The sequence below is a fragment of the Streptomyces sp. NPDC006602 genome, assembly GCF_042870385.1.
Taxonomy (GTDB): Bacteria; Actinomycetota; Actinomycetes; order Streptomycetales; family Streptomycetaceae; genus Streptomyces.
The window spans coordinates 112610-167331 of the sequence record NZ_JBIAHG010000017.1; the positions used below are offsets into that span (position 1 = coordinate 112610).

Here is a 54722-nt window from a genome sequence, read left to right on the forward strand (position 1 = left end):
CGGACGTGACGTCGACGGTCACGGCGACGGCCTTGTCGGCACCGCCCAGCTCCTCGGCGACCTGAGCGGCGTTCTCCGCGTTGAGGTCCGCGATCACCACACACGCGCCCTCGGCGACCAGCCGCTCGGCGATCGCCTTCCCGATCCCGCTGCCGGCGCCGGTCACCAGCGCCACGCGGGTCGCCAGCGGCTTGGGCTTCGGCATCCGCTGAAGCTTGGCCTCCTCCAGCGCCCAGTACTCGATCCGGAACTTCTCCGACTCCTCGATCGGCGCGTACGTCGAGACCGCCTCGGCCCCGCGCATCACGTTGATCGCGTTCACGTAGAACTCGCCGGCCACGCGGGCAGTCTGCTTGTCCTTGCCGAAGGAGAACATGCCCACACCGGGAACCAGCACGATCGCCGGGTCGGCGCCGCGCATCGCGGGGGAGTCGGGCTCGGCGTGCCGCTGGTAGTAGGCGGCGTACTCCTCGCGGTACTCGGCGTGCAGCTCCTTCAGCCGGGCGATCGCCTCGTCGAGGGGAGCAGTCGGCGGCAGGTCGAGGACCAGTGGTCGGACCTTGGTCCGCAGGAAGTGGTCGGGGCAGGAGGTGCCGAGCGCGGCGAGCCGCGGATGCTCGGCCGCGGCGAGGAAGTCGAGGACGACCTCGGCGTCGGTGAAGTGTCCGACCTGCGGCCTGTCCTGCGAGGCGACGGCACGGACGTACGGCGCCAGGGCCGCGGCCCGCTCCCGTCGCTCACCCTCGGGCAGCGCCTCGTACCCCTCGATCACCGGACCGAACGGCTCCGGCTTCCCCCGCTCGGCGAGGAACGCCTCCGCGGTGCGGATGATGTGCAGCGAGTTGCGCTCGCACTCCTCGGACGTGTCACCCCACGCCGTGATCCCGTGTCCGCCGAGGACGCAGCCGATCGCCTGCGGGTTGGCCTCCTTCACCGCCGCGATGTCCAGCCCGAGCTGGAAACCGGGCCGCCGCCACGGCACCCACACCACGGTGTCGCCGAAACACTCGGCCGTCAGCTTCTCCCCGTCGGCCGCACAGGCCAGCGCGATCCCGGAGTCCGGGTGCAGATGGTCCACGTGTGCGGCCTCGACGAGCCCGTGCATGGCGGTGTCGATGGACGGAGCCGCACCGCCCTTCCCATGCAGGCAGTAGTCGAACGCGGCGACCATCTCGTCCTCGCGCTCGACGCCCGGATACACACCGGTGAGCGCGCGCAGCCGATCCAGCCGCAACACGGCCAGCCCGCCCTCGGTGAGCGTCCCGAGGTCACCACCGGACCCCTTGACCCACATCAGCTCGACGTCGCCGCCGGTAACGGGATCGGTGTCGGTGCCCTTGGCGGACGTGTTGCCGCCGGCGTAGTTGGTGTTACGGGGATCGGCGCCGAGTCGGTGAGACCGGGCGAGGAGAGCGGCGGCTTCGGGGTGCGGTGCCATGAACTTCCAGTCCTTACGTGAAAGAGGGTGAGTACGTTTGCCCAGGGGCGCGGGGCTGTATCGACATGCTGCTCCGCCGCGTGAGCGCGACCAGCCACATGCGGCCCGCAGCCTGCAACCGGTATTACCCGGCGGACGCAATGCGGCCGTTCACGCCCCCCAACCCGCCTGCTGACCACCGACCCGCTCTGCCACGATCTTCTCGGCCCACCCGGACCGGCGATACGCGGCGATCGGGTCGGGGTCGAGCCCCATGTCCTCGCGAAGCGAACGAAGCAACGGACGCACGTCCGTGTTGTACGCATCCATGATCACGGCGTTCGCCTCCAGCACGTCCCCCGACCGCTGTGCCACATCCAGCGCCTCCCGGTCCACGAGCAGTGCCTTCGCCGTGGCCTCCTGCACGTTCATCACGGACCGGATGATCGCGGGGATCTTCGCCTCGATGTTGTGGCACTGGTCGAGCATGAAGGCGACCGAAGGCGCGAACCCGCCCCCGCGGATCACCTCGTACATGATCCGGAACAGCTGGAACGGATCCGCGGCCCCCACCATCAGGTCGTCGTCCGCGTAGAACCGCGAGTTGAAGTCGAACCCGCCGAGCTTCCCCTCCCGCAGCAGCGTGGCGACGATGAACTCGATGTTGGTGCCCGGGGCGTGGTGACCGGTGTCGACCACCACCTGCGCCTTGCCGCCGAGCTTGAGGCAGTGGGCGTACGCCGTCCCCCAGTCCGGCACATCGGTGTGGTAGAAGGCGGGCTCGAAGAACTTGTACTCGAGCAGCATGCGCTGGTCGTCGCCCAGCCGCCGGTACACCTCGGCCAGCCCTTCCGCGAGCCGGTCCTGCCGCTCCCGGATGTCGTCCTGACCGGGGTAGTTCGTCCCGTCCGCGAACCACAGCTTCAGATCCCGCGAACCGGTGGCATCCATGATGTCGACGCACTCCAGCAGGTGATCGAGCGCCTTGCGCCGCACCGCCGGATCCGCGTGACAGATGCTGCCCAGCTTGTAGGCGTCGTCCTGGAACGTGTTCGAGTTGATCGCGCCCAGCTTCACGCCGCGCTCCTCGGCGAACTTCGCCAGCGCCGCATAATCGTCGACCTTGTCCCACGGGATGTGCAGGGCGACCGTCGGTGCCACGCCCGTGAACTCGTGCACCTTCCCGGCGTCGGCCAGCTTCTCCCATGGATCGCGGGGAACACCGGGCTGCGCGAACACCTTGAAACGCGTCCCCGAGTTCCCGTACGCCCACGACGGCGTCTCGACTGCCTGGGTCTTGAGAGCGGCCTTCACCGCGGCGAGGTCGGTCACTTGGGGCTCCTCTGTAAGCCGTTCCGTATGAATCGATTCAAAGCGCGAAACTATGGCTCCCCCGTAGGGGTGTCAAGAGTTCCGGCAAACCCCGCTGGCCGTGCTCCGACCGTGACCTTTGGCTATCGAAAGTTTTTCGAACCGGACCCATTGACGTGGCGTGGCTGGCGCGCCTAACGTCCCGGCAACCAAGTTGAAACCTTTCATGACGCTGTGACGGCTTCCGCCGGCGTTGTCGAGGAGCCCCTCATGACCCACCCGTCCGAAGCGGGTCCGGCCCCGGTGCTGTCGCTCAAGGACGTCTCCAAGTCCTTCGGAGCGGTGCGCGCCCTGCGGGACGTGTCCCTGGAACTGTTCCCCGGTGAGGTGCACGCGCTCGCCGGTGAGAACGGTGCGGGCAAGTCGACCCTCATCAAGACCCTCGCAGGGGTGCACCGACCGGACGCCGGCCAGGTGCTCCTGGACGGCGAGCCCGTCCTCTTCCACGGCCCAGGCGACGCCCGCGACGCCGGCATCGCCGTGATCTACCAGGAGCCCACGCTCTTCCCCGACCTGTCGATCGCCGAGAACATCTTCATGAGCCGCCGGCCGCGGCGCACTCTCGGCCGTATCGACCACAAGGCCACGCACGACGCGACCCTGGCCCTGATGCGGCGCCTCGGTGTCGAACTCGACCCCGACCGCCCCGCCCGCGGCCTTTCGATCGCCGATCAGCAGATCGTGGAGATCGCCAAGGCCCTCTCCTTCGACGCCCGCGTCCTGATCATGGACGAGCCGACCGCGGCCCTCACCGGCAGCGAGGTGGCCCGCCTCTTCGGAGTCGTCCGCACCCTGCGCGAGCAGGGCGCCGCCGTTCTGTTCATCTCGCACCGCCTCGAGGAGATCTTCCGGATCTGCCAACGGGTGACCACCCTGCGCGACGGCGCCTGGATCGCCAGCGAGCCGATCGAGGGCATGACCGAGGACGATCTCGTACGCCGCATGGTCGGGCGCGACCTCGACGAGCTCTACCCGAAGCAGGACGTCCAGGCGGGCGAAGTCGCCCTGAGCGTACGGCGGTTGACCCGCGAAGGCGTCTTCACCGACGTGACCTTCGACGTACGGCACGGCGAGATCGTCGGCCTCGCCGGCCTCGTCGGCGCCGGCCGTACGGAGGTGGCCCGGGCCGTCTTCGGTATCGACCGCTGGGACGCGGGCGAGGTCTCCGTGGACGGCCGCGCGCTGACCAACGGCGCCCCTTCCACCGCAATGGCCGCGGGCCTCGCGCTGGTCCCGGAGGACCGGCGCGCCCAGGGCCTGGTGATGGACATGTCCATCGAGCGCAACATCGGGCTCACCGGACTCCGTACGACCGTCAAGGCGGGCCTCGTCGACCGCGGCGCCGAACGCAGCCGTTCCCTCGACTGGGCCGTCAAGCTCCAGGTGAAGTACGCCCGGATCGCCGACACCGTCTCCACGCTGTCCGGAGGCAACCAGCAGAAGGTCGTCCTGGCCAAGTGGCTCGCCACCGGACCCAGGGTGCTGATCGTCGACGAGCCGACCCGTGGCATCGACGTCGGCACCAAGGCCGAGGTGCACCGGCTGCTCAGCGAGCTGGCCGCCGACGGCGTCGCCGTCCTGATGATCTCCTCCGACCTGCCCGAGATCCTCGGCATGGCCGACCGCGTGCTGGTGATGCACGAGGGCCGGCTCACCGCCGAGATCTCCCGCGCCGAAGCCACCGAGGAAACCGTGATGGCCGCAGCCACCGGGAGGGCCGCCGCATGACGGTGACCGCCCCCAACTCCGCCCCCGCCACAGAGGTGCCCAAGTCCAGCGGCACCCGACTGGTCGACCGCGTCTTCAAGATGCGCGAACTCGCCATCCTGGCCGTCTTCCTGGTGATGATCGCCATCACCCAGGCGGGCAACAGCGAGTTCCTGTCCGAGCAGGGCATCAAGGACCTCCTGCTGAACGCGACCATCCTGGTGCTGGTCGCCACCGGCCAGTCCATGGTCGTCATCACCCGCAACGTCGACCTGTCCGTCGGCTCGACCCTCGGCATCAGCGCCTTCGCCACCGGCCTCTATCTCCAGGGGGGCGGCAACCCGGTCGTCGCCGTCGTCCTGGCGGTCCTGCTCGGCATCGGCTTCGGCCTGCTGAACGGACTCCTCGTCAGCCTCGGCCAGGTGCCCGCCCTCGTCGTCACCCTCGGCACCCTCTACATCATCCGCGGTATCGACTCCATCTGGGTCGGCTCCCGCCAGATCACCGCGGCCGACCTGCCCGGCTCATTCGTGGACTTCGGCTCCGGCGGCCTGTCGGCTGTGCCGTGGCTGGCGATGATCGCCCTCGTCGTCCTGGTGGCCACCGCGTACTACCTCAAGCACTACGGCAGCGGCCGCGAGATGTACGCCCTCGGCTCCAACCCCGAGGCCGCCCGACTCGCCGGGATCCCCGTCCGCAAGCGGATCCTGGCCGCGTACACCTTCTGCGGAGCCCTCGCGGGCCTCGCGGGCGCCATGTACCTGGCCCGGTTCGGCAACGTCGACTCCGGTACCGGCAACGGCTACGAACTCACCGTCGTCAGCGCGGTCGTGGTCGGCGGTGTCGTCTTCACCGGCGGCTCCGGCAGCGTCTACGGGGCCGCTCTCGGCGCCCTGCTCCTCACCTCCATCAACAGCGTGCTGCCCGCCCTCGGCGTCAGCTCCGTGTGGGTGCTCGCCATCAACGGCATCCTGCTCATCCTCGCCATCGCGGTCGACCGGATCGTCGCCCTGCGCGTGGCCACGGCCCTGAAGAAGAAGTCGGCCGCGGCCAGGACCACCGCTGCCCCCGTGAAGAAGGGAGACGCCGGCCATGCCTGAGTCGCTCACCCGCGCCATCCGCTGGTCCGCCTCGTTGAGGTGGGACGGGGCGGTCGGCGCCCTCCTGATCGTCCTGTTGCTGCTGTCCTTCTCCACCGTCGACGGCTTCGGCAACGCCCTCAACCTGTCGTTCCTCATCGGCAACACCCTGCCCATCGCGCTGATCGCCCTGCCGATGACGCTCCTCGTGGTCTCCGGCGAGATCGACCTGTCGGTGGCCTCCACGGCCGGTCTGTCCGGCGCGGTGATGGGCGCCCTGTGGAACGAGGGCCTGACGATCGAGGTGATCATCCCTATCTGTCTGCTGCTCGGTGTCGTCTGCGGGCTGATCAACGGCCTGCTCGTCACCCGGCTCGGACTGCCGTCCCTCGCCGTCACCATCGGCACCCTCGCCGCCTACCGGGGCATCGCGCAGATCGTCCTCGGCTCCGACGCCGTGACCGACTTCCCCACCCAGTACCTGGACTTCGCCGCCGGACGCGTCGGGGACACCTTCGTCCCGCAGGCCTTCCTGCCCTTCCTGGTGCTGCTCGCGATCGCCGTGGTCGCCCTGCACGCCACCCCGTTCGGGCGGTCGCTGTTCGCGATCGGCGCCAACGAGGAGGCCGCGCGCTTCGCCGGCATCCGCGTCAAGCGGCAGAAGCTCATCCTGTTCACGGTGACCGGCCTGATGGCCTCCCTCACCGGCATCTTCTGGGCGCTGCACTACGCCAGCGCCCGCTATGACAACGCCACCGGACTCGAACTGTCCGTCGTGGCGGCCGTGTTGCTCGGCGGAATCGACTTCGACGGCGGCAAGGGCACGCTCGGCGGCGCGATCGCGGGAGTCTTCCTGCTCGGCGCGCTGCAGAACGTGATGAGCCTCCAGGACGTCTCCGCCCAGTCGCAGATCGTCGTCACCGGCGTTCTGCTCGTCCTGTCCGTCCTCGGCCCCCGGGTCGCACGGCAGATCTCCATCGCGAGGGCGGGCCGCAGGGCCGCCTCGACCCCGACCTCGTCCCTCAGCTCACCCTCGTAAAGGAACCTTCGCCATGCGCAAGTCGACCCTCCGCCGCACCTGTGTGGCCTTCGCCGCCGTCACCTCCCTCGCCCTGGCCGCCACCGCCTGCGGCGGCACCACCAAGGAGGACGTGAAGAGCGAGAGCACCGGCTCCGCCGCCTCCGCGGGCAAGGCCGACCCGAACGCCGCCCTCAAGAAGGGCCTCACCGTCGGCTTCCTGCCCAAGCAGGTCAACAACCCGTACTTCACCTCCGCCGACAAGGGCGGCGAGGCGGCCCTCAAGGAGCTCGGCTCCAGCTATAAGGAGGTCGGCCCCTCCAGCGCCACCGACACCTCCGGCCAGGTCTCCTACGTCAACACGCTCACCCAGCAGCAGGTCGACGCGATGGCCGTGTCCGCGCAGGACCCGGGCGCTCTGTGCACCGCGCTCAAGCAGGCCATGAGCAACAAGATCAAGGTCGTCACCTACGACTCGGACACCAACCCCGAGTGCCGCAACGCCTTCGTCTCGCAGGCCAGCGCCGAGGACCTCGGCCGCACCGAGGTGCAGCTGCTCGCCGAACAGATCGGCTACAAGGGCGAGATCGCGATCCTGTCCGCCGCGCAGACCGCGACCAACCAGAACACCTGGATCGAGTTCATGAAGGACGAACTCAAGGACCCGAAGTACAAGGACATCAAGCTCGTCAAGACCGCGTACGGCAACGACGACGCCCAGCAGTCCTTCCAGCAGACCCAGGGCCTGCTCCAGCAGTACCCGAACCTGAAGGGGATCATCTCCCCGACCACCGTCGGCATCAAGGCCGCCGCGCAGTACCTGTCGGGCTCCAAGTACAAGGGCAAGGTCAAGCTGACCGGCCTCGGCACCCCGAACGACATGCGCAAGTACGTCAAGAACGGCACCGTCGAGGGCTTCGAGCTGTGGGACCCGTCGAAGCTCGGCGAGCTGGCCGCCCGCACGGCCGTCGCGCTGGTCTCCGGTCAGATCACCGGTAAGGAGGGCGAGACCTTCAAGGCCGGCGACATGGGCGAGTACACCATCGGCAAGGACGGCGTGATCAGCCTCGGCAAGCCGACCGTGTTCGACGCGAAGAACATCGACCAGTTCAACTTCTAGTCAGGGGCCCCAACTCCCCTCGACTCCCCGTGGAGGAGCGGTACTTCATGCAGCGCGTCTGTTTCCTGCTCAAGGTCCGTGAGGACAAGCTCGCCGAGTACCGCGAACGCCACGCAGCCGTGTGGCCGGAGATGCTCGCCGCACTCTCGGCCACCGGCTGGCACAACTACTCCCTCTTCCTGCGCGACGACGGCCTGCTCGTCGGTTACCTGGAGACCGAGGACTTCGATGCCGCCCTGGCCGGCATGGCAGCCACCGAGGTCAACGCCCGCTGGCAGGCAGAGATGGCCCCCTTCTTCGAGTCCCTCGACGGCACCCGGCCCGACGAGGCGATGAAGCCGCTCACCGAAGTGTTCCACCTCGCCTGACACCCCCTGTCACCTCGCCGACAATGGAGTCCCCCGAGATGAAAAGACGTACGTTGCTGGGCGCCGCCCTCGCCACCGCCGTGGTGAGCCCCGCCTTCGCCGCCGGCACCGCACGGGCCGCCGACCCCGGCCCGTCGGTCACCCTGACCGGCAGCACCCTGCTCGACTCCCAGGCCCTCTTCTTCGTCTCCTACGACGGCCTGGTCAACAACAACTCGTTCCAGAAGAACGGGTTGATGACATACAAGGGCTACCAGTACGCCGTCTGGTACACCGCCGACCGCAACGCCGTCGTCGCCCGCCGCGTGTTCGGCTCCAACACCTGGTCCACCGTCAAGGTCGGCCACACGCTCAAGACCAACGACTCCCACAACGTCATCTCCATGGGCATCTCCAAGGTCGACGGCCGGCTCCACCTCAACATGGACTCGCACAGCGACGGGTTCACCTACGTCAAGTCGGTCGCCGGGCTGATGGACAACCCCGCCGGCCTGAGCTGGGACACGAGCCGCTTCGGCGCACCCCAGTCCACCCTCGACGGGCTCGCGCTCACCTCGCAGTTCACCTACCCGCAGTTCATCTCGACACCCGACGGCAAGCTCCAGCTCAGCTACCGTGCCGGGATCTCCGGCAACGGCCGCAACGCCCTCGCGGAATACGACGGTTCGTCCTGGACCGCGCTCGGCGAGTGGACGTCCTCGACCGGCACCTACACCAGCGAGCACGGCTCCAGCACGGCCCGCAACATGTACCTGCACGGCATCGACTACGACGTCAACGGTCGCCTGCACTCCTTCTTCACCTGGCGCGAGCAGAACGGCGCCGTGATGTGCAACAGCGGCGGCATCACCAACCACGACACCGGCTACGTCTACTCCGACGACCGCGGCCGGACCTGGCGCAACAACGCGGGCACTGTCGTCGGCACCACGGGCGGCTCCGACAGGGTCTCGGTCACCGACTCCGGTCTGGTGGTGGACGCGCTCAACCCTGACCACTCCCTGATGAACCAGGAGAGCCAGTTCACCGACTCCGCCGGCCTCCCGCACGCGATCATCAGCTACGTACCCGGCCGCTTCGGTCAGTGCACCACGAACTACGTCACCGACCGCACGACCAACGGCCGCGCCTTCCACGTCCGCAAGAACTCCTCGGGCACCTGGCAGAAGACCGAGATCCCGGTCCCGCTGAACTCCAGCCAGCGCACCAAGCTGATCCTGGACAAGTACGGCAACGCGTACGCGATCTTCCCCTTCTGCCGGATCGCCGGAGCCTCCAAGGCCTCCGGGTACACCGACTGGACAGTGCTGTACGACGGCGTCGGCGCCGGGCTGAACGCCTTCGGCGAGGTCGTGATCGACGAGACGCGGATCGGGCAGGACAACTTCCTGTCGATCATGTACCAGGAGAAGTCCAGCGGTACGACGCCCTCGGCGCTCCGCTCGCTCAACTTCAGCCTGCCCGCCTGATGATCCCTACCGTTCGGAACCGGGAGACCGTGACCGACGCGGCAGTGGCGGGTGCGTGCGAACCACGAAGGTAGTGTGAACGCGCACCCGCCGCTCCCCATCCCCCTGGAGGTCCCCGCCTCATGGCCCAGTCGGTGGGTATCAAGGACGTCGCCCGTGCCGCCGGAGTCTCCGTCGGCACCGTCTCGAACGTCATCAACCGTCCGGACACGGTCGCCACCGAGACCCGGGCGCGCGTGCTGTCCGCCATAGAGCGGCTCGGCTACGTCCGCAGCGAGTCCGCACGCCAGCTCCGCGCGGGCCGCAGCCGGATCATGGGCCTGCTCGTCCTCGACATGGGCAACCCCTTCTTCGTCGACGTGGCGCGCGGTGCCGAACGGGCCGCGCGCGAGGCCGGCCTGGGCGTGATGGTCTGCAACAGCGCCCAGAACCCGGGCGAGGAGGCCGACTACCTCTCGCTCTTCGCCGAGCAGCGGGTGCGGGGAGTCCTGCTGACCCCGGCCGACGCGACCGGCCGCAACATCGAGTCCTTCCGGCGCCACGGCATCCCCTTCGTCCTGGTCGACCGGGTCGCCGAGGGCACCACCGAATGCTCGGTCTCCGTCGACGACGTGGCGGGCGGCGCGCTGGCCGTGCGCCACCTCGTCGACGCCGGGCACCGCTCCCTCGCGTACGTCAGCGGCCCGCCCGGCCTCAACCAGGTCCGCGACCGCCGTACCGGCGCCCTGAACGCCCTGGCCGAAGCCGGACTCGGCCCCGAGGCCATGCGTGAACTGCCCACCGAGCGGCTCGACGTGGCCGCCGGCCGGGACGCCGGCGCCCGCCTGCTCGGCCTCGGCGACCGCCCGACCGCCGTGTTCTGCGCCAACGACCTGCTCGCCCTGGGTGTCCTGCAGGCGATGTACGCGGCCGGTGTCGGCGTCCCCGACGACCTGGCGATCGTCGGCTACGACGACATCGAGTTCGCCGCCGCCGCGGCCGTCCCGCTCACCTCGGTCCGCCAGCCCGCCGTCACCATGGGGGCCCTGGCCGCCGAACTCCTCCTGGAGGAGACGGAGGAGGAGACCTCACCGCGCGGCCACGAGCACCGCAGGGTCGTGCTCCAGCCGGAACTGGTGGTGCGCCGCTCCAGCCTCTCGGCCCGCTGACTCTCCACTGACTCAGGGGCCAGCACGATTTCATGATCCCGGGGGTCGGTGGCCGGAGGAACTTGTGCTGAACTGGGACGCGGTCCGCAATCCGTCCGTCCCGGGAGCCCTGTTGTCCCTCACCTACCGTCAGCCCGGCGTCGTCCTCACCGACCGCCACTTCACCGTCCCCCTCGACCACGACGACCCGGCGGGGGAGAGCATCGAGCTCTACGCCCGTGAGGTCGTCGCGAGTGACAAAGCGGGCCAGGACCTGCCGTGGCTGGTCTACCTGCAGGGCGGCCCCGGCTTCGGGGCGAATCGCTTCGTCGGCAAGCAGGCCTGGCTCGGCCGCGCCCTGAAGGAGTACCGCGTCCTGCTCCTGGACCAGCGCGGCACCGGCCACTCCACCCCCGCCAACCGCCAGACGCTCCCGCTGCGCGGCGGCCCCGCCGAGCAGGCCGACTACCTCACCCGCTTCCGGGCCGACTCCATCGTCCGGGACTGCGAGGCGATCCGCCCGGCCGTCACCGGCGGCGCACCCTGGACGGTCCTCGGCCAGAGCTTCGGCGGCTTCTGCGCGGTGACCTACCTGTCCACCGCGCCAGAGGGCCTGCGCGCCGCCGTCATCACCGGCGGCCTGCCCTCGCTCCACGGCCACGCCGACGACGTCTACCGGGCCGCCTACCCTCGCATCGAGCGCAAGGTCACCGCGCACTACGAGCGCTATCCGCAGGACGTCGACCGCGCCCGGCAGATCGCCGAGTACGTACTGCGTCACGAGCCGGTCCTCCCGGGCGGCTACCAGCTCACCGCCGAGGCCTTCCAGTCCCTCGGGGCCGTCCTCGGCGGCAGCGAGGGCAGCCACCGCCTGCACTTCCTCCTGGAACACGCCTTCGTCCGCACATCGCAGGGCCCGGCCCTGTCCGACGCGTTCCAGGAAGAGGCCCAGTCCCTCCTGTCGTACGCGAGCCACCCCCTGTACGCCCTTGTCCACGAGGCGATCTACGGCCAGGACCGGCGCCCCACCGCCTGGTCGGCCGAACGCGTGCGCGCCGAGTTCCCCGGGTTCGACGCGGCCAAGACCCTCGCCGGCGAGGGACCGCTGCTGTTCACCGGCGAGTCGGTGCACCCCTGGATGTTCGACTGCGACCCGGCACTGCGCCCCCTGCGCGAGACCGCCGAACTCCTTGCCGCCCGCACCGACTGGACCCCTCTGTACGACCCCGCCCGCCTTGCCACGAACGAGGTGCCGGTGGCCGCGGCCGTCTACCACGACGACATGTACGTCGACGCGACCCACGCCCTGGAGACGGCCCGGGCCATCCGCGGCCTGCGCACCTGGGTCACCGACGAGTTCGAACACGACGGCGTGCGCGCGGGCGGCCCGCGGGTCCTGGACCGGCTGCTGGCACTCACCCGCGACGAGGTCTGAGGTCACGCCGGCCGACATGCCGGGCTGGAATGTCGGGCATAAGGTGCGTTTCGTCGGCTCGACGGCTCAGGAGGCTCGGATGCCCGAACCCATGCTCACCTTCGTCCGGTCCGGGTCGGCCGCCGTCGCGCTGACGGTGGCCGCCGGGCTCGCGCTGGTGTCGTGCAGCTCGGACAGCGACGACACCAGTACGCCGTCCACCGCCCGGCCGACCGCCCCCGACACGGCTTCCTTCTCCGGCACCCCGCCCACCGCCCTCAAGTCGGACGCCGCCTCGGCCGTGGAGTCGGCGCGCGCCGCGGCCTCCGCGGCGGCGTCCTCCGCCTCGGCCGCCGCGTCCTCCTTCGAGGCCTCGGTGTCGGCCGAGGCGGAGCGTGCCAACTTGGCCGCCGAGAGCGAGCTCAAGGATGTCGACGGGCAGGGCAACGCGATGTCCGAGGTCTCCATGACCGGCACACCGCGCTCCGCGACCGGCGGGCTGCTCGCCGTCGTCGTCACCATCACCAACACGACCGGCAAGACCGCGTCGTACGCCGTCCAGGTCGACTTCCTCGACGGCTCCGGCAAGGTCGTCGAGACCCGGTACGTCGGTGCCGAGAACCTCGAGCCCGGCGAGAAGGCCCAGCCGCTCGCCGTCAGCCGCAAGCCGGCCGAGCCCGTGCTCACGCCGAAGACGGCGAGGGCGCAGCGGTATTGAGGAGGAGACGTTCACAGCGCCGCGCGGTCGTGCTTGGATCATTCACGCCTTCACACGGCACCGGGACGTCTTGGGGGGACGGCATGAACGACACAGAGCTTCTCGCGGAGCGCTTCGAAGAACACCGTGGGCACCTGCGGGCGGTGGCCTACCGGATGCTCGGCTCGCTGGCCGAGGCGGAGGACGCCGTCCAGGAGACCTGGCTCAAGCTGAGCCGCACCGACGCGGGCGACATCCGCAACCTGGGTGGCTGGCTGACCACCGTCGTCGGCCGAGTCTGCCTCGACCTGCTGCGCTCGCGCACCGTGCGCCGCGAGGATCCCCTCGACGACACCTTCGTCCCCGACCCCGTGATCCGGCCCCTGACACGGACCGACCCGGAAGAGGAGGTCCTTCAGGCCGACTCGGTCGGTCTCGCCCTCCTGGTGGTCCTGGAGACACTGGAACCCGCAGAGCGGCTCGCGTTCGTGCTGCACGACATGTTCGCGGTGCCGTTCGACGACATCGCGTCGATCCTGGAGCGCAGTCCGGCCGCCACCCGCCAACTGGCCAGCCGGGCCCGGCGCCGCGTGCAGGGAGCCACGCCCTCGGCCGACCCCGACCTCGGCAGGCAACGCCAGGTCGTCGACGCCTTCATGGCCGCCAGCCGCGCCGGGGACTTCGAGGCGCTGGTCGCCGTCCTTCACCCCGACATCGTGCTGCGGGTCGATTCCGGGGCGCTGGTCTCGGGCGCGGCCGCGTCGAAGCTGGTGCGCGGTGCGAAGGCGGTGGCCGAACAGGCCATGATGTTCCGGCAGTTCGCCCCGTTCGCCCGACTCGCTCTCGTCAACGGCGAAATCGGCCTGCTCAACGCCCCAGGAGGACAGCTGCACTCGGTCATGGGCGTCACCGTCGCCGACGGCCGCATCGTCGCGATGCACATCCTGGCCGACCCCGAACGCCTCGCCCGCCTCGAAGTGCCGGACGCGACCGGCTGAGTCAGGCCGCGAGGGCCTGCGTGCCCGGCGTGCGGTGCGGGCTCACGACCCGTCCGTCGGGCAGGAGTTCACCGGTGTCGTCGAAGACGATGGTGCCGTCGCACAGCAGGCTCCAGCCCTGTTCGGGGTGGGCCGACACGATCACGGCACAGTGGTGGTCCGGGCTGACGGCGGTGGGACACGGGGACTGGTGGCTGCACATGGCTCTCTCCTCGATCCGGGTACGGCTCCTGCCTCGTTCGGCTCGTATCTCTGTGGTAGCCGAGGATGTTTTCCGTTGGATGAGGGGACCCCCACAAGGCCGAAGACGCATCGGTGAGTTTCCGGCCGCGGAGGCGTCCACTCCACGCCGGACGAACGCGGATCCGGGGCATGACCTGCGGGAAAGTAGACTGGAGGCCATGGCAGACCATACGACCGACCCGGCCGGGCTGCGCGGCGACTGCGAGCGGTGCTTCGGCCTGTGCTGCGTCGCCCTGCCCTTCGCCGCCTCGGCGGACTTCGCCATCGACAAGCAAGCCGGAAAGCCCTGCCCGAACCTTCAAGGCGACCACCGCTGCGGCATCCACGCCGAGTTGCGGACCAAGGGTTTCACCGGCTGCACGGTCTACGACTGCTTCGGGGCCGGTCAGAAGGTCTCGCAGCTCACCTTCGGCGGCCGGGACCCGCGCACGGGCCCGCGCGACGAAGCCCGGCGCATGGTCGACGTCTTTCCCGTCGTACGCCAACTCCATGAACTGCTCTGGTACCTCACCGAAGCACTCACCCTGCCGGCCGCCCGCCCGATCCACGCCGACCTCAGCCGGGCGCTGGAACGGACCGAGGCACTGACTCGTCGAACTCCCGAGGAACTCGGCGCGTTGGACGTCGGCGCCCACCGGCAGGACATCAACGTGCTTCTCCTGAAGACCAGCGAGCTGGCCCGGGCCGGCATACGCGGCAAGAAGAAGAACCGCCGTGGCGCGGACCTGATGGGCGCCCGCCTCAAGGGCGCCGACCTCAGGGGCGCCGACCTGCGCGGCGCCTACCTCATAGCCGCCGACCTCACCGGTGCCGACCTGCGCGGCGCGGACCTGATCGGCGCCGACCTGCGTGACGCCGACCTCACGGACGCGGACCTGACCGACGCCTTCTTCCTCACCCAGCCACAGCTGAACGCGGCCAGGGGTGGCGCGGGCACCCGGCTGCCGGGGTCAGTCACCCGCCCCGCGCACTGGACAGCGCGGCTCTGAGGGAGCCGCGTCGACAGCGGTCGCGGCAAACGAGTCCGCGGTGGCGGTCGCCCGCCGCTCCAGGTGCAACCGCAGCCCCTCCGGCATCAGCGTGAGCCGCTCGGTCACCCGCAGCCGGTAGTCCGGGTCGGGCCGCAGCTCGTAGCGGCGCAGCAGCAGGCCGAGGACCAGCGTGGCCTCGTGCAGCGCGAACTGCCGCCCGATGCACGCCCGCGCGCCCGTCCCGAACGGCTTGAAGGTGTGCGGGGGACGCGACCGTACGGCTTTCGCCTCGAAACGGTCCGGGTCGAATTCCTCGGCGTCGGCACCCCACACCGCCCGGTCGCGGTGCAGCATCGGCGTGATCACCAGCGTCCACGCGCCCCGCCGCATCGGATGCGCTCCCGCCAGCACCGTGTCCTGCCGGGCCTCCCGTGCGAAGGCGGGCGCCGTAGGCCACAGCCGCAGCGTCTCGTCCAGCACCCGCCGTACGTACCGCAGTTTCGCCACCTGGTCGTAGCCGGGCAGTGCCGTGTCGCCCCAGACCTGGTCGACCTCGGCGCGGGCGCGGGCGGCGACGTCAGGATGCCGGGCGAGGTAGTGGAGGGCGAAGGACAGCGCGCCCGAGGTGGTCTCGTGGCCCGCGACCAGGAAGGTGATGACCTGGCGCCGGACGTTCTCCGGGGACAGCCGCTCCCCGGTCTTTGGATGGGCCGTCTCCAGCATCCGGTCCAGCAGATCCCCGCCCCCGTCCTCGCCCCCGTTCCCGCTCGCCGTACGCCGGGCGTGGACCAGGTCGTCGACCGTGCGGTTGAGGTACACGATGTCGGCCTCGTTACGACGCGCGGCCCGGCGCAGCAGCAGCGGGAACGGCACCGTGTTCAGCCGCTGTGCATACGTGAGCGTGCCGATCATCGCCGTCACGAAGGGGTGCGGCCGGTCCCGTTCGAAGGAGCCGAAGTCGTGGCCGAAGCCGGTGCGCGCGATCGTCTCCAGGGTCAGCTTCGTCATGTCGCCGGGCACGTCCACCGCCCGGCCCGCCACCAGCTCACGGTCCCAGTGGTCGGTGAGCCGCCCGGCCACCGCCAGCATCATCGCGTGGTAGCCCTCCATGGCCTCCCGGCTGAAGCCCGGGGCCAGGACGTCGTGCGCCAGCTGCCAGTTGGGCTCGTGGTTGTACGCCGTGAACAGCCCGTCCCCGGCGACCGGCCGCAGATTCGCGACCCCGAGCCCCACATGCTTGGCGAACCGCGACTCGTCCGCCAGGTCGGCCACGAGGTCGGCACCCCACGTGAACACGAACTCCCTGCCGAGGGCCTTGCGCCGGAAGATCGGCCCCAGTCGGCGGCCGTGGCGGACGGTGTCCTGGAGCGGGGTGCGCCTGTCGACGCCGATCACGTCACCGAGCAGGGGGAGCCGGTGCGGCGGATGCGGGATGCGGTGCAGCTCGGGCCAGCCCTGCTCCGCGCCGCGGAATCCGGCGGGCAGCCCGGCCTCGTTCCTGGTCTCCGCCATGGCCCCATCTCCCTTGATGCAGCGGCAGGTTGCACCTGTTGTACGTCGGTTCAACAACGCGTTCCAGTCTGGTCCCGCTGTTGAACCGACGTCAAGTAAAGTGCGGACATGGCCGCGAACCAGGGCGCACGCGCACGCCGTCGGCTCAGCACCGAGGAGCGCCGGGAGCAGCTGCTGTCGGTGGGGGCGCGGCTGTTCTCGGAGAGCCCGTACGACGAGGTGTGGATCGAGCAGGTCGCCGAGATCGCCGGTGTCTCGCGCGGACTGCTCTACCACTACTTCCCGACCAAGCGGGACTTCTTCGCGGCGGTCGTGGAGCGCGAGAGCGAGCGCATGCTGCGGATGTCGGCGGCCGTGCCCGGGGTGCCGGTGCGTGAGCAGCTCGCCGCCGGCCTCGACGCGTATCTCGAGTACGTCCGGGCCCATGCGCACGGCTACCGCGCCTTCCATCGCGCCGACGCCTCGGGCGATCAGTCCGTGCGCAGGGTCTACCGGCGGGCGCTGGCGGCGCAGGAGCGGCAGATCCTCGCGACCCTGGCGGCCGATCCCGAGTTCGGTCCGCTCGCGCAGTCGCGGCCCGAACTTCAGCTGGCCGTCCGGGGCTGGCTGGGGTTCATCACCGCCGTGAGTCTGGAGTGGCTCCGCGGCTCGGACCTCTCCCGGGAGCAGGTGCGGGATCTGTGCGCCCGGGCACTGTTGGGCGTCATCTGAGACCCGGCGGTCCGGTCCTTCCGATCCCTGGGGCATTCATGGGCCGCCCGTGGTTGGCTTCGGCTCCGATCTTCGATAGGTTAGGCAAGCCTTACCTTAGGAGGTTATTGGGATGGCCGACAGCCAAACCTGGACGGCGGCGCCTTCCACGGCGGAGTGGGCCCGTTCGGTGCTCGCCGCCGCATGGTCCTGCGCGGTGACCGCGGAGGGCGGACGCGAGGAGTTCGTCGGCGCGCACACCGTGGCCGAGGACGGGCGGGTGCTGCTGCACGTGCCCGAGGACAGCACCCTGCTCGCGGCCGCGATCTGCGCGCCCCGCGGGGAGCCGTCCGCCGTCCTGGAGTTCGCCGACGTCGCGCCCGTCCCCGTGCGCAACCGGATCCGCGCCCGGCTGTGGATGGCCGGATGGTTCGTCCCCGAGGACGGCCACCTGGCGTTCCGGCCCACGCGGGTGGTGCTGCGCCGGGCGTCCGGCGCGGTGGTCGTCGACCTGGACGAGTTCGCCGCCGCCGCACCCGACCCGCTGGCCACGGCCGAGGCCCGGCTGCTCACCCACCTCGCCGACTGCCACGCCGACGCGGTCGAACGGCTCACCCGCCTCGTCGACTCCGACAGCCTGCACGGCGCGGTCCGCGTTCAGCCCCTCGCCGTTGACCGGCACGGGCTGACGCTTCGCATCGAGCGCGCCCGGGCCCACGGCGACGTACGGCTGGCGTTCCACCGGCCCGCTGACGACGTCTCCCAGCTCACCGAGCGCATGCACGTCCTGCTCACCCAGGCCAGTGCCGCCACCTGCCCCCGGGCCCTACAGCGGCAGCGCACAGACGGCGACGGGTGACGCGAACGGCTCGCCCGCCGGTCGCAGTTCACCGCTGTCCTCGTCCACATGGAAGACGCTGACCGTGCCGGACTTCTGGTTCGCAGCGAACAGCAGCGTCCCGTCCGGCGAGAAGGCGATCTGCCGCGGGAAGTCACCGGAGACCGCAACCGTGTCCAGCAGCCGGAGCCGGGCGCCGTCCGCCTCCACGGCATAACGCGTGAGGCTGTTGTGGCCCCGGTTGGCGAGATAGGCGTACGCGCCGTTCGACGTCACCAGAATCTGCGCCGGGTAGTTGGTGCCCGAGCCGGTCCCCGTCGACTGGGCGTCACCGACGGTCAGTCGGCCGCCGTCCGGATCGTAGGCGCAGACCGCGACCGTGTTGTCGACCTCGTTGGCCAGATACGCGTAGCGCCCCCCGGGGTGGAAGGTCAGGTGTCGCGGCCCGGCACCCGGCCGGGTGTGCGCCTGCGCGACTTCGCCGAGCCGGCCGGTCTTCTCGTCCAGGCGGTAGGTGTACACGGTGTCCGTGCCCAGGTCGACGGCGAGCACATGGCCGCCGTCGGGACTCGTCACGAACTGGTGGGCGTGCGGCCCCTCCTGACCCGGCCCGGGCGCCGGAGCGGAGTGGGTGACCAGATCGGCGCGGTCACCGAGCGCGCCGGAGGCGTCGATCGGGTGCACCGTCACACTGCCCGACGTGTAGTTGGCGCTGAGCAGCCAGCGTCCGCCGGGATGCACGGACAGATGACAGGGGCCTCCCCCTCCGGTGCTGCGGCTCCCCAGAACCTCGCGGTCGGACAGCCGCACGGCGGTCACGGCACCCGCCTCCCGCTCGTTCACCGCGTACAGCGTGCGCCCGTCCGGATGCACCGCGAGGTACGACGGGTCCGCGACGCCGGTGAGGGTTCCGGTGCCGGTGATGCGGCCGCTCGTGGCGTCGTAGGCGGCGAGACCGATGCCGGTGCCGCCGCCCTCCACGGAGGTGTAGGTGCCGACGTAGAGCGGACGGGGGCCGGAGGGCGCGTGGCTGCGGCCCGGAGCGCTCGTACTCGCCTCAGGGGCACTCGTGCCCGCCTCGGCTGCCGTCGGGTCGGTCGGCGGCGGCGCGTCGTCGCACGCGGGCAGTACGGCCGCGGCACCCGTCCCCGCCAGGGCGCCGACGAATCGGCGCCTGCTCCAGCCCTCACTGCCCATGTCCACACCTCAGGTCGTCGCTCGTCCCGCCGCGACTGCCACCTTCGCGTGGATCCCCCATCACGTGCAACGACGGCATCGTCCGTTGCGCCGAGCGCAACCGGCCCGTCGGCTCCTCGGCTACCAGTCGCCGTCCTGCACCGGCTTCCCCGGCGCGTCCTTCAGCGGCTGCACCTGCTGCGGCGAGGGCTCCTGCCAGGGCTCGTGGTCGTCCCCGAGCCAGTCGCCGACCGGCTTGACGTCCTGGAGGGTGTCCGTGGCCGCGAGGTCCTCGGCGTCCTGGTCGTAGTAGTCGAACCAGGGCAGCCCGGCGCGGGTGTACGCGGCGCGGTCCACGGGCGACGGCGGGGGAGCCTCGCCGGTGATGCGGCGCCACTCGGGAGGCGTCACCAGGTGCACGAACACCCGCCCCGCGGGCCGCTCGGCCCAGTCGGTCAGCGACCGGTCGTCCCGGTAGACCTCCTGACGCATCGAACCGCCCACACCCAGTCCCATCGCGGCCGCGGCCCGCGGCCGGCCCGCGGGCGCCGCGGCGGGGGCCGCCGGAGCCGACACGGGCATCGCCGCCCCATAGCTCTTGCCCGGCGTCGGCATCGCCCTGGCCCGCTCCGCCCGGAGCCGCTCCTCCTCCCGCCACCGGGCCAGCGGCCCGTCCTTCAGCGGGAACGACTGCAGTTGTACGCCGCCCCAGACCTCCTCGCCCGTGACCTGCCCCTCGACGGTCGCGCCCAGACCCAGCGGCACCGCCACGAACTGGCGGACCGTGCCCTTCCCGGAGTTGATGCCGTCCAGCCACGGCTGACGCGGCAGCACTACGTAGTTCTGCGGATCACGGGAGAGCCTCTCGCTCCACGGCTTGCCCGAGACCGCGCACACCTTGCCCACCCCGACCTGCAACGCGGCCGGCTCCCTCGTGCCCGAGAAGCTCAGCCACATCGCCTCGCGCAGGTACACCGGCAGCATCACCCCGCCGCGCGCCCGCCACTGCTGCGGGACGGTGTCCGGGTAGTCGGAAACCCGCCGGACGGGGAACTCGCCGAGCCCCGGCGGCAGCGGATGCGTGCCCGTCTCGGGCAGCCGCAGCGTGCGTACGAACCGCACCGCCGCACCGCCCGGCAGCCGCAGTGTGTTCCCGTCGATCCGCACGGTGGTGTCGGTCATCGACCCGCCCCCTTCGTCCCGGCCCCGGAGGCACGCCGCCTCAAGGTGACTTCTTCACCTTGAACGCCGCTCGGCGTCCGTACGGTTCCGGCGCAGCTGCTCGGGCACGCGCAGGCCCTCCCGCAGCCGGGTGAGCCGCGGCATGCGTTCGCGCTGCTCGCGGGAGACGCGGTCCAGTTCCTCCAGGAGGCGGCGCGAGCGGTGCTCGGTGTCGAGTTCGTCGAGGATCCGGTTCACCTCGGTGAGGACGGCACCGAGCAGTTGCCACTGGCGGGCGTCGCGCTGGACCTCTTCCAGCAGCAGCTGGGCCAGCTTGTCGCGGGTGGCCGCGGCCTGGCGCAACTCGGCGGTCAGCCGGGACTCCGCCGCGTCGGCGTTCAGGCTCACCGGGGTGGTGACCAGGACCGAGAAGCTGACCACGGCATCCGCGATCTCCGACAGCAGCCGCTCCACGGCGGCGCCCGTCTCCGCCGCGAAGGAGCGTGGACTGGGCTCGGAGTCGCGCTCCTTCGCGAGGTCGGTGAAGGTGCGCGCGAGCACCCGCAGCACGACCGTGCAGATCTCCAGCGTGTCCAGGCCGGTGCGCAGCACCACGCGGTGCAGCAGGCCCTCCTTCACGCGCGGATTGAGCCGCAGGCTGTCCTCGGCCTGCCTGAGGGCCGCGTCCACCTCGACGATGTCGTGGTCGAGCCGGCGCGCCTCGTGCAGCCGGGCCGTCGCATGCTCGACGGGCGTCCGGCCCGCCGCTTCCTCGCCCATGCTCAGCATCAACTGCCGCACCCGGCGGGCCAGCCCCTCGATCGACTCCCCGGCCTCGCCCACCCACACCGGAGGGGCGAACAGCAGATTGCAGCCGAGGCCGACGACCGCGCCGATCAGCGTCTCCAGCACCCGCGCCCAGGCGGTGTCCCCGACGGTCGTGACCCCGAGCACCAGCATCGCGCTGATCGCCACCTCGGGCACGAACTCGTCGACCCGCACCAGATGCCCGACGGCCAGCGCGGCCATGATCAGCAGCCCGAGGCTCCACCAGGTCAGACCCACCAGCAGACTGAAGGCGATGGCGACGAAGACCCCCGCCACCACCGAGTTCACCCGGCGGATACCGGTGGTGAGCGTGGAGTAGAGGGTGACCTGGACGACCAGCAGCGCGGTCAGCGGTGCGGTGAGCGGAGCAGCTTCGGGGCTGAGGCGCAGCGCGATGACATACGCGATCGTCGCCGCGGCCGACGACCGCAGCGCCTGTACGACGACGGGGTCCCGGTGCCGCTTCACCAAGCGCACCAGGGACGTCGTCCACTCCCGTACGTCTCGCATCCTCGGGCAGTCCCTTTCCACAGATGTACCGAAGGTACTCATTGAGGACCGCGACTGTCCGCAAGGAAACGTAGTCTGTCATTCCGCTCCGGCGCCCGGTACGCGGCGGTGCCGTACGGTCACCCGGGCCGATCCATGAGGCATACGACATGGCCAACGGACCGGATCCCTCCTGATCCTGCCGGCTCGGCCGGGCCCGGCCGACGCGCCGGATCGACACGGCCTACCAGGACGGCCCGTACGGCATCGCACTCGCCCGCGCTTGCGACGTCCTCGTCCACCTGCACGATGTGGAGGCGGCACGACTGCGACCAGCGACCGGCGAGGTCAGACGTACAGCCGGTCCAGGAACGCGGACAGATTCCCCGTCGCCCTCGCGATCTGCTGCTCCAGGGTCAGGCTCTCCTCGAAGCGTGACCCGGATTCCAGGGCCTTCTTGCCGCGCAGGTAGAGGGAGCACGCCAGGTCGGTGCACATGTAGATGCCCACCGAGTTGCCCTCCCGGCCCGCCGGGCCGGCCTTGCGGGCGGTCATCAGGGAGACGCCGCCGCCCGGGTGGGTGGTCAGGCACAGCGAGCACATGCTGCGGTGCAGGAAGCCGCGCTTGGACGACGGGAAGCGCAGGGTGACGCCGACCGGCCGGCCCTCCCGCTCGGTGACCAGATAGCTGCGATCGGGGGCTCCCGGATCGCGCCAGCCCAGGAAGTCCAGGTCGTCCCACGGGCGTTGGTCGAGGTCCCGGGGGACGGCCAGGCGTTTGGCCTCGCCCTTCGAGCAGTTGACGAATGAGTTGCGGATGTCGTCCTCGGTGAGTGATCTCATGGGGAGCCTCCCGGTGATCGTGCACTGAAACCTAGGGGTATTAGGTTGGCGGCCAGGGTAGGCAGGCGTGAAGGGGAGAGGCCAGTGGATTTCGGGGATGTCGGGGCACCGCGGGCGCGGGCCGCGCTGGTGCGTGTGGCGGCGGGCTCCGAGGGGCCTGCCGCTGCCCTTGACCTGCGTATCACACTGAACTTCCATCCGGACCGAACGGTGCGCGGGGTGACCGTCCTGCGGGCGCTCGCCCGGGACGGCACATATCACTCGCAGTTCGTCACGGGAACCAGCAACGGTGGCCTCACCGCGCATCCCGGCGGCGACCGGTGGCGCTGGGAGAGCCGGATCTTCGGCGGGGTCCAATTCCGTGCCCTGTACCGGGAGCAACGCCGGACCCCGGCGAGGCGGCACCATAAAGTGGTGGCTCAACGGGCGGCTGAAGGCCGGGTGTTGGGTCGAGGACGTGCCTGGCGGGTGACCGGAGGAAGGGGTGGGTGCGGGTGGGGGAATCGATGCATACCTGGGAACGGGCCCGGCGCGTCCTGGAAGAGGCGCGCCTGCCCGCGGACCGCCTCACCCGCGTCCGCCCGCTGACCGGGGGCACCTACACCACCGTCGAGGAACTCCTCCTCGCCGACGGCAGCCGTTACGTGCTGAAGGTCGCCCCCGCGCCGACCGTGCCGGGCCTGCGCTACGAGAGCCAACTTTTGATCTCCGAGGCGGAGTTCTACCGGGCGGCCGCCGAGGCCGGCGTTCCGGCGCCGCACGTCGTGGCGGTCGGCGGCGACAGCGCCGTACCGCATCTGCTGATGACGGCCTGCCCCGGCGAACCCTGGAACGGCTCCCTGGCTGAGTCCGAACGGGCCGGACTGCGCATGGAGCTGGGTCGCCAGGTGGCTCTTCTGCACACGGTGACCGGGCCGGGCTTCGGCTATCCGTCGGGCGCCCTCGGGCCGCTCGCCCCCGACTGGCGGACCGCCTTCGGTGCCATGATCGAGGCGGTCCTGGACGACGCCCGCCGCTACCGGGCCCGACTGCCCCGGCCCTCCGACGAAGTGGCGCGGACCATCCGGGCCGCCCTCCCCGCTCTCGACGAGGTCACCACCCCCTGCCTGGTCCACTTCGACCTGTGGGAGGGGAACATCCTCGTGGACCGCCCGGCGGGGGAGCGGCCCCGCATCGGCGGGCTCATCGACGGGGAGCGCATGTTCTGGGGCGACCCCCTCGCCGACCTCGTCTCCCTGGCGCTGCTGGGCGACATCAAGAAGGACGAGGCGTTCCTCGCGGGCTACCGGGAGGCCGGCGAGCGGGCCGAGTTCGACGCCCCGGCCCGGCTGCGCCTCGCCCTCTACCGCGCCTACCTCTACCTGATCATGCTCGCCGAGACGATTCCGCGGGCGGTCGACGCGGACCAGGACCGCTGGGTGCAGAAGGCGGTCGCGCCGGAACTCGTCGCGGCACTGGAGGAGATCGAGGACCTCACCCCTCGCTAGGCCCTGTCCCTGGGGGAGCATGCAGGGCGTCGCGCGGCGGGCGGGAATGTTGCGACCCGCCCCTCGCCGACCTCCTTGCGCGCGGCGGCTGACGTGCCGAGTCGGCGCCCGAGGGGCCCGCGCCCCGGCCGGCGCGGAGGAGCAGGCGCCGCACTGACGTTTCGCTGGTCATCGTGGAGGTACTCGCGTGGCGCCCGAACGAGGCGAAGGGAGCTCACCGTGGCCGCGCACAGCGACGAAGGACCCGGCGAGAACGGGGTTCCCGTGCCCCGGGACCTGCCGGACCAGCAGGCTCATGACGGCGAGGACCCCTGGGAGATCGGCGAGGGGGGCGCGCAGGGCGACACCGTCGACACCACAGAGGTCGCGGACGCCGACAGGGCGGGCGAGCCCACGGAGGACGGCGAGCCCGCCGCCGACGTCCCCGACACGGACGAGTCGGGGACGGGCAGGCGCGGCGCCCCGCGATCGGGCGCCGTCCACCCCGAGCAGCCCGTACCGGACGAGCCCTCCGCCTGAGGGCCTGAGGGCGCCCGATCCGGCGCTCAGCGTTCCCTCAGCCGACCTTCCGGCCGCGCAAGGGTTCCGTACTGGCTCCCGCTCCCTGCTGCAGGCCCAGCAGGAACTCCTCCAGCACCTCCGGGGCCGTGTGGTCCGGGTGCCAGCCGAGTTCCGTGCGGGCGCGCGTGCAGTCCATCAGGGGGAGCCGGAGGACCGCGTCGAAGAGGTGCGGGGAGGCGGGCAGCAGATGCAGGCCCCACGCGGCGGCGATCGCCGAGCGGGCCGCGGGGCGCGGCAGCCGTACGGGGCGGGCGCCGAGCATCTCGCCCAGCAGCTCCGCGTCGACGGGCGGTTCGCCCGCCAGGTTGAAGGCGCCGTTGACATTGATGCGCAGGGCGAGCTGGTACGCCTTGGCCGCGTCGTCGGTGTGCAGGGCCTGGACGCGCAGGCCCGGGATGTCGGGGAGGAACGGCAGCAGATCCGGGCGGGCCAGCTGGCCCGGCAGGAAGCGCCCGCCGAAGATCCGGCGCTGCTCGCTCGCCGACTCCCGCTTGAAGAGGAAGGCGGGCCGCATCCGCACCACCCGGACGTCCGGGTGATCGCGCTCGAACGTGTCCAGGGCCCGCTCCAGATAGGCCTTCTCCCGGCAGTACGCGGCGTCCGGCCAGCCGTGCGTCGGCCAGCTCTCGTCCACCGCGTGATCCTTCGGCCCCGGAGAGTACGCGCCGACCGACGACGCGTGCACCAGCGTCGGCACCCCGGCCGTGGCCACCGCGTCGAACACCTTCATGGAGCCGAGCACGTTGGTGCGCCAGGTCGCCGCGGGGTCGTGCGTCGGCTGGAACGCCCATGCCAGATGGACCACCGCGTGGGCGCCCTCGAACTCCTTGACCAGATCGGACTGGTCGGACGCGAGGTCGACCGCCGACCACTCCGTCTTCGGGGCCTCCCAGTCGGGGAGCCGGCGGGCCAGCCCCCGCACCGACCCGACCTTCGGGTCCTCGGAGAGGAGCCGCACCAGGCTGGTGCCGACGTTGCCGGTGGCACCCGTGACCACGATCCTGCTGTCCGTTGCGCTGCTCACCTTCGGCTCCTCTCGACACCGGTCCGACGGGATTGCCCGAGTACCCCGGCCGCCGGCGATGCACGCGGCCCACGGCCCACTTCCGGCCGCGAGACGATCACCGCGTGGGCGTGTCCCGGTCGGCGAAGGCGTCGACCCCCGTCCGCCGCGCCGACAGCGCCCACAGGCGTGCCGCCTGTTCCGGGTCGACGGCGTAGTCCTTGACGCCGGTGCGTTCGCCGTCGGCGGGGGCCGGTTCGGCGATGTCGCAGTCCTCCAGGTAGACGCCGCCCAGGCCGGACAGTTGGGGGGAGGTGGCGGCCCAGACCTGGGTGGCGGCGCCCTGCTGCGGGGTCTTCAGGTCCTGCTGCGGGATGGGGTTGCCGTCCTCGTCGATCCAGCCGTTGGCGACCATCTCCTCCCTGGGCAGGTGCCGCTGGAGGGGGGTGAGGATGCCGCCGGGGTGCAGGGAGAAGGCGCGTACACGGCGGTCGCGGGCGAGCCGGTCGAGGTGGACGGCGAACAGGACGTTGGCCGTCTTCGCCTGGCCGTACGCCTGCCACTTGTCGTAGCCGTGCCGCCAGTCGATGTCGTCCCAGCGGATGCCGGAGAGGTGATGGCCGCGCGAGGACACCGAGACCACCCGCGCGCCGCCCGGCTCGATGGCCGGCCACAGGCGGTTGACCAGGGCGAAGTGGCCCAGGTGGTTCGTCGCGAACTGTGCCTCCCAGCCCGGCCCGGTCCGGGTCTCGGGGCAGGCCATGATGCCGGCGTTGTCGATGACGAAGTCGAGGGTGCGTCCCGAGGCGAGGAACCGCTCGGCGAACGCGCGCACGCTCTCCAGGTCGCCGAGGTCCAGCTCGTCCACCTCGACGCCGTCGATGCCGCCCAGCGCCTCGCGGGCGATGGCGGGGCGCCGGGCGGGGACGACGACCCGGGCGCCGGCCTTCGTGAGTGCTCGCGCGGTCTCCAGGCCGAGGCCCGAGTAGCCACCGGTGACCAGCGCGAGCTTTCCGGTCAGATCGATGCCGGCCAGGACGTCGTCGGCGGTGCTGTGGGCGCCGAATCCCGAGCCGATCTTGTGCTGTGCGGTGCTGGCAGTGCTCATGCCCGGAATGCTACGAATTGGAGTGCCCTCGAAGTCAAGCGCGACCGGCGGACCTGCCGGGCAGACGGGGTGACTGGCTGAGCGGCCGGGCGGACAGGTCACCCACGGATGTTCCGAAGTTCCGGCCCGTCGCGGGGTGATCCGCCTCATGGCCTCCGGGCGCCCGGGACAGCCTCGTTCCAGAGGTTCTCCGCCTGCAGCAGCAGGGTGCCCAGCACGACCGCACGAGTGTGGTCCTGCTCGGCGTGCTCCCGCAGCCCGCTGATCAGTTGCTCGTGCAGTTCCCGCATCGTCTCCTCGGTCCCCTCGGCCGCGCGCGCCTCCTCGACGGCACCCAGCAGACGGAGGTTCTCCGCGTGGCACGCGTCCCCGATCAGCTCCAGGAGACGGGCGTACGAGCGCAGTACGGCGCCGTCGGGCGGGGCGGGTGTCCGGTCGCCGTCCGCCGCCACCGCGAGGGCCCGGGTCAGTGCCGTGATGTGCCCCGAGATGCGGCTCCAGCACTCGTCCTCCTCGGTGGGCGGGACGCTCGGCGGGACCCGGTGCAGGGCCCGCAGCGGACCGTAGGTGAAGCGCAGGCTCTCCCGGCTCCAGCCGCGGGCCGACCGCAGCGCGTCCAGCCGCCGCTCCAGCCGTGCCGAGGCACTCGACCAGCCGGCGGCGGACTGCGCGTCCCACTCGGTCTCCCGCAGATCGGCGGCGACGCCGTGCAGCAGGTCGCCCGCCTCCCCGGCGAGCGCCGCCAGGTTCTCCCGTACGTCGCGCAGATGGATCGGCGGCAGCACGAGCGCGTTGACGGCGACCCCGATGACCGCGCCCAGCGCCGCCTGTCCCACCCGGTGACCGACCGCCGACGCGGTGACCGTGCCGGTGGCGAGGGTGAACACCGCGGTGGTGGCTCCGTAGATGCCCTGGTCGCCGAAGCGGTGCCAGTTCGACAGCAGCATCAGCACGGGTACGGACAGCGCCAGCGCGCCCAGCGTGTCGCCGGTGAGCCACTGCGCTCCCGACGCGAGCAGCGTCCCGGCGCAGATCGCCGTGAACTGCTGCGTGGCCTGCCTCAGCGAGCTGTAGACCGTGGCCTGCACCAGTACCAGGGCCACCCAGGGCGCCATCAGGGCCATCGGGTCGCGCAGCCAGTCGCTCGCCACGTACCAGGCGAGCAGCGCCGCCGCGGCGGCCTTCAGCGACTGCACGACCAGGTCGCGTTCGCGCCCGGGGCCTCGCCAGGCAGCCAGGACGGCCTGCCCCACGACGTGCGCCTCCCGCCGCAGGGCGTCGGCCGGGCGGGCGGAGCGCACTCGTCCCCCCTCTGTCACACGGATCATCCCGGGTGGGTATCCGCGCGGCGCGGCCCCTCACATCCGGGCAGCTCAGGCCAGGGGACTATCGGCCAAGGACGCCAGCAGGTCGGCAGGGTCGGCGTAGATCGCCGTGGCGCCCGCCTCCTCCAGGTCCGCGCGCGGGATGCCGCCGCACAGGACGCCCACACAGCGCACCCCGGCCCTGGCGCCCGCGCGCATGTCCCAGACCGTGTCACCGACGAACACGGCCCGTTCGGCGGGTACTTCGGCCAGTTCCAGGGCGTGTTCGACGGGTTCGGGCGCGGGCTTGCCCTCCTTGACGTCCTCGGCGCTCGCGGTGGCGGCGATCGCGTCGTCCGCGTCGATCGCCCGCCGCAGGGCGGCGAGTTCCGTGCCGCTCGCGGACGTCGCCAGCACGACCCGCCAGCCCCGCTGGTCCAGGCGCCGTAGCAGCCGCCCGGCGTCCTGGAGGGCGGGCAGCCGGTCGAAGTACTGGCCGTACAGGGCCTTGTGGGCGGCGCTCAGTTCCGCGTCCTGGTCCTTGTCCCGGTCATCGCCCAGCAGATGGGCGACGAGGTCGGTGGAGCCGAGGCCCACGGCCCGGTGGACGGCGTGCATCGGAACCCGGTGGCCCGCCTGCCGGAAGGCCTCCCACCAGGTCGTCACATGGAGGTGATTGGTGTCGACGAGGGTCCCGTCGACGTCGAACACGGCCGCCCGTTCCATTCGCCCGTCCTTCCTGTGCTGTCCCGGCGCACGAACCTGAGCTCGCTCGAGACGACGAGTACCGCGTCAGGGGCTCGCCACTCGGTCCGGCACCAGGCCCTCCCGCGTCCAGGCCAGCAGCTCCTCCAGGGACCAGGTGGTGACGACGCGCTCGGCGGGCACCCCGCACTCCTCGGCCCGCGCGCATCCGTGGATCTGCCAGTCCAGCTGGCCGGGCGCGTGCGCGTCGGTGTCGATCGAGAACAGCACCCCCGCCGCCAGGGCCCGGCGCAGCAGCCGCCGCGGCGGATCGAGGCGCTCGGGCCGGCTGTTGATCTCCACGGCCGTGCCGGACTCGGCACACGCGGCGAACACCTCGTCCGCGTCGAACTCCGACTCCGGCCGCCCCCGCCCCGTCACCAGCCGTCCCGTGCAGTGCCCGAGGACGTCCGCGTGCGGATCGCGTATGGCGGCCACCATGCGGCGGGTCATCGAGCGGGCGTCCATCCGCAGCTTGGAGTGCACGGACACCACCACGACGTCCACCCGGTCCAGCAGCTCGGGCTCCTGGTCGAGCGTGCCGTCGTCGAGGATGTCGCATTCGATGCCGGTGAGGAGGCGGAACGGCTCCCACGTCTCGTTGAGTTCCGCCACCACCTCCAGCTGTCTGCGCAGTCGTTCGGGCGACAGTCCGCGCGCCACGGTCAGGCGGGGCGAGTGGTCGGTCAGCACCGCCCACTCGTGGCCCAGCTCCGCCGCCGCCCGGCCCATCTCCTCGATCGGGCTGCCGCCGTCCGACCAGTCGGAGTGCAGATGGCAGTCGCCGCGCAGCAGCGCCCGCAGCCGCTGCCCGCCCATGGCCGGTCGGGCCGCGGCCTCGCTCTCCAGCTTCTCCAGGTAGCCGGGCAGCCGGCCGTCCAGCGCCTCGCGCACCACCTGTGCCGTCGTCGGGCCGACGCCCCTGAGCGTCTCCAGCGTCCCGGCGTCCGCCCGTTCGCGCACCTCGTCCTCGGGCAGCGCGGCCAGCACTCGGGCGGCGGTGCGGAAGGCGCGCACCCGGTACGTCGGTGCCCGGCCCCGCTCCAGCAGGAAGCCGATCCGCTCCAGCGCCCGCACGGGATCCATCGCCACCTCCTCCTCCGGCCCCTCCAGAGTTCCCCAGGGCCAGGCGGCCCGCACGACGAGAGGGGCGGCCGTCCGACCCGCGGGCGGTTTGTCCGATCCGTGGCCGGGTACTGCGATGCCTCATCGCCCTCACCCGCGTCCACGAGGAGGCATGTCATGTCCGCCCCCACCGCACCTCGCACCAAGGTGGCCGTGATCACCGGCGCCGACTCCGGCATCGGCAAGGCCACCGCTGTCCGCCTGGCGCGGGCGGGGATGGACGTCGGCATCACCTGGCACAGCGACCTCAAGGGCGCCGAGGAGACCGCCGAGGAGGTCCGCGCCCACGGGCAGCGGGCCGCGGTGGCCCAGATGGACCTCACCCGGCTGCCCACCGCGGCCGGCACCGTCGACGTGCTGTGCGACCGGCTCGGCCGCCTCGACGTCCTGGTCAACAACGCCGGTACGGGCACCATGAAGCCGTTCCTCGACCTGGAGCTCGACGAGGTCCGCGAGGTCATCGACGTCGACCTGATCGGCCCGTTCCTGTGCGGTCAGCGGGCGGCCCGGCACATGATCCAGCAGGGCGGCGGCGGCCGGATCGTCAACGTGACCTCCGTCCACGAACACCAGCCGCGGGTCGGCGCCGCCCCCTACTGCGCGGCCAAGGGCGGCCTCGGCCTGCTCACCCAGGTCATGGCGCTGGAGCTCGCCGAGTACGGCATCACCGTCAACGCGGTGGCACCCGGTGAGATCGCCACCCCCATGACCGGTCAGGAGGACACCGACCCGCACACCGAGGACCGCCCCGGCGTCCCGCTCGGCCGCCCCGGCGACGCCCGCGAGGTAGCGGCCGTGATCGCCTTCCTGGCCGGCCCCGACGCCTCGTACGTCACCGGCGCCTCCTGGAGCGTGGACGGCGGCATGCTCCGCATGGGGCCCCAGGCCGGCTCGCACCTGGGCAGCGACGAATGGCGGCGTCCCTGAGGCCATGCCCGTGAGACTGCGCACCAGTTCCTGCGACCGCCCCGGCTTCACCCTCCCCCACTCTCGGCTTCGCTCGATGCTTCAGCGAGACCTACGGCCTGACCACGATGCTGCGCGAACACGTCACCTGCCGCCGCGACGAGCTCACCTTCAGCTACCCGGCCAAGGGCGGCACCGAGATCGTCCGGGCGCTCGTGGACGACCAGGCCCTGACCGTCGTAAACACCCCCGCGGTGTGCCGTGCCTCCTACATCGACCCGCGGGTCTTCGAACTGTTCGAGCAGGGGCGGACGATCGCCCCCGTACTCACCCGGCTGGGCGAACACGGGACTTCGGGCAACCGGCCATCCAAGGAGCGGTCGAGGCGGCGGTTCTCGACATGCTGGACGGCTGACTCGGACCCGCCCTCCAAGGGGTTGCGATCTACGCTCTATACATGACCGAAAGCGAGAGCCCTCACATCGCTCACCCGCGGATCCTGGTGCTCGGAGTGCAGCCGACCACGCCGCCCTTCCGGATCGTGGAGATCGACGGCCAGGTGGTCGGTGAGGCGAGGGCCGTCACCGACGTCCTGGAGGCCGCCGCCGCGTTCGGCATCACCGTGCACGACCTGGACGACCCGGAGGTGGTCCGCTGGGTGGGCGGCGACAAGTTCACCTGGACCCGGCACTGACCGACCGGCTCGGCCGCCCCCCTCTGCCTCAGCTGTGCACGGCCCGGCTCATCCGCCTCCCCAGCAGGAGGTAGCCCACGAGGGCCCCGGTCGTGTTGAGGATGACGTCGTCGATGTCGAAGGCCCGGCCGTTGATCAGCGCGCCCTGGGCGAACTCCACCAGGAGCATCACGGTCGCGGTCAGCAGGAGTACCCGCAGGATCCCCCGTGTCCGCGGGGCGACGACGGGCACCAGAACGCCGAACGGGACGCCCAGCAGCAGGTTCCCGCCGATCTGCCTGACGGCGTCCCGCAGCTCGGGCTGATCCAGATAGGCCTGCAGGGAGCTCCCCGGCCGCATGTTGGTGTGGGTCAGTGCCTCCGAGGCGGGGGAGGGCTCCAGGGTCAGCCGGGCCAGTACGACGGCGAACGCCACCATCACCGCGAAGGCGCACAGCATCGCCAGCAGACGCAGGGGAAGGGGCACGGAATGCCGCTCGCGCCGGGACGGGCGTGACCCGCGCTCAGACTTGGCGGACTTGGCGGACTTGGCGGCCTTGTCGGACGTGGCGGCCTTCGCGGGCTTCGTGGCCTTGCCGGACTTGGTGGTGCGCAGGCGTAAAGCGGTACGTGGGCTTGAGGCTGTACGGGCCATGCGGTCCTCCAGTCTTCAACTTCCCTGCGTCGTAAGGCGATTACCCGCGAACCGGCCGACAATGCCGCCGAGCCGCCTCGGGTCGCACCGCCCGCCGTTTCTCTTCGGGCTGTGGGGGCACTCCGGCTGAGACCCGCGCGCGTCGCCACCGCCCGCACTCCGGCCGGTGTTTGGATGGCGTGGAAACCGCCGAGCAGGCTTCCAGGAGGTGGCGCATGACCCCGCGTGCGACGCTCCGAGCCGCGGCCGAACTCCTGTCCTGGTGGGCCGCGCTCGCCGTGCTCTGGCTGGTCGTCATCAGTGCGGTCGACACCCTGGAGCTCGCCGTCGGTGCCGGCGCCGCCGCGCTGGGTGCGCTCGCGGCACGGGCCGCGAGGCGGGCGGTGACCGGCCGGTGAACGGCTGGACGCTCGCGGCGGCCGTCACACTCGGCGGGGGCCTCGGAGCCGCTCTGTGGGGCGTCGCGACGGGCCCGCTGCGGCGCCGCGTCGTGGGACAGAACCTGTCCACGGCCCTCGCCTGTCCCGCCCTCCTGCTCCTCGCCCAGGGCTACGACCGCCCGTCCTACGTCGATCTCGCCCTGGTCCTCGCGCTGCTGGGCCCGGTGGGCACCCTGGTTTTCGCCCGCCTGCTCGCCGACGAGCCGGCAGGCGAGGGCGAGGACCCGCCGCGCGCCCGCGGACTGACCTACGCGGCGGCCGGCGTCGGTGCCGCGGTCGTCATCGCGCTGTGCGTGGCCACCGGGCCGAGCCGCGCCACGGCCAAACTCGTGGTCGTCGGCGCGCTGCTGATCGGCGGGAACGTCGTCGCCTCCCGGGCCCTGTCCGGCGGGTTCCGGGAGGTCCGCCGTGGCTGACGCGGTGATCGTCGTCGCCCTGCTGCTCGTCGCCGTCGCCGCGACGACGGCGGTCCTGGTCCGCGACCCCGTGCGGCAGGCGCTCGTGCTGGCCGTCCTCGGCGTCGTCCTCGCGGTGCTGTTCACCGTCCTCCAGGCGCCCGACGTCGGCCTGTCGCAACTCGCGGTCGGCTCCGCACTCACCCCGCTGTTGCTGCTGCTGACGGTTCGCAAGGTCAAACGCCGCGCCCATAGGAGGGAGGGACACCGCCGGTGAACCAGCCCATCAGGCTGATGCTCGTGGCCGTGGGCGGCACAGGTCTGGCCGCCCTGCTCGTCGCCGCCTGCCTGGATCTCCCCGACTTCGGCGGCGACCGGCACCCCTACGGCGACCGGGCCGTTCGCGCGGCCCTCGCCCGGCACACCGCGAACACCGTCGCCTCCGTCAACTTCGACCAGCGCGCCTTCGACACCCTCGGCGAGATGACCATCCTCTTCGCGGCCGTCCTGGGCTGCGTGGTGCTGCTCCGGCAGACCCGCGACGAACACCGCGCCCGCCCCGAACCCGAGCCCGTCGCCGCCCCCGTACGCCGCTACGCCCTGCTCGTGCTGCCCCTCGCCCTGCTCACCGGCCTGTACGTGATCGCGCACGGGCAGCTCAGCCCCGGCGGCGGCTTCCAGGGCGGCGTCGTCGCCGCGACCGCCCTGCACCTGCTCTACCTCGGCGCCGACTACCGGGCCCTGGAACGCATCCGCCCCGTGGGCGTCTACGAGGTCGGTGACGCGGTCGCCGTCTTCGCCTATCTCGTCACCGGCCTCGCCTGTCTGATCGGCTCCACCGCCTTCCTCGCCAACACCCTGCTGCCGTACGGCACGTTCAACACGCTCTCCTCCGGCGGCACCGTCCCGCTGCTGAACGCGGCCATCGGCATGGAGGTCGCCTGCGCGGTCGTCGTGCTGCTCGCCCGCTTCCTGGACCAGGCCGTCGAGATCGAGGACGACACGGCCGAGGAGCGTGGGAAGTGAGACCACAGTGACCGCCGTGACGCACGTCCTGCCCTACCTGGTCGCCGTATGGGTCTTCCTGGTCGGTTGCTACGGCCTGGCCACCAGCCGCAACCTGATCCACGCCGTCGGCTGTCTGTCGGTCTGCCAGGCAGCCACCTACGTCCTGCTGCTGGCCGTCGGCTACCGCGACGACGCCACCGCACCCGTGTTCTCCGACGTGAAGCCCGGATCGCGGCCGGTCGTCGACCCGGTCGTGCAGGCACTCGCGCTGACCGACGTCGTGGTCGGCGCCACCGTCACCGCCCTGCTCCTCGCCCTCGTCGTGCAGGTCGCCAAACGCCACGGCACCGTCGACCCCGACGAACTGTCCGAGCTGCGCGGCTGATGAACGAGCTGCTGCCGCTCCTCGTCGCCGTGCCGCTGCTCGGGGCGGCCCTGCTGGTGGCCGGCGGCCGTCACGTGCCCCGTCTTGTCGCCGAGTCCGTGGGCTGCGCCGTCTCGGCGGGCACGGCCGGCCTCGCCCTCGTGCTGCTCCTGAACTCCTCGCCGCCCCTGGTCGAGTGGGTCGGCGGTTGGACGCCCGTGAACGGCCGCAGCGTCGGCATCGTCCTGGTCGGGGACGGCCCCGGCCTCGGCATGGCCGCGCTCGCCTCCCTGCTGACGCTGTCGGCACTGGCGTACTCCTGGCACTACTTCGACGAACCGCCGCAAGGTCACGCCGGTTCGTTCCCCGCGCTGCTGCTGCTCTTCCAGGGCGGCATGTGCGGGTTCGCGATCGCCGGCGACCTGTTCAACGCGTTCGTGTGGTTCGAGCTGATGAGTGTGGTCGCGTACGCCCTCACCGGGCACCGGGTGGAGGAGGCACGGGCCGTGCAGGGCGCGCTGACCTTCGGGATCGTCAACTCCCTCGGGGCTTACTGCCTGTTGGTGGGTATCGGGATGCTGTACGCCCGTACCGGCGAGCTGGCCATGACGCAGATCGGGCGGGGGCTCGACGCGCACGGCGGGCCCGACGCGCCTGTCCTCGCCGCCTTCGTCCTCGTCCTGACCGGCCTGCTGGTCAAGGCCGCCACCGTGCCGTTCCACTTCTGGCTTCCGGACGCGCACGCGGTCGCACCCACGCCCGTGTGCATGCTGCTGTCCGGTGTCATGGTCGAGCTGGGCGCGTACGGGGTGTGGCGGGTGTACGGCACGGTCTTCTCCGGGCCGGGCGGGGTCCCGGACGCGGACTTCGAGCGGGCCGTGGTGGTGCTCGGTGCGGTGACGGCGGTGGTCGGCGCGGTGATGTGCTGGTACCAGCGGCACATCAAGCGGCTGCTGGCGTACTCGACGATCGCCCACATGGGGCTGTTCCTCGTCGGCATCGGCGTCCTGAAACCCGAGGCCGACGACGGGATCGCCCTGTATCTGCTGGGCCACGCGGGGGTGAAGGCGGCCCTGTTCGCCTGCGCCGGGATCCTCCTCGACCGGTACGGCAGCGTCGACGAACACGCGCTGCACGGCAAGGCCCGCGAACTGAGGGGCGTCGCGGTGCTGTTCGTCGTCGGAGCCCTGGGCCTGGCCGGTCTGCCGCCCTTCGGCACGGCCCTCGGCAAGTCCGTCACGGAGGAGGCGGTGGGCGGTCCGCTCACCGTGCTGTACGTCGTGGCGAGCGCGGTCACCGCCGGAGCGGTGCTGCGGGTCGCCGGGCGGGTCTTCCTCGGCCTGGGCCCCCGTCCCGGGGGCGGAGACGGGAACGGGGACGGGAACGGGAACGGGGACGGGGACGGGGACGGGGACGGATACGAGACGACCGGCTCGGGTGAGCGGCCCGAGACCCGGCACAGGCTGCGCCGGATCCCGGACACCATGACGGCCGTGCCCGCGGTGCTGCTCGCCGGGGCGCTCGCCGTCGGCGTGGCACCCGGCTTCGCCGACGTGGTCGCCCACGCCGTGAACGAAGCCGGGTCCGGTGGCGCCCTCGTCGCCTCCGTGCACTGGACCCCGGTCGGCATCGTGCTGGGCCTGGCCTCGACCGCGCTGGCCGTGGGCCTCGCGGCCACGGCCGTCACCCGCCCGAGGCTGCTCGGCGCACCGGGCTGGGCGCTGCGGCTCAGGCGACTGCAGTCCGGACATGTCGGCGACTACGTGGCCTGGGTGCTGGTCGGCGCCGCCCTGCTGGGCGCCCTCGCCCTGCCGGGGATCTCCGGAGGCTGATCAGGTGCCGTAGGTGACCTCCACCTTCGTGAAGCCGAGGGAGCCCAGCAGGCCCTCCAGCATGTTGGTCGTGTTCGTCTCGGCGCGCTTGGTCAGCTCGCTGTCCTTGGCCGCCTCGCTGATGTGCCGTACCGCGAGCTTCTGCACGGCCTGTTCGCTGTTGGGGTTGTCCGAGAAGATGTCGGTCAGGCGGTCGAGGAGACCGCGCTGTTTGGAGACGGCGTAGGAGCGGTCGGCGTCCAGGGCCGCCTTGCCGAGTCGGGCGTGCGGCAGCCGCAGGGTGGCGGACGTACGGTCGTCGTTGACCGTCACGTCGTTCTTGGCGACCTTGCCGAGGTCGACATAGGCGTCGACGGTACCCGCCCCGACGTACAGGGTGCGGGAGCCGCGGATGGCGTCGGGCAGGTACTTGGTGTCCTTCTCCAGGTCCACCACGACCTGGAAGTTGCCGGAGGCGGCGTCGTAGCGGCTGATGTCCTGGATGGACTCGAGCAGGGCGGGCCCCGAGCGGTCGTGCGTCTCCGTGCCGAACAGGTCCTTGAGGCCTGGCAGCACGCTCAGCCGGATCCCCGCGAAGAACACGACGAGCACCAGCACTACGGCGCTCACCGCCTTCGCCCAGCCCGGCATGCGTGTGGACACGCGCCTGATGGGAGTCGTCATGGCGACGGCCCTCCTTCCTACTGCTCGAATTCCCCTCAAAGCCCCTGGCAGACCGTCTCGTTGGCGGATTGATACCGCTGACGGACGCAAGGAGGGCGCACGGGCGTGAACAACCGGCGCCGACTGCCGGGTGTCGGTGGTGCGGATGTGCGTTAGTGGGGCTCAATTTCACGGTCGCCCGACGGCCGCGACCACCACACCCCCTCGCCGTGCGTCAGCCCGGGCAGCCGCAGTTCGACCTCGCGCACCCGCCGGGCCGGCAGTTCCCCGGTGATCAGCCACGTCGTGGTCCCGCCCGTGGTCCCCGTGAACTCGGCTCCGGCGGCGGCAAGCCGGGCCGTGACCGGCGCCAGTGCGTCCAGCGGGACCTCCGCCTCGAAGGCGAGGTACGGCTCGTACAGCCTGGTCCCCGCCTGCTCCAGAGCCCGGCGCAGCACGATCGGTGTGAGTCCGCGGAAGTCGGCGGCGGTGCTGATCGGCGCGCAGAATCCGGACCGGATCAGCGTGACCCAGTAGTCCGTGACGGGTGCCCCGTACAGGCCGGTGGTCAGGGTGGCGTGGACCGTCTCCTCGACGGCCTGGTGGAAGGCGCGGGGGAGCGCGCCGAGTTCCGTCTCGTACGTGAACACCCCGCCCGAGCCGCGCGGTCCCGGCTGCACGCGCAGCCCGACCGTCGCCCAGTAGCGGGTGCGGTCGTGCCACGGCAGCTCGTCGAAGGCCTCGCCGACGCCGGCCGGCCGCTCCAGGAACCGGACCCGGCCCGGTTCGAAGTCGGCCTCGACACCGAAGTCCTCGGCGAGCGTCGCCGCGAGAACCTCCATCTGGACCTCGCCGTAGAGGAGCAGCGCCGTGGCGCCCGAGGCCGCCTGGCGGGCGTGCATCAGCGGGTCCTGGTCGGCGAGGGCGAGCAGGGCGGAGCGCAGGGGCGCCGCCTGTTCCGGCCGGCGGGCCCTGACGAGGGTCTCCAGTGTCGGCGGTGCGAACCGCGGGGCGCGCTCGCCTCGTGGATCGCCGAGGCGGTCGCCCACCCGGATACCGGCGACACCGGTCAGGGCCGCGATGTTCCCCGCGGTGAGCCGTTCCGCCCCGCCGACGACGTCCAGCCGCGTCACCCGGCCACAGACCTCGGTGGTCCGGCCGTCGGCCTCGCGGCGCAGGAACGTGAGGCGTTGCCGCCGGGTCACCTCACCGTCGTACAGGCGCAGGTACGCCGTCCGCTCGCCGCCGGGACCGGGCCGTACGGCGAACACCGTGCCGCGTGGTGGGCGGTCCCGCGTCGCGGGGGTGGGCGGGATCAGCCGGGTCATGCCCTGGACCAGCTCGGCGACGCCCTGGCCGCCGAGGGCGGAGCCGAAGAAGACGGGGTGGAAGGAGCCGTCGGCGGTGCGTGCCGCCAGGGCCTCGCGCAGGTCGTCCGGCGTCGGCTCGGGGCCGTCCACGACCGCCGCCAGAACGTCCTGGTCGACCTCGGCGAGGGCCTCGGCCAGCCGCCGGCCGACCGGGAGCGGCACCGCGCGGGCCCGGTCCGTGCCGAGGTCCGTCACGTCCGTCAGCGGCGCGATGTGCGGGGTCAGCCTGCGCCGGATGTCGGTGAGCAGGGCGTCGGAGCGGGCGCCCGCCCGGTCGATCTTGTTGACGAAGACCAGCGTGGGCAGCCGCAGCCGCCGCAGGGTCCGCATCAGGACGCGGGTCTGCGCCTGTACGCCCTCCACGGCGGACAGCAGCAGCACCGCGCCGTCGAGGACCTCCAGGGCGCGCTCGACCTCGGCGATGAAGTCCGAGTGCCCCGGGGTGTCGATGAGGTTGACCTGCGTGTCGCCGACGGTGAACGCGGCGACGGCGGAGCGGATGGTGATGCCGCGCCGTCGCTCGATCGTCCCGTCGTCGGTGCGGGTGTCACCGGCGTCGACGCTGCCGAGCCGCTCGATCACGCCGTGGTCGAACAGCAGCCGCTCGGTCAGGCTGGTCTTACCGGCGTCGACGTGGGCCAGGATTCCGATGTTCAGGGTGTGCATGCGTGGTCGTGTCCTCGAGAACCGTCGTCCAGTGGGGGCGCTGGGGGTTGTCGAGGAGTCGGCGCATGCGAGGGGTCCTGACGTGAGGGAGCACGGACAGCGCCCATCATGACGCGTCCCCGTGGACGGTCCGCAACCGGTTTTCGCCCGGCCCGTAGCATGAGCCCCGGCAGCCGGAATGATCACGCGAGGAGCAGAGCGTGCGAGACATCGCCGTGTTCAGCGGGAGTGCCCATCCCGAGCTGGCCCAGGAGGTCTGCGCGCATCTCGGTGTGCCGCTCAGCCCCACCCGGGTGAGCCGGTTCGCGAACGACTGCCTGGAGGTACAGCTCCAGGCCAACTGCCGGGAACGGGATGTGTTCCTCATCCAGCCGCTGGTCAGGCCGGTCCAGGAGAACCTCGTGGAGCTGCTGATGATGTGCGACGCGGCACGCGGGGCCTCGGCCGGGCGGATCAACGTCGTCATGCCGCACTACTCCTACGCCCGCTCCGACAAGAAGGACGCACCCCGCATCTCGCTGGGCGGGCGACTGGTCGCGGACCTGATGGTGGCGGCCGGTGCGAGCCGCGTCCTGGCGATGACGCTGCACTCGCCGCAGGTGCACGGGTTCTTCTCGGTGCCGGTCGACCACCTGCACGCGCTGCGCGAGCTGGCCGCGCACTTCCGGCGCTACGACCTGTCCCGCACCACCGTCGTCTCGCCGGACCTCGGCAACGCCAAGGAGGCCGCCGCCTTCGCCCGGCTGATCGGCGCCCAGGTGGCCGCCGGCGCCAAACAGCGGTTCGCGGACGACCGGGTCAGCATCAACTCGGTCATCGGCGAGGTCGCCGATCGGGACGTCATCGTGCTGGACGACGAGATCGCCAAGGGCAGTACGGTCCTCGAACTCCTGGAACGGCTACGGGAGCTGGGGCCGCGCTCGATCCGGGTCGCCTGCACGCACGGACTGTTCGCGGACGGGGCGCTCAAGCGGATCGGCGAGCAGCCCGACGTACTGGAGATCGTGTGCACCAACACCGTGCCGGTTCCGGAGGCGGAGCGCACGGACAAGCTGCGGATCCTGACCGTCGCCCCGGCGCTCGCCGAGGCCGTGCGCCGCATTCACAACGGTGAGTCCGTCAGCGCCCTGTTCGACGCGCCGCGAACCGAATAGACAGGTCGCCGGGGGACCTGGGGCCCGGCAGGTCACCAAGATCCCCGAACGACGCAGGTCATACCGTGCCGGACGTCGCCTCGGGCTGTCCCAGGGCCGCGTCCAGGGTCGGCATCGGCGGCAGCAGCCGGGCGAGGCCGGTGACCCGCAGGACGCGCAGCGTGAGCGGGTGCGTGCAGACCAGGAGCAGCCGGCCGTCGTTGTCGAGCATCCGGCTGCGGGCGCGGTAGAGCAGCCGCAGCCCGGAGCAGTCGAAGAACTCGACCCGGCTGAGGTCGATCACCACGCGGGCGTCGGACCGCCCCGTCACCCGGTCCAGGTAAGGGATGATCTCCATCGCCGCGGCGATGTCGATCTCCCCGCGGAACTCCAGCACCGTGTGTCCCCGGTCCCGGTGGACGCGCAGATGCCGGGTGAGCGGTGCGGGTACCTGCTCCACGACGACATCGCCTCCAACCGGTCCCGAAGCGGCGGGGGTGTGCCCAAATCCGTTCCCCGCCCTGCAAGTTACCCTCGATGGAGTGAATTTGAGCATGTTCGATTGACATATGTCTTCGAATTGCGACGGAGCCTTACGACAAGGCGTGCCAGGCCTTGGAGAGCGACTGGCGGAACTGCTCGCTCTGGTGGGCGGTGAGGTCCCGGACCATCCGCTCCTCCAGCTCCCGTACGGGCCCCTCGTGCTGAGCGAGCAGCTCGCGGCCGGCGTCGGTCAGCAGGATCAGCAGCTCGCGGCGGTTGCGGGGATTGCGTTCCCGGCGTACCAGGCCGCGGTTCTCCAGTGACCGTACGAGATCGGCGATGGACTGGGCGGTGACGAACGAGTCCCGGGCCAGCTGGGCCGCCGACAGGCCGTCGTGTCGCTCCAGCACGGTGAGCGCGGTGTACTGAAGTGCGGTGATGCCGGAGGATTTGACCAGGTCGTCCAGGTGTGAGCGCACAACGAGCTCCAGCTGTTTCACCATGTAGAGGAGAGACGGAAGTGCCTTGACTGCCTGGGTGTCCACCATGACTTCAGGTTAGAGCATTGACAGGAAACCTGTCTGTAATGAGACTGCGAACCAACAGGAATCCTGTTGATTGAAATCTTGGCGATGAGGCTGAGGAGTGGCGATGACCACCATCGAGATCGAACCCGGACGGCTCTTCATCGGGGGACAGTGGCGCGAGGCCGCCGACGGCGCGCGCACCGAGGTGCTCGACCCGTCCCGGGGCACGGTCGTCACCACCGTCGCGGAGGCGGGCGCGGCCGACGTGGACGCTGCCGTACGCGCCGCCCGCGGGGCCTTCGACGACGGCCGCTGGTCGGGGCTGAGCGGCCGTGAGCGGGGCCGGATCCTGTACCGGGTCGCCGAGCTGATCCGGGAGAACGCCGAGGAGCTCGCCGCGCTGGAGAGCCTGGACGTGGGCAAGCCGATCACCCTGTGCCAGGCCGTCGACGTGACGAACGCGGCCAACGACTACGAGCACTTCGCCGCCCTCGCCCACTCCCTGGACGGCGCGACCCGCGACACGCCACTGAACGCCCTCGCGTACACCAAGCGCGAGCCGCTCGGCGTGGTCGCCGCGATCACGCCCTTCAACTTCCCGCTCATCCTGGCCGGCTCCAAGATCGCCCCGGCGCTCGCGGCCGGGAACACCGTGGTCCACAAGCCCGCCGACGAGACCCCGCTCAGCGCCCTCTACATGGCCGGGCTGCTGCGGGACGCGGGTGTCCCGGACGGCGTGGTCAACGTCGTCACCGGCTCCGGCCCGGTGGCCGGTGAGGCACTGCTCAGGCACGGCGGCGTCGACAAGATCGCCTTCACCGGCTCCACAGCCATCGGCCGGCACGCCGCGAGCGTCGCCGGCGAGAACCTCAAGCCCGTGACCATGGAACTCGGCGGCAACGCGGCCCACATCGTCTTCGAGGACGCCGACCTGGAGAAGGCGGTCGGCGCCGTCATCAAGGGCTTCGTCTTCAACACCGGACAGTTCTGCATGGGCGGCCCGCGGCTGCTGGTGTCCCGCCCGGTCTACAGCACCATGCTCGGCATCCTCGCCGAGGCCGTGCCCGGCGTGCCGGTCGGCGACCCCCGGCAGCCCGAGACCGTCGTCGGCCCGATGGCGGGGGAGCGGCACCTCAAGAAGGTCGAGGAGTACGTCGAGATCGCCCGCAAGGAGGGCGGCCGCATCGTCTGCGGCGGCGAACGGCTCGACCTCGACGGCGGCTACTACTACAAGCCCACCGTGATCGCCGACCTGCCGAACGACTCCCGGGTCGTCCAGGAGGAGGTCTTCGGACCCGTCCTCACCGTGCAGCCCTTCGACTCCGAGGAGGAGGCGATCCAGCTCGCCAACTCCACGCCGTACGGCCTGGCTTCGGGTGTCCAGACGTCGAACCTCGCCCGCGCCCACCGCATCGCCGACCGGCTCCAGGCGGGCATCGTCTGGATCAACGACTGGGCGATGCTCGACCCGGCCGTCCCGTTCGGCGGGGTCAAGGACTCCGGCTTCGGCCGCGAGTACGGGACCGAGGCGCTCGCCTCGTACACCAGGGTCAAGTCCGTCGTCGTCTCGCTCGACTGAATGCGCTTGAAATCAAGAGGAGTTCGTACGATGACCATCACCACCCGCGCAGCTGTCGTCGAGTCCGGCGGGGCGCCCTTCACGCTCAGCGACGTCCAGCTCGACGAGCCCGGCCCGCACGAGGCGGTCGTCCGCATGGTGGCGACCGGCCTGTGTCACACCGACCTCGGCGTGGCGAGCGGCGGTCTGCCCTTCCCGCTGCCCGGCGTCCTGGGCCACGAGGGCGCCGGTGTCGTCGAGGCCGTCGGCTCGGACGTCACCGGGGTCGCACCCGGCGACCACGTCGTGCTGTCCTTCACCTCCTGCGGCGAGTGCCGCAACTGCCGGGGCGGCCACCCGGCGTACTGCGCCACCTGGCTCCCGCTGAACCTCATCGGCGGCCGCCGGGCCGACGGCACGAGCACCATCAGCCGCGACGGGGAGCCGCTCGGCGGGCACTTCTTCGGCCAGTCCTCGTTCGCCGAGCGGGCGTTGGTCGACGAGCGCAGCCTCGTCAAGGTCGACCCGGACGTGCCGCTGGAGTCGATCGCCCCGCTGGGCTGCGGCGTACAGACCGGCGTCGGCGCCGTGTGGAACGTGCTGAAGCCGGTCACCGGCAGTACCGTCGTCGTCCTCGGCGCCGGGGCCGTCGGCCTCTCGGCCGTGATGGCCGCCGCCCTCACCCCCGCCACCAACATCGTCGCCGTCGACCGGGTTGGCGAACGCCTGTTGCTGGCAAAGGAGTTGGGCGCTACCCACACCGTCAACGCGGGCGAGGCCGAGCTTGGCGAGGCGCTCGCCGAGATCACCGGCGGCCAGGGCGCGGATGGCATCGTCGAGACCACCGGCAACGTCGGTGTCCTGCGCCAGGGCGTCGACGCCCTGGCCGCCCGCGGCACCCTGGTCATCGTCGGCGCCCCGGCGTTCGGCACCGAGGTCGCCCTGGACGTCAACGGGATGCTCGGCGGCAAACGGGTCGTCGGCCTCACTCTGGGCGACGCCGAGACGCAGACCTTCATCCCCGCCCTGGTCCGGCTGGTCAAGGAGGGGCGGCTCCCGCTGCACCGCCTGATCAGCACCTATCCGTTCGCGGACATCGACCAGGCGGTGCGGGACATGGGCGCGGGCAAGGCGATCAAGCCCGTGCTCACGTTCTGACGCCGGGGGCTGACGCCGGGGGCTGACGCCCTGGGTCAGTCGACCGTGAGGACCAGCTTCCCCGTGGTCCGGCCGGTGCCGCCCAGCGCATGCGCCTCGGCGGCATCGGCCAGCGGGAAGGTGCGTGCGATCGTGGCCCTCAGCTTCCCCTGCTCCACGAGGTCCGCGATCGCCCGCATCCCGGCCCGGTCCGCGTCCACGAGCATCCTCAGGGCCCGTACGCCGAGCCGCTCGGCCTCCTCGTGGAAGTCGTCCGACCCGACCGGCAGGATCGACACCACGATCCCGCCCGGTTGCAGCACGCGCAGCGACTTCACGGAGGTCTCGCCGCCGATCGTGTCCAGGACGACGTCGACGTCCTTCACGACCTCGGCGAAGTCCGTCTCCCGGTAGTCGATCGCCTCGTCCGCGCCGATCTCGCGCAGGAAGTCGTGCTTGCCCGCGCTCGCCGTGCCGATCACGTACGCGCCCCGCGCCTTGGCGATCTGTACGGCCACGTGCCCGACCCCGCCGGCCGCCGCGTGGATCAGCACCCGCTGTCCCGGCTGGAGATCCGCGTTCTCGACCAGCGCCTGCCACGCCGTCAGGGAGACCAGGGGCAGCGCACCCGCCTGCGTGTGGTCGATGACGGACGGCTTGTGCGTGAGGGCGCGGACCGGGGCGATGACGTACTCGGCGTGCGAACCGCGGCCGAAGGGGTACGGCAGCATGCCGAACACCTCGTCGCCGGGCCGGAACGTGGCCACACCGACGCCGGCCGCCTCCACCACACCGGAGACGTCCCAGCCGAGCACGAAGGGCGGCTCGCCCAGGAAGCCGCCGGTCGCCCGGTGCTTCCAGTCGGTGGGGTTGAGGCCGGCGGCGCGGACCTTGACCAGCACCTGGTTCGGGCGCGGGCGAGGCCGCTCCAGCTCGACTTCCTTCAGGACCTCGGGACCGCCGAGGACGTCCTGGCTGATGGCTCGCATCGTGTTCACAGTGCTCATGGTGAAACAGCCTGCCGGAAGCCGCGCGCCCGGGAAATGGCACGATTGCCAACATTCGATAGGATCGCGCCATGGCGGACGTGGAGCGGGTCGAGCGGGTCGTGGTGCTGGCCCTGGACGGTGTGTACCGTTCCTGGGCAGTGAGCGGGAGTGAGTCCGCGCACTGGCACGCTCCGAACGGTCTTGGGCGCTCCCCCAGAGGGGGCACCCCCAGGTCGTCCGCTTTCGCAACCGGGTGGCAACACGGATCCTGTCCGTGGTCCGGTCCCGGAAGGGCGGAGTCCCTCACGATCTGGCCATATGAACACGGCCAGAGGCGACAGGGAGGCCCTGAACCATCTCGCTGGTGGAGCAGGGGCCCCGCACGCTGGCACCGTGCTCGGCGTCCCAGATCGCGTCGCTCACGTTACTCCGGCCTGCACCGGACACCGCAAGCCCGAAAGCTGACCATCACACGATCGAGCTAAATCACCCTCACGCCCGCTCCCCGGCGAGCAGTTGCCTACCCCTTCGAGCTGGGCATCCCCAGCCGGATCCTCGGCGCGGCCGACGGCCGGTACGAGGTGCTGACCTGCTCCGTCGACGGCCGCCCGGTACGCACCCGTTCAGGGACGGCGGCCAGGCCCAGTACATCGAGCAGCCGGTCCCGGAGCAGGGCGCCGCGAGCACCGCCGCGACCCGCGCCTGGGCCCTGGAGCGGCTCGGCGAACCCCTGACCCTGGCCCACCTCGCCGGCCGCGCCCGGATGAGCCTGCGCACCTTCGCCCGCCGCTTCAACGAGGAGGTCGGCCTCAGCCCCGGCCGCTGGCTGATCCAGCAGCGCGTGGCCCGCGCCCGGCACCTTCTGGAGTCCAGCGACCTGTCCGTGGACCAGATCGCCGGACAGGTCGGCTTCGCCACCGGCGCCTCCCTGCGCCAGCACCTGCACGCCTCCATCGGGGTCTCGCCGCAGGCGTACCGGCGGACGTTCCAGACAGCGGCCCGCTGAACGTTCCGTACGGCTGCCGCGTCGGAGGACCGGACAGTGATCAGGTGACGGGGAACAGGGGCGGGGATGCGCAGAGGGCTCGTGGCGGTGGCGGTACTGGCGGCGACGGTGGCCATGGGGTGCGGTGCGGACGCGGAGACGGACGTGGTCGTGGAGGGCACAGCCCCGGCCACGCCCTACGGCGGACCGCTGTACCTGCCCACGAGGGACCTGGACGAGGACGGCGAGCGGGCCGCTCTCATCGAGTCGGGTGCCGCGGGGCGGGCGCTGGAGTGTGACGGCGAGGTCTACTCGGGCGGCCAGGGTGAGACGTGGGGCAAGGGGGACGGCGGTGCCACCCCCGAAGAGGGGCTGAAGCTGTATTTCGACATCGAGCAGCCGGAGGTGCCCCGGTCCGGTTACCGCCTGGAGCGCGAGGAGGACGGCCGCGTCCTCTACTCCTATGACGTGGAGGGCAGGACCAAGGTCGCCGTCGTCGTCGCCAAGGACCAGAAGCACAGGCCCGGTTGGGGCCCGGAGACCGTCGCCTCCTGCGACCCGGCCGAACTGCCTGCGAGTTTCACCGACTCCGTGAACCGCGAGATCTGGACCGACCGGCAGGGGAAGCGGCTCCCGACCACCACCATCAGGAGCCACGCCGGTCCGGAACACTGCGACTGGCAGAGCGCGCACTTCCTGTCTCTGGGCCGGGGCGGGGACGAGCGGCAGTATGTCCGCGATCCCGAGTCGGTGTTCGAGACCGACTCGCTCACCACCCCGTACGACGGGGACGTCCGCATGCCCGAGGACGCCCGGGACACCGGATATCGCCTGGACGAGCGGGAGTTGTGGCTGACGGACGACCGGTCCACCGCCTACGTCCGCACACCCGACGGCGTGGAGGCCTGGCCCATGACGAAGCGGCCAGTGGCCTGCATGTGACGCCTCACCTGCTCGCGTGCAGCGCGAGCAGCAACTGCCAGACCTGGTCTGCGATCTCGCGGGCGTCGGCTTCGAGGAGCCCGTGCAGCCAGTCGCCCAGGACACCGGCGAAGGTGGCGGCGACGGCCGAGGCGACCAGCGGGGCGTCCGCCGCGCCCGCGAGTTCGCGCTCGCGCAGGCTGTAGGCGCGCAGATCCCGGTGCAGCACCCGGCCCAGGGGGCCGCCCCCGCCCGGGGTCAGCAGCACGCGGTACAGCGTGGCGCGCGGGGCGAGCGAGTCGAAGAACTCCGCCAGCGCGGGCGGCGCGTGCACCGGGTCGGGCCGGCCGCGCCAGGCGTGCAGCGCGTCCACGGCCTCCCGTACGACGTCGGCGCAGGCGTCGACCGCCAGGGCCTCCAGGCCGTCGTAATGGACGTAGAACGTGGCCCGCCCGACCCCGGCCCGGCGCACCAGCGCGGCCACGCCGACCTCCGCGAGGGGCCGCTCGGCGCACTCGTCGAGCAGGGCCTGCCGCAGCCGTGCCCGGGTGCGCGCGGCCCGCGGGTCCTGCGGGGCTTCCCGGTTCACCGGGCCAGCAGGACGGCGCCCAGGGCGAGCGCGCCCGGCAGGGCCTGGGCGAACAGGATGCGGCGGTTCGCGGTGACGGACCCGAACACGCCGGCGACCACGACACAGACCAGGAAGAACACCTGCGCGCGGAAGCCGGTGGGATCCGAGGCGACCAGCCCCCACACCAGCCCCGCCGCGAGAAACCCGTTGTAGAGCCCCTGGTTGGCGGCCATCGGCGCGGTCGCCGCCGCCATCTCCCGATCGAACCCGTGCAGCGCCCTACCGGGCTTCTTCTGCCACAGGAACACCTCCATCACCAGAATGTAGACATGCAAGGCGGCCACCAGGCCGACGAGCACGGACGCCAGGGTCTCCATGAGCTTCCTCTATTTCTTGGACGGGTGCCCACTATAGCTGGACAGCTGTCCAGGAAGTCACGGTGTCGGTGCCCGCCGTCACTCGGGCATCCATAGGGATTTGTCGATGTGTGGGTTCCTGTCGGAGAGTGACGGAACCCTCACCTCCGCCGGGCGGCGGAGGTTGATCCTTTCGGCTTCCAACCCGATAAGCTCCCTTTCGGCGCTGCGAGTTGACGCGATTTCGATCGGTCCTCGCGCGGTGCGCACCCATGAGCGCGGTCCCCCTGGATCACCCCCCTGAACAACCCCCCTCGTTCGGTCGTGTTGCTTCGAAGGATGCAGATGGAACTCGCCACTCCGCCGTCGGCGGCGCGGGCCCCTGTCGCCTGGTACAGCTGGTGGCTGATGCCGTTGGCCTTAGGCGGCGGGACAGTTGCCGCCACGTTCGTCAGCGCGGAGCGAATAACCGCCGTCGTCGCGGGCGCCGCCGCGACGGCAGCCGGCACGGTGTGCGTTCGCCTCCTGCTCCGCACCCGCGGGGCCCTGCACCGGGCGGAGGGCTCCTTCCGCACCTCGCAGGCCGAGCACTCCCAGCAGTGGCAGCAGCACGTCGCGGGCCTGGAGCGGAAGTACTCGGCCGAACGCGCGGTCCAGGAGGCCCAGTTCGCCGACCAGGCAGGCGCCTACGAAGTCCGACTGGTCGAGCAGTCCCGGGCGTACGAGGCACGGCTCGCCGAGCAGAGCACCGCGTACGAGGCACGGCTCGCCGACCGGGCCACGTCCTACGAAGCGCAGCTCGCCGACCAGGCCGAGGTCTGGAAGGAACAGCTGGCGCACCAGCAGAACGCGGTCGCCCGCCTCGCCGGTGAACAGTTGCCGGACGCGCTGCGGCGCCTGCGCGACGGTGAGACCGTCGACGACCTGCTGCCCACCGCCAACCAGTGCGCGAAGGTCAGCGCCGACCTTCAGGCCGAACTCCGCAAGATCCTCAGAACCGCCCTGATCGGCGTCGAGGAGGAGTTCAACCGCTCGACCTCCGCCGAGCAGGCCGTCATCAGCATCGGCAACCGCATCCACGTGCTGACCAGCAAACTCCGCGGTCGCCTGCACGAGATGCAGGGCGAGCACGGCAGGCTGCCGGCCGTCGCCCGCGGCCTGATGGAGCTCGACCAGGAGATCGGCCCCGCCGACTGCCTCGCCGCCAGTATCGGCGTGCTCGGCGGCTCGGACCGCCCCGGCCGGCAGTGGCAGGAGCCGCAGCGTCTGCTGAGCGTGGTGCGCGGCGGCATCGGCCGCATCAAGGACTTCCACCGGGTGGAGGTAGGCCGGCTGCCCGAACTCGGCGTCGACGGCGCTCTGGTCGACCACCTCACGCTGATCTTCGCCCACCTGCTGGACAACGCGGCCCGCTACTCGCCGCCCACCGAGCCGGTGGTCGTCTCCGGCAAGGAGGTCCCCAACGGCGTCGGGATCGAGATCCAGGACTCCGGCAAGGGCCTGAGCGAGGAGAAGAAGCGCGACGCCGACAACGCCCTCGCGGGCACCGCCGCCCGACCGGGCCTCGGTGGCGTCTCCGAGGACGCCAACCTCGGCCTCAGGGTCGTCGGCGCCCTCGCCCGCCGTTACGGCATCCGCGTCACCTTCGCGGACTCGCCCTGGCTCGGCACCTCGGTGGTGGTCGTGGTCCCGCACAAGTACTTCAGCCGGCTGCCCGCGGCCACCCCTGCGGCCCCGGCCCCGGTGGTCCAGGCCGCGGCAGCCGACCAGGCCCGCGTTCCGGCCGCCGGCGAGCCCGCGGCGGAGGAGCCCGACCCCCTGGCCACCACGCCCGGCGGACTGCCCAAGCGCAGGAGCAAGCGGGGCGAGGCGGCGCGGCCCCAGCCGGCCGAGCGCACCGGGCGAACCGGGGAGACCGGCGTCCCGGCCGTCCCGCCCGATGAGTCCTTCACCGGCCTGGCCGCCTTCGCCACCGCCGGGCGCGCGTCCATCGAGGCAGACGGGACGGCCGACGGCCGCGAGTCCGCAGAGCACCGCAATGAAGAGAGCGACAAGTCCACATGACGCAACAGGGAACCGACGTGAGCTGGGCGCTGCGCGATCTGGTGGAATCCATCCCGGAGATCCGCTTCGCCCTCGTGGCCTCCAGCGACGGCAAGGCGATCACCTCGTTCGGCGCCGAGGACCCCGACGACGTGGACCGTTTCGCGGCAGTGGTGGCCGGCCTGCAGGCGCTGGCCCAGCCGGTCGCCGAGCAGTTCCCCACGTACGCGGGGCAGCTCAGGCTGGCGATGATCGAGGTCGACGGCGGTCACCTCTTCGTCGTCCGCGCGGGGGTGCAGACGTATCTCGGCGTCCTTGCCGGAGAAGGCCTCGACCAGGGGCTGCTCGGACACCAGATGAGGGATCTGGCCCGCCGGATGGGTGAGCTCCTCGGGACCACTCCGCGCCTGGAGGAGCACTCTGGATGAGTGCTCCCCGTCGGCCCACGGACGCTCCCCCAAGCTCTCGGCTTCGCTCGAGCAGGGGGGACCCCCAAGGTCTCGAGCGCTACTACGTCCTGACCGGAGGGCGAAGCGGACCGGGCGGTTCGGCGTCGAGTCTCGACGTGGCGACCCTCATCGTCTCCCGCACCGCACCCGTACCGGGTATGCAGCACGAGCACGAGGAGATCCTCCGACGCTGCCGCGATCCGCTGTCGGTGGCCGAACTCGGCGCCCATCTCGCACTGCCCTTCAACATTGTCGCGGTACTGCTGGCGGATCTTCTCGAGGCAGGGCGTGTCGAAGCCCGTGACCCCGTCCCGGCGCACGACGCCCGTCGCGGACCGGACCTCGCGCTCCTGGAGGAGGTACTCAGTGGACTTCAAAGGCTCTGACCATCCCGGCCGACCGGACGGCGCCCTGGAGGCGAACGGCCAAACGGGTGCCTGCGACGCCCGCGACCGGGCCGCCGGCCGTGACGTACTACTCAGCGCTCTGACACGGCACTTGACGCAACGCTCCGCCGTCGCACCGGAGCTCCGATGACTGACCAGACCACAGAGGGCCCCGACGCCCCGCGCGGCTGCCCGGTCGCCCACGGCGGGGTCGATGTCGCCCGGCTGTACGGCCCGGAGGCGGCGGCCGACCCCTACGGCGGCTACGAGCGGCTGCGCAAGGAATACGGCTCCGTCGCGCCGGTGCTGCTCGAGGGCGACATCCCGGCCTGGCTGGTCCTCGGCTACCGCGACAACCGGCGGGTGCTGGACAACCCCGGCCAGTTCAGCCGGGACGCCCGGATCTGGCGGGACTGGCAGGACGGCCGGGTGGAGGCGACCTCCCCGCTGCTGCCGATGCTCGCCTGGCGCCCCGACTGCGCCTCCCAGGACGGCGAACCGCACCGCAGGCTGCGCGGCGCCGTCACCGACGGGCTGCTGGCCGCGTCCGGTCGCGGCGTCCGCCGCCATGCCACGCACTTCGCACACAAACAGATCGACGCGTTCGCGGACGCCGGACAGGCCGACCTGGTGGCGGACTTCGCCGAGTACCTGCCGATGCTCGTCCTCACCCGCATCCTCGGGCTGACCGCGGCGGAGGGGCGCAGCCTGGTCGAGGCCTGCGCCCAGGTCCTCAAGGGCGGTGAGGACGCCGTCGCGCACAACGACCGCATCATCCGGCTCCTCGGTGAACTCACCGAACGCAGGCGGGCCGAGCCGGGATCCGACTTCACCACCGCCCTCCTCGAGCACCACGCCGGGCTCGACACGGAGGAGGTCGTCAGCCATCTGCGGCTGGTGCTGATCGCCGCGCACACGACCAGCAACCTGCTGGCCCGGGTGCTGCAACTCCTCCTCACCGACACCGCCCAGCTCTCCGGCCTGATCAGCGGTCAGCTGAACATCTCCGCGGTGGTGGAGGAGGTCATGTGGAACTCGCCGCCGCTGGCGGTCATGCCGGGGCGTTTCGCCGCCACCGACCTCGAACTCGGCGGACACCACATCCACGAGGGCGACCTACTCGTCCTCGGGCTCGCGCCGGGCAACCTCGACCCGGAGGTCCGGCCCGACCCGGAGGTCTCCGTCCAGGGCAACCAGTCGCATCTCGCGTTCGGCGCGGGCCCGCACGAGTGCCCCGGGCAGAACATCGGCCAGTCCATCATCGAGGTCGGCGTGGACATCCTGCTGCACCGGCTGCCGGGTCTGTGCCTCGCCGTTCCGCCGGAGGACCTCACCTCGACCGCCTCCGCCTGGGAGTCCCGGCTGGACAGCCTGCCGGTCGAGTTCGCCGTGTAGTCCGCTTCCCGTGCAGGTCGCGCAGACTGAATCGGCCCGGCCGGGATATCCGCTGGGTACAGGGCGGCGGGACACCACCGTTCCGCGCCCCGACCCTCGGAGGAGACATGGCACTGGTCAAGACAGGCGTCGTCGTGCTCGACTGCGCCGAGCCCGAGAAGCTCGCCGTGTTCTACAAGGAACTGCTGGGCGCCGAGCAGACGCACGAGAGTGCCAACCGGATCGAGATCAAGGGCGCCGGCGGGCTCTGCATGGCCTTCCGTCGCGATGTGAACGCCACGCCGCCGAGCTGGCCGCGACCCGAGAACGCCCTGCAGTCCCACCTCGACTTCGTGGTGGAGGACCTGGACGAGGCGGAGCGCAAGGTGGTCGGGCTCGGCGGGCGGCCCCTGGATACGAAGGACGCGGCCGGACCGTACGAGGAACGCGGTTACGCCGACCCGGCCGGCCACTCCTTCACCCTGCGCCTCATCCCGTCGACCGCGCCGAAGCAGGGCTGAGCCCCGCCGTCAGTCCCGGCCGCCCTTCTCGCCGGTCGGCCAGACACCGGTCGAGCGTTCGATGGCCTTGGCCCCCGTGCGGTCCACCGCGCTGCGCACCACGGCGAAGATGGCGCCCTGGATCGCTGCGGCCAGCAGGATCTCTCCCCAGCCGCGGTCCCGATCCAGGGCATCGGGCGCGTCGTCCTCGTGCCGGATCGCCTTCCAGATCTTCTGGAAGGCGAGTCCCGCCAGCGTTCCGCTCGTCCAGCCCAGCACGAAGCCGACAGGCTTGTAGGCGAAGGACAGCTTCTTCTTCTTGGCCACGTGAATCTCCTTGGTCAGCGGGTGGGTCGGTGGTCTTCCGGGACCTGCTCGCCCGCGGGTACCGGACCAGGCGGCGTCCCCTCGCCGAACGGCCGGCCGCCCAGTTCCTCCCGGTGATGGGGCGTCAGCCAGCTAGACAGGTCCGGCCCGAGGGGCACGATGCCGGTCGGGTTGATGCCGGTGTGCACCTGGTGGTAGTGCCGCTTGATGTGGTCGAAGTCGACGGTGTCGCCGAAGCCCGGTGTCTGGTAGAGGTCACGGGCGTACGACCACAGGACCCCGTTCTCGGTCAGCTTCCAGAGGTTGCACTTGAAGTGCCCGTGGTAGACGGCGTCGAAGCGGACCAGGGTGGTGAACAGCCGGATGTCCGCCTCGGTGATCGCGTCGCCGACGAGATAACGCTGCCGGGCCAGCCGGGGCGTCAGCAGGTCCAGGCGCCGGAAGACGCCCTCGCACGCGGCCTCGTACTCCTCCTGGTCCGTCGCGAAGCCTGCCCGGTACACCCCGTTGTTGACGTCTTCGTAGACGTCCGCCATCACCGAGTCGATCTCGTCGCGCAGCGCCCGCGGATACAGGTCGGGCGCGCCTTCCCGGTGCAGCGCGCTCCACTCGGTGGCGAGGTCCAGGGTGATGCGCTGGTAGTCGTTGGTGACCAGTTTGCCGCTGGGCACGTCCACGATCGCGGGCACGCTCACGCCGCCCGGATAGTCGCTCTCCCGCCGGTCGTAGGCCTCGCTGAGGTAGCGGATGCCGAGGACGGGGTCGCGGCCGTCGGGGTCGAGGGTGAAGCGCCAGCTGCGGTCGTCCTGGATCGGGTCGGCGATCGCCATCGACAGCGCGCCCTCCAGGCCGAGGAGCCGCCGGGAAATGACCGCGCGGCTCGCCCACGGACACGCGCGGCTGACCACCAGCCGGTAGCGGCCGGCCTCCACCGGCCAGCCCTCCCGGCCGTCCGCGGTGATCCGGTCCGCGAAGTGGCTCTTGGACCGCTTGAACCTCCTGTGGCCGTATTCGCTGTTGCCGTCGTCTCCGGCACCCATGCTCCTCTTCCTCCCTGCTGTGTGCCTTCCCTGGTGAACGCGTTCCCCGTTTTCCGCCGACGGCACGGTGTGAGCGCCATCGACCGGGGCAGTCGGCGAAGGTGACAGGGACATCCTCGAATCAGGACGCAGACCGCAAGACCCGCGTCACGGTGCTGGTGGCGCTCGCCGCCAACCTCGTGATCGCGGTCGCCAAGGCCGTAGGGGGGCTCCTGGCGGGATCGCCGGCGCTGCTGTCGGAGGCCGCGCACTCCGTGGCCGACAGCATGAACGAGGTCTTCCTGCTCGCCGCGCTGCGCCGCAGCCGTCGCCCCGCCGACCGGCGCCACCCCTTCGGCTACGGCAAGGAGCGGTTCTTCTGGTCGCTCCTCGCGGCCGTCGGGATCTTCGTGATGGGCGGCTGCTTCTCGTTCTTCCAGGGATTCGAGGCCCTCAGAAACGGTGCCGAGGAGAAGTTCAGCGGATATGTGGCGGGCCTGGCCGTGCTCGGCGTCGCTCTCCTGGCCGAAGGACTCTCGCTGGTCAGGGCCCTGTACCAGGTCCGCCGACAGGGGCTGGGCATGGACGGTCTGCGCGACCCCGCCCTGCGGACAGTCGTCGCCGAGGACGGCACGGCCGTGCTCGGCGTCACCCTCGCGATCGTCGGCATGGCGCTGCACATGGCCACCGGGCAGGTGGTGTGGGAGGCGTCCGCGTCCCTGGCGATCGGCGCGCTGCTCGTCTACGTGGCCTACCGGCTCGGCCGCGAGACACGGGACCAGTTGATCGGGGAGGCCGCCGACGCGGAGTCCAGCGGCAGGATCCGGGCGCTGCTTCAGGCGCAGCCCGAGATCGACAGTGTGGAGGCACTGTTCACGATGAAGATGGGGCTGGACTCGCTCCTGGTGGCCGCCCGCATCGACCTGGTGCCCGGACTGGAGAGCGAGCGGGTCGAGGAGGTCGCGGTGCGGATCAAGCGGTCCATCGCCAGTACCGTTCCGGGGACCGGGCAGATCTTCCTCGACGTGACCGACCGGCCCGCCGAAGAGGCACGAGAAAGCCCCGCCGCGACGGGGGAACGCGGCGGGGCCTGACGCTCGGGTGCCCGGCGGACGCGGGTCCATGCGTGTCCGGGCGAGAATTTT

At 71.4% G+C, this 54722-nt stretch carries 57 protein-coding genes and 2 pseudogenes (1 of these 59 cut by a window edge); 36 read left to right on the forward strand and 23 right to left on the reverse strand.

Annotation, left to right across the window (positions count from 1 at the left end):
* Together ACFYO2_RS32780 and rhaI are read right to left on the reverse strand one after the other, a co-directional pair.
* A protein-coding gene (locus tag ACFYO2_RS32780) for a bifunctional aldolase/short-chain dehydrogenase (protein ID WP_388356194.1) crosses the window boundary here: on the reverse strand, positions 1-1438 show its 5' portion. The gene continues 602 nt to the left of window position 1, outside the view; 1438 of the gene's 2040 nt are visible here — the first part of the coding sequence; the start codon lies at positions 1436-1438; the stop codon falls past the left edge of the window.
* 150 nt (positions 1439-1588) lie between these two features.
* On the reverse strand, positions 1589-2749 hold the full coding sequence (rhaI, locus tag ACFYO2_RS32785) for an L-rhamnose isomerase (RefSeq protein WP_388356195.1): 1161 nt from the start codon (positions 2747-2749) through the stop codon (positions 1589-1591).
* Positions 2750-2998: 249 nt separating this feature from the next.
* Here rhaI and ACFYO2_RS32790 point away from each other — a divergent pair, with 249 nt between their 5' ends.
* The 10 genes from ACFYO2_RS32790 (at position 2999) to sigJ (ending at position 13785) form a co-directional block, all read left to right on the forward strand.
* Positions 2999-4516 (forward strand): sugar ABC transporter ATP-binding protein, encoded by a 1518-nt coding sequence (locus ACFYO2_RS32790; protein ID WP_388356197.1) that lies wholly within the window; start codon positions 2999-3001, stop codon positions 4514-4516.
* Positions 4513-5595, forward strand: coding sequence for an ABC transporter permease (locus ACFYO2_RS32795; RefSeq protein ID WP_388356199.1), 1083 nt, complete (start codon positions 4513-4515; stop codon positions 5593-5595). The genes ACFYO2_RS32790 and ACFYO2_RS32795 overlap by 4 nt, the downstream gene beginning before the upstream one ends.
* A complete protein-coding gene (locus ACFYO2_RS32800) occupies positions 5588-6613 on the forward strand; it encodes an ABC transporter permease (RefSeq protein WP_388356202.1) in 1026 nt (341 codons plus the stop codon). Before ACFYO2_RS32795 ends, ACFYO2_RS32800 begins: the two co-directional genes overlap by 8 nt.
* Positions 6614-6626: 13 nt before the next feature.
* Entirely contained in the window at positions 6627-7712 is a 1086-nt protein-coding gene (rhaS, locus tag ACFYO2_RS32805) for a rhamnose ABC transporter substrate-binding protein (RefSeq protein WP_388356204.1), read from the forward strand.
* A gap of 47 nt (positions 7713-7759) precedes the next feature.
* Positions 7760-8080, forward strand: a complete 321-nt coding sequence (locus tag ACFYO2_RS32810; RefSeq protein WP_388356207.1) for an L-rhamnose mutarotase — start codon at positions 7760-7762, stop codon at positions 8078-8080.
* A 38-nt stretch (positions 8081-8118) separates the two neighbouring features.
* Positions 8119-9549 carry a BNR repeat-containing protein gene (locus ACFYO2_RS32815; protein ID WP_388356209.1) on the forward strand — a complete coding sequence of 477 codons (1431 nt, stop codon included), beginning with the start codon at positions 8119-8121 and terminating at the stop codon, positions 9547-9549.
* 122 nt (positions 9550-9671) lie between these two features.
* On the forward strand, positions 9672-10697 hold the full coding sequence (locus tag ACFYO2_RS32820; RefSeq protein ID WP_388356212.1) for a LacI family DNA-binding transcriptional regulator: 1026 nt from the start codon (positions 9672-9674) through the stop codon (positions 10695-10697).
* Between the two features lie 112 nt (positions 10698-10809).
* Positions 10810-12111: an alpha/beta fold hydrolase gene (locus tag ACFYO2_RS32825; RefSeq protein ID WP_388356351.1), complete on the forward strand. Its 1302-nt coding sequence runs from the start codon at positions 10810-10812 to the stop codon at positions 12109-12111.
* 91 nt (positions 12112-12202) lie between these two features.
* Positions 12203-12808: an FxLYD domain-containing protein gene (locus ACFYO2_RS32830; RefSeq protein ID WP_388356354.1), complete on the forward strand. Its 606-nt coding sequence runs from the start codon at positions 12203-12205 to the stop codon at positions 12806-12808.
* Positions 12809-12891: 83 nt separating this feature from the next.
* Positions 12892-13785 (forward strand): RNA polymerase sigma factor SigJ, encoded by an 894-nt coding sequence (sigJ, locus tag ACFYO2_RS32835; RefSeq protein ID WP_388356215.1) that lies wholly within the window; start codon positions 12892-12894, stop codon positions 13783-13785.
* A 1-nt stretch (position 13786) separates the two neighbouring features.
* On the opposite strand, the gene ACFYO2_RS32840 is transcribed toward sigJ, so the two are convergent.
* Positions 13787-13987 (reverse strand): DUF5999 family protein, encoded by a 201-nt coding sequence (locus tag ACFYO2_RS32840; RefSeq protein WP_388356217.1) that lies wholly within the window; start codon positions 13985-13987, stop codon positions 13787-13789.
* A gap of 199 nt (positions 13988-14186) precedes the next feature.
* On the opposite strand from ACFYO2_RS32840, the gene ACFYO2_RS32845 reads away from it, so the two are divergent.
* On the forward strand, positions 14187-15017 hold the full coding sequence (locus ACFYO2_RS32845) for a pentapeptide repeat-containing protein (RefSeq protein WP_388356219.1): 831 nt from the start codon (positions 14187-14189) through the stop codon (positions 15015-15017).
* Here ACFYO2_RS32845 and ACFYO2_RS32850 read toward each other — a convergent pair.
* Positions 14979-16511: a cytochrome P450 gene (locus tag ACFYO2_RS32850; protein ID WP_388356222.1), complete on the reverse strand. Its 1533-nt coding sequence runs from the start codon at positions 16509-16511 to the stop codon at positions 14979-14981. The genes ACFYO2_RS32845 and ACFYO2_RS32850 overlap by 39 nt on opposite strands.
* A 108-nt stretch (positions 16512-16619) precedes the next feature.
* On the opposite strand from ACFYO2_RS32850, the gene ACFYO2_RS32855 reads away from it, so the two are divergent.
* A complete protein-coding gene (locus ACFYO2_RS32855) occupies positions 16620-17222 on the forward strand; it encodes a TetR/AcrR family transcriptional regulator (RefSeq protein WP_388356225.1) in 603 nt (200 codons plus the stop codon).
* Positions 17223-17334: 112 nt separating this feature from the next.
* Complete coding sequence (locus ACFYO2_RS32860; RefSeq protein ID WP_388356227.1) at positions 17335-18060, forward strand: DUF2470 domain-containing protein; 726 nt, start codon at positions 17335-17337, stop codon at positions 18058-18060.
* Here the strand turns inward: ACFYO2_RS32860 and ACFYO2_RS32865 are convergent.
* The 4 genes from ACFYO2_RS32865 to ACFYO2_RS32880 form a co-directional block, all read right to left on the reverse strand.
* A complete protein-coding gene (locus ACFYO2_RS32865) occupies positions 18028-19236 on the reverse strand; it encodes a lactonase family protein (protein ID WP_388356230.1) in 1209 nt (402 codons plus the stop codon). The genes ACFYO2_RS32860 and ACFYO2_RS32865 overlap by 33 nt on opposite strands.
* Positions 19237-19356: 120 nt before the next feature.
* Positions 19357-20397, reverse strand: coding sequence for a hypothetical protein (locus ACFYO2_RS32870; RefSeq protein ID WP_388356233.1), 1041 nt, complete (start codon positions 20395-20397; stop codon positions 19357-19359).
* Positions 20398-20451: 54 nt separating this feature from the next.
* A complete protein-coding gene (locus ACFYO2_RS32875; RefSeq protein ID WP_388356236.1) occupies positions 20452-21714 on the reverse strand; it encodes an aromatic acid exporter family protein in 1263 nt (420 codons plus the stop codon).
* 327 nt (positions 21715-22041) lie between these two features.
* Positions 22042-22536 carry an FBP domain-containing protein gene (locus ACFYO2_RS32880; protein ID WP_388356239.1) on the reverse strand — a complete coding sequence of 165 codons (495 nt, stop codon included), beginning with the start codon at positions 22534-22536 and terminating at the stop codon, positions 22042-22044.
* A 135-nt stretch (positions 22537-22671) separates the two neighbouring features.
* Between ACFYO2_RS32880 and ACFYO2_RS32885 the strand changes: the two are divergent.
* From ACFYO2_RS32885 to ACFYO2_RS32895, 3 genes and pseudogenes are all read left to right on the forward strand, one after another.
* Positions 22672-22917 (forward strand): annotated as a pseudogene (locus tag ACFYO2_RS32885) (DUF3626 domain-containing protein); the annotation flags it as partial.
* A 125-nt stretch (positions 22918-23042) separates the two neighbouring features.
* Positions 23043-24023 (forward strand): phosphotransferase family protein, encoded by a 981-nt coding sequence (locus tag ACFYO2_RS32890; RefSeq protein ID WP_388356242.1) that lies wholly within the window; start codon positions 23043-23045, stop codon positions 24021-24023.
* A gap of 219 nt (positions 24024-24242) precedes the next feature.
* A complete protein-coding gene (locus ACFYO2_RS32895; RefSeq protein ID WP_388356245.1) occupies positions 24243-24542 on the forward strand; it encodes a hypothetical protein in 300 nt (99 codons plus the stop codon).
* 37 nt (positions 24543-24579) lie between these two features.
* Here the strand turns inward: ACFYO2_RS32895 and ACFYO2_RS32900 are convergent, their stop codons facing one another.
* The 5 genes from ACFYO2_RS32900 to ACFYO2_RS32920 form a co-directional block, all read right to left on the reverse strand.
* Positions 24580-25608: an SDR family oxidoreductase gene (locus ACFYO2_RS32900; RefSeq protein WP_388356248.1), complete on the reverse strand. Its 1029-nt coding sequence runs from the start codon at positions 25606-25608 to the stop codon at positions 24580-24582.
* Between the two features lie 97 nt (positions 25609-25705).
* The gene (locus ACFYO2_RS32905; RefSeq protein ID WP_388356250.1) at positions 25706-26695 is read right to left on the reverse strand and encodes an SDR family NAD(P)-dependent oxidoreductase; all 990 of its coding nucleotides are present in this window, start codon (positions 26693-26695) and stop codon (positions 25706-25708) included.
* 146 nt (positions 26696-26841) lie between these two features.
* Positions 26842-28023, reverse strand: a complete 1182-nt coding sequence (locus ACFYO2_RS32910) for an aromatic acid exporter family protein (RefSeq protein ID WP_388356251.1) — start codon at positions 28021-28023, stop codon at positions 26842-26844.
* Between the two features lie 45 nt (positions 28024-28068).
* Entirely contained in the window at positions 28069-28725 is a 657-nt protein-coding gene (locus ACFYO2_RS32915) for an HAD family hydrolase (RefSeq protein ID WP_388356254.1), read from the reverse strand.
* Between the two features lie 66 nt (positions 28726-28791).
* A complete protein-coding gene (locus tag ACFYO2_RS32920; protein WP_388356257.1) occupies positions 28792-29829 on the reverse strand; it encodes a PHP domain-containing protein in 1038 nt (345 codons plus the stop codon).
* Between the two features lie 156 nt (positions 29830-29985).
* Here ACFYO2_RS32920 and ACFYO2_RS32925 point away from each other — a divergent pair, with 156 nt between their 5' ends.
* The 3 genes from ACFYO2_RS32925 (at position 29986) to ACFYO2_RS32935 (ending at position 31468) form a co-directional block, all read left to right on the forward strand.
* Positions 29986-30795 (forward strand): SDR family oxidoreductase, encoded by an 810-nt coding sequence (locus tag ACFYO2_RS32925; RefSeq protein WP_388356259.1) that lies wholly within the window; start codon positions 29986-29988, stop codon positions 30793-30795.
* A 107-nt stretch (positions 30796-30902) separates the two neighbouring features.
* Positions 30903-31235 carry a hypothetical protein gene (locus ACFYO2_RS32930; protein ID WP_388356262.1) on the forward strand — a complete coding sequence of 111 codons (333 nt, stop codon included), beginning with the start codon at positions 30903-30905 and terminating at the stop codon, positions 31233-31235.
* Positions 31232-31468 (forward strand): hypothetical protein, encoded by a 237-nt coding sequence (locus tag ACFYO2_RS32935; RefSeq protein ID WP_388356265.1) that lies wholly within the window; start codon positions 31232-31234, stop codon positions 31466-31468. Before ACFYO2_RS32930 ends, ACFYO2_RS32935 begins: the two co-directional genes overlap by 4 nt.
* 28 nt (positions 31469-31496) lie before the next feature.
* On the opposite strand, the gene ACFYO2_RS32940 is transcribed toward ACFYO2_RS32935, so the two are convergent.
* On the reverse strand, positions 31497-32102 hold the full coding sequence (locus ACFYO2_RS32940; protein ID WP_388356268.1) for a VanZ family protein: 606 nt from the start codon (positions 32100-32102) through the stop codon (positions 31497-31499).
* Positions 32103-32317: 215 nt separating this feature from the next.
* Between ACFYO2_RS32940 and ACFYO2_RS32945 the strand changes: the two genes are divergently transcribed.
* Genes ACFYO2_RS32945 through ACFYO2_RS32970 form a run of 6 tightly spaced genes read left to right on the forward strand, consistent with a single transcriptional unit; the run spans position 32318 to position 36141 of the window.
* Positions 32318-32500: a hypothetical protein gene (locus tag ACFYO2_RS32945; protein WP_388356271.1), complete on the forward strand. Its 183-nt coding sequence runs from the start codon at positions 32318-32320 to the stop codon at positions 32498-32500.
* Positions 32497-32958 carry a monovalent cation/H+ antiporter complex subunit F gene (locus ACFYO2_RS32950; RefSeq protein ID WP_388356273.1) on the forward strand — a complete coding sequence of 154 codons (462 nt, stop codon included), beginning with the start codon at positions 32497-32499 and terminating at the stop codon, positions 32956-32958. Before ACFYO2_RS32945 ends, ACFYO2_RS32950 begins: the two co-directional genes overlap by 4 nt.
* The gene (locus tag ACFYO2_RS32955; protein ID WP_388356276.1) at positions 32951-33214 is read left to right on the forward strand and encodes a hydrogenase subunit MbhD domain-containing protein; all 264 of its coding nucleotides are present in this window, start codon (positions 32951-32953) and stop codon (positions 33212-33214) included. Before ACFYO2_RS32950 ends, ACFYO2_RS32955 begins: the two co-directional genes overlap by 8 nt.
* Positions 33215-33231: 17 nt before the next feature.
* Complete coding sequence (locus ACFYO2_RS32960) at positions 33232-33963, forward strand: MnhB domain-containing protein (protein WP_388356357.1); 732 nt, start codon at positions 33232-33234, stop codon at positions 33961-33963.
* A gap of 16 nt (positions 33964-33979) precedes the next feature.
* Positions 33980-34330 (forward strand): sodium:proton antiporter, encoded by a 351-nt coding sequence (locus ACFYO2_RS32965; RefSeq protein WP_388356279.1) that lies wholly within the window; start codon positions 33980-33982, stop codon positions 34328-34330.
* A complete protein-coding gene (locus ACFYO2_RS32970) occupies positions 34330-36141 on the forward strand; it encodes a complex I subunit 5 family protein (RefSeq protein WP_388356282.1) in 1812 nt (603 codons plus the stop codon). Before ACFYO2_RS32965 ends, ACFYO2_RS32970 begins: the two co-directional genes overlap by 1 nt.
* Here the strand turns inward: ACFYO2_RS32970 and ACFYO2_RS32975 are convergent, their stop codons facing one another.
* Together ACFYO2_RS32975 and otr(A) are read right to left on the reverse strand one after the other, a co-directional pair.
* Positions 36142-36804 (reverse strand): DUF4230 domain-containing protein, encoded by a 663-nt coding sequence (locus tag ACFYO2_RS32975; protein WP_388356285.1) that lies wholly within the window; start codon positions 36802-36804, stop codon positions 36142-36144. It abuts the gene before it with no gap.
* Positions 36805-36956: 152 nt separating this feature from the next.
* A complete protein-coding gene (gene otr(A) / locus ACFYO2_RS32980) occupies positions 36957-38819 on the reverse strand; it encodes a tetracycline resistance ribosomal protection protein Otr(A) (RefSeq protein ID WP_388356287.1) in 1863 nt (620 codons plus the stop codon).
* A gap of 200 nt (positions 38820-39019) precedes the next feature.
* On the opposite strand from otr(A), the gene ACFYO2_RS32985 reads away from it, so the two are divergent.
* Positions 39020-39973: a ribose-phosphate diphosphokinase gene (locus ACFYO2_RS32985; RefSeq protein WP_388356291.1), complete on the forward strand. Its 954-nt coding sequence runs from the start codon at positions 39020-39022 to the stop codon at positions 39971-39973.
* Between the two features lie 58 nt (positions 39974-40031).
* Here ACFYO2_RS32985 and ACFYO2_RS32990 read toward each other — a convergent pair whose 3' ends face one another.
* On the reverse strand, positions 40032-40412 hold the full coding sequence (locus ACFYO2_RS32990; protein WP_388356294.1) for an anti-sigma factor antagonist: 381 nt from the start codon (positions 40410-40412) through the stop codon (positions 40032-40034).
* A 133-nt stretch (positions 40413-40545) separates the two neighbouring features.
* Positions 40546-40983 carry a MarR family winged helix-turn-helix transcriptional regulator gene (locus tag ACFYO2_RS32995; protein WP_388356296.1) on the reverse strand — a complete coding sequence of 146 codons (438 nt, stop codon included), beginning with the start codon at positions 40981-40983 and terminating at the stop codon, positions 40546-40548.
* Positions 40984-41086: 103 nt separating this feature from the next.
* Between ACFYO2_RS32995 and ACFYO2_RS33000 the strand changes: the two genes are divergently transcribed.
* A complete protein-coding gene (locus tag ACFYO2_RS33000; protein WP_388356299.1) occupies positions 41087-42541 on the forward strand; it encodes an aldehyde dehydrogenase family protein in 1455 nt (484 codons plus the stop codon).
* Between the two features lie 30 nt (positions 42542-42571).
* Positions 42572-43678, forward strand: a complete 1107-nt coding sequence (locus ACFYO2_RS33005; protein ID WP_388356302.1) for an NAD(P)-dependent alcohol dehydrogenase — start codon at positions 42572-42574, stop codon at positions 43676-43678.
* A gap of 35 nt (positions 43679-43713) precedes the next feature.
* On the opposite strand, the gene ACFYO2_RS33010 is transcribed toward ACFYO2_RS33005, so the two are convergent.
* Positions 43714-44664 carry an NADP-dependent oxidoreductase gene (locus ACFYO2_RS33010; RefSeq protein WP_388356305.1) on the reverse strand — a complete coding sequence of 317 codons (951 nt, stop codon included), beginning with the start codon at positions 44662-44664 and terminating at the stop codon, positions 43714-43716.
* Between the two features lie 601 nt (positions 44665-45265).
* On the opposite strand from ACFYO2_RS33010, the pseudogene ACFYO2_RS33015 reads away from it, so the two are divergent.
* Positions 45266-45652 (forward strand): annotated as a pseudogene (locus ACFYO2_RS33015) (helix-turn-helix domain-containing protein); the annotation flags it as partial.
* Positions 45653-45718: 66 nt separating this feature from the next.
* On the forward strand, positions 45719-46573 hold the full coding sequence (locus ACFYO2_RS33020) for a hypothetical protein (protein WP_388356308.1): 855 nt from the start codon (positions 45719-45721) through the stop codon (positions 46571-46573).
* A 4-nt stretch (positions 46574-46577) separates the two neighbouring features.
* Here the strand turns inward: ACFYO2_RS33020 and ACFYO2_RS33025 are convergent, their stop codons facing one another.
* The gene (locus tag ACFYO2_RS33025) at positions 46578-47141 is read right to left on the reverse strand and encodes a TetR/AcrR family transcriptional regulator (protein WP_388356311.1); all 564 of its coding nucleotides are present in this window, start codon (positions 47139-47141) and stop codon (positions 46578-46580) included.
* Positions 47138-47500, reverse strand: a complete 363-nt coding sequence (locus ACFYO2_RS33030; RefSeq protein WP_388356314.1) for a DUF1304 domain-containing protein — start codon at positions 47498-47500, stop codon at positions 47138-47140. Before ACFYO2_RS33030 ends, ACFYO2_RS33025 begins: the two co-directional genes overlap by 4 nt.
* A 324-nt stretch (positions 47501-47824) precedes the next feature.
* Between ACFYO2_RS33030 and ACFYO2_RS33035 the strand changes: the two genes are divergently transcribed.
* The 5 genes from ACFYO2_RS33035 to ACFYO2_RS33055 all read left to right on the forward strand — a co-directional run bounded on the left by ACFYO2_RS33035 (position 47825) and on the right by ACFYO2_RS33055 (position 52252).
* Complete coding sequence (locus ACFYO2_RS33035; protein ID WP_388356317.1) at positions 47825-49543, forward strand: ATP-binding protein; 1719 nt, start codon at positions 47825-47827, stop codon at positions 49541-49543.
* Complete coding sequence (locus ACFYO2_RS33040) at positions 49540-49950, forward strand: roadblock/LC7 domain-containing protein (protein ID WP_388356320.1); 411 nt, start codon at positions 49540-49542, stop codon at positions 49948-49950. The genes ACFYO2_RS33035 and ACFYO2_RS33040 overlap by 4 nt, the downstream gene beginning before the upstream one ends.
* Positions 49947-50357, forward strand: a complete 411-nt coding sequence (locus ACFYO2_RS33045) for a DUF742 domain-containing protein (RefSeq protein ID WP_388356322.1) — start codon at positions 49947-49949, stop codon at positions 50355-50357. Before ACFYO2_RS33040 ends, ACFYO2_RS33045 begins: the two co-directional genes overlap by 4 nt.
* 147 nt (positions 50358-50504) lie before the next feature.
* Positions 50505-51752, forward strand: a complete 1248-nt coding sequence (locus ACFYO2_RS33050; protein ID WP_388356325.1) for a cytochrome P450 — start codon at positions 50505-50507, stop codon at positions 51750-51752.
* Positions 51753-51859: 107 nt separating this feature from the next.
* Positions 51860-52252, forward strand: a complete 393-nt coding sequence (locus ACFYO2_RS33055; protein ID WP_388356327.1) for a VOC family protein — start codon at positions 51860-51862, stop codon at positions 52250-52252.
* Positions 52253-52261: 9 nt separating this feature from the next.
* Here ACFYO2_RS33055 and ACFYO2_RS33060 read toward each other — a convergent pair whose 3' ends face one another.
* Together ACFYO2_RS33060 and ACFYO2_RS33065 are read right to left on the reverse strand one after the other, a co-directional pair.
* A complete protein-coding gene (locus tag ACFYO2_RS33060) occupies positions 52262-52558 on the reverse strand; it encodes a DUF4235 domain-containing protein (RefSeq protein WP_388356330.1) in 297 nt (98 codons plus the stop codon).
* 14 nt (positions 52559-52572) lie between these two features.
* Complete coding sequence (locus tag ACFYO2_RS33065) at positions 52573-53598, reverse strand: glutathione S-transferase family protein (protein ID WP_388356332.1); 1026 nt, start codon at positions 53596-53598, stop codon at positions 52573-52575.
* 101 nt (positions 53599-53699) lie between these two features.
* Between ACFYO2_RS33065 and ACFYO2_RS33070 the strand changes: the two genes are divergently transcribed.
* On the forward strand, positions 53700-54671 hold the full coding sequence (locus ACFYO2_RS33070; protein ID WP_388356334.1) for a cation diffusion facilitator family transporter: 972 nt from the start codon (positions 53700-53702) through the stop codon (positions 54669-54671).
* Positions 54672-54722 lie beyond the last annotated feature (51 nt).

Bases quoted from the DNA above. Each gene is read 5' to 3' on its own strand.
- ACFYO2_RS32920 (WP_388356257.1), bottom strand. From the start codon at position 29,829: ATGGATCCCGTGCGGGCGCTGGAGCGGATCGGCTTCCTGCTGGAGCGG.
- ACFYO2_RS32960 (WP_388356357.1), top strand. From the start codon at position 33,232: ATGCTCGTGGCCGTGGGCGGCACAGGTCTGGCCGCCCTGCTCGTCGCC.
- ACFYO2_RS32845 (WP_388356219.1), top strand. From the start codon at position 14,187: ATGGCAGACCATACGACCGACCCGGCCGGGCTGCGCGGCGACTGCGAG.
- ACFYO2_RS32795 (WP_388356199.1), top strand. From the start codon at position 4,513: ATGACGGTGACCGCCCCCAACTCCGCCCCCGCCACAGAGGTGCCCAAG.
- ACFYO2_RS32810 (WP_388356207.1), top strand. From the start codon at position 7,760: ATGCAGCGCGTCTGTTTCCTGCTCAAGGTCCGTGAGGACAAGCTCGCC.
- ACFYO2_RS32815 (WP_388356209.1), top strand. From the start codon at position 8,119: ATGAAAAGACGTACGTTGCTGGGCGCCGCCCTCGCCACCGCCGTGGTG.
- sigJ (WP_388356215.1), top strand. From the start codon at position 12,892: ATGAACGACACAGAGCTTCTCGCGGAGCGCTTCGAAGAACACCGTGGG.
- ACFYO2_RS33055 (WP_388356327.1), top strand. From the start codon at position 51,860: ATGGCACTGGTCAAGACAGGCGTCGTCGTGCTCGACTGCGCCGAGCCC.
- ACFYO2_RS33020 (WP_388356308.1), top strand. From the start codon at position 45,719: ATGCGCAGAGGGCTCGTGGCGGTGGCGGTACTGGCGGCGACGGTGGCC.
- ACFYO2_RS32855 (WP_388356225.1), top strand. From the start codon at position 16,620: ATGGCCGCGAACCAGGGCGCACGCGCACGCCGTCGGCTCAGCACCGAG.
- ACFYO2_RS32915 (WP_388356254.1), bottom strand. From the start codon at position 28,725: ATGGAACGGGCGGCCGTGTTCGACGTCGACGGGACCCTCGTCGACACC.
- ACFYO2_RS32790 (WP_388356197.1), top strand. From the start codon at position 2,999: ATGACCCACCCGTCCGAAGCGGGTCCGGCCCCGGTGCTGTCGCTCAAG.
- ACFYO2_RS32820 (WP_388356212.1), top strand. From the start codon at position 9,672: ATGGCCCAGTCGGTGGGTATCAAGGACGTCGCCCGTGCCGCCGGAGTC.
- ACFYO2_RS32930 (WP_388356262.1), top strand. From the start codon at position 30,903: ATGCTGCGCGAACACGTCACCTGCCGCCGCGACGAGCTCACCTTCAGC.
- ACFYO2_RS32800 (WP_388356202.1), top strand. From the start codon at position 5,588: ATGCCTGAGTCGCTCACCCGCGCCATCCGCTGGTCCGCCTCGTTGAGG.
- ACFYO2_RS32905 (WP_388356250.1), bottom strand. From the start codon at position 26,695: ATGAGCACTGCCAGCACCGCACAGCACAAGATCGGCTCGGGATTCGGC.
- ACFYO2_RS32995 (WP_388356296.1), bottom strand. From the start codon at position 40,983: ATGGTGGACACCCAGGCAGTCAAGGCACTTCCGTCTCTCCTCTACATG.
- rhaS (WP_388356204.1), top strand. From the start codon at position 6,627: ATGCGCAAGTCGACCCTCCGCCGCACCTGTGTGGCCTTCGCCGCCGTC.
- ACFYO2_RS32925 (WP_388356259.1), top strand. From the start codon at position 29,986: ATGTCCGCCCCCACCGCACCTCGCACCAAGGTGGCCGTGATCACCGGC.
- ACFYO2_RS33030 (WP_388356314.1), bottom strand. From the start codon at position 47,500: ATGGAGACCCTGGCGTCCGTGCTCGTCGGCCTGGTGGCCGCCTTGCAT.
- ACFYO2_RS33040 (WP_388356320.1), top strand. From the start codon at position 49,540: ATGACGCAACAGGGAACCGACGTGAGCTGGGCGCTGCGCGATCTGGTG.
- ACFYO2_RS32910 (WP_388356251.1), bottom strand. From the start codon at position 28,023: ATGATCCGTGTGACAGAGGGGGGACGAGTGCGCTCCGCCCGCCCGGCC.
- ACFYO2_RS32860 (WP_388356227.1), top strand. From the start codon at position 17,335: ATGGCCGACAGCCAAACCTGGACGGCGGCGCCTTCCACGGCGGAGTGG.
- ACFYO2_RS32830 (WP_388356354.1), top strand. From the start codon at position 12,203: ATGCTCACCTTCGTCCGGTCCGGGTCGGCCGCCGTCGCGCTGACGGTG.
- ACFYO2_RS32940 (WP_388356268.1), bottom strand. From the start codon at position 32,102: ATGGCCCGTACAGCCTCAAGCCCACGTACCGCTTTACGCCTGCGCACC.
- ACFYO2_RS32970 (WP_388356282.1), top strand. From the start codon at position 34,330: ATGAACGAGCTGCTGCCGCTCCTCGTCGCCGTGCCGCTGCTCGGGGCG.
- ACFYO2_RS33045 (WP_388356322.1), top strand. From the start codon at position 49,947: ATGAGTGCTCCCCGTCGGCCCACGGACGCTCCCCCAAGCTCTCGGCTT.
- ACFYO2_RS32865 (WP_388356230.1), bottom strand. From the start codon at position 19,236: ATGGGCAGTGAGGGCTGGAGCAGGCGCCGATTCGTCGGCGCCCTGGCG.
- ACFYO2_RS33005 (WP_388356302.1), top strand. From the start codon at position 42,572: ATGACCATCACCACCCGCGCAGCTGTCGTCGAGTCCGGCGGGGCGCCC.
- ACFYO2_RS32875 (WP_388356236.1), bottom strand. From the start codon at position 21,714: ATGCGAGACGTACGGGAGTGGACGACGTCCCTGGTGCGCTTGGTGAAG.
- ACFYO2_RS32880 (WP_388356239.1), bottom strand. From the start codon at position 22,536: ATGAGATCACTCACCGAGGACGACATCCGCAACTCATTCGTCAACTGC.
- ACFYO2_RS33000 (WP_388356299.1), top strand. From the start codon at position 41,087: ATGACCACCATCGAGATCGAACCCGGACGGCTCTTCATCGGGGGACAG.
- ACFYO2_RS32840 (WP_388356217.1), bottom strand. From the start codon at position 13,987: ATGTGCAGCCACCAGTCCCCGTGTCCCACCGCCGTCAGCCCGGACCAC.
- ACFYO2_RS33035 (WP_388356317.1), top strand. From the start codon at position 47,825: ATGGAACTCGCCACTCCGCCGTCGGCGGCGCGGGCCCCTGTCGCCTGG.
- ACFYO2_RS33010 (WP_388356305.1), bottom strand. From the start codon at position 44,664: ATGAGCACTGTGAACACGATGCGAGCCATCAGCCAGGACGTCCTCGGC.
- ACFYO2_RS33050 (WP_388356325.1), top strand. From the start codon at position 50,505: ATGACTGACCAGACCACAGAGGGCCCCGACGCCCCGCGCGGCTGCCCG.
- ACFYO2_RS32935 (WP_388356265.1), top strand. From the start codon at position 31,232: ATGACCGAAAGCGAGAGCCCTCACATCGCTCACCCGCGGATCCTGGTG.
- ACFYO2_RS33065 (WP_388356332.1), bottom strand. From the start codon at position 53,598: ATGGGTGCCGGAGACGACGGCAACAGCGAATACGGCCACAGGAGGTTC.
- ACFYO2_RS32890 (WP_388356242.1), top strand. From the start codon at position 23,043: ATGCATACCTGGGAACGGGCCCGGCGCGTCCTGGAAGAGGCGCGCCTG.
- ACFYO2_RS32850 (WP_388356222.1), bottom strand. From the start codon at position 16,511: ATGGCGGAGACCAGGAACGAGGCCGGGCTGCCCGCCGGATTCCGCGGC.
- ACFYO2_RS32975 (WP_388356285.1), bottom strand. From the start codon at position 36,804: ATGACGACTCCCATCAGGCGCGTGTCCACACGCATGCCGGGCTGGGCG.
- ACFYO2_RS32870 (WP_388356233.1), bottom strand. From the start codon at position 20,397: ATGACCGACACCACCGTGCGGATCGACGGGAACACACTGCGGCTGCCG.
- ACFYO2_RS32945 (WP_388356271.1), top strand. From the start codon at position 32,318: ATGACCCCGCGTGCGACGCTCCGAGCCGCGGCCGAACTCCTGTCCTGG.